Here is a 57671-nt window from a genome sequence, read left to right on the forward strand (position 1 = left end):
ACGCCGGCGCGGGCCGGGATCCGGCTCGGACGCGTCCGTGTGTGCTTCGGTCTCGTCGGCGGTCGCTGCCACAGTTCCTCTGCCCTTACTCGATGAGCCCTACTCGATGAGCGCGTCCGGCTTGCCCTTGCTGCGCGGGCGTTCCTCGACCATCTTGCCCCAGACGATCAGCCGGTACTTGCTGGTGAACTCCGGCGTACAGGTGGTGAGGGTGATGTAGCGGCCGGGCCTGGTGAACCCCGAGCCGGGCGGCACGGGCTTCAGCACGCTCGTGTTGGACGGCGGTGTCACCGGAAGCGTCGAGGTCACCTTGTAGACGAAGTACTCGTCCTGCGTCTCGACCACGACCGCGTCACCGCGCGAGAGCCGGTTGATGTACCGGAACGGTTCGCCGTGCGTGTTGCGGTGTGCCGCGAGACCGAAGTTCCCGGTCCTGTCGCCCGGCATCGCGGTCTTCAGCGCGCCCTCGCCGTAGTGACCGACCATGCCCTTGTCGAGCACCCTCTTGTTGCTGACGCCCTCCGCGATCGGCGCGACCACGTCCAGCCTGGGGATGTGCAGGATGGCGAAGCCCTGCCCCGGCGCGAAGACGCCGGGGTTGCGCTTGCCGCTCGCCCAGTCGTCCTGGAGCTGGTGCGCCTCGTTGCCGGCCTGCGCGTGCGCGCGGACGTTGGTCCACCACAGCTGGTAGGTGACGAACAGCAGCATCAGCACGCCGGTGGTGATGAACACCTCGCCGATCGCCCGGCTGGCGATGACGGCCGGGCCCGGCTTGCGCAGCCGTGCCTGCCGCCTGGCCTCCACCCGGGAGAGCGGCCGGCCGGCCGGCGGGGCCGACGGGGGTGCCGTCTCCCGGCTTCCGCCGTGGCGGCCACCTCGCCGCTTGGCGGCCTTTCTGCGGGCCGCCCGCCCGCCCGGCGTGGTTCCCGTGGCGGAAGGTTCCGAGGAGGCCCCAGCGGCCCGCAGGGGATCGCCGTAGGGGCCGGCAGGCGGCGGCCCGGGGATCCGCAGCGCCATCGTCTCGTCGTCGCCCGCGGGCGAGCGGCCGGCGGGCGGCAAGGGGCCGGCCGCGGGCGGAGGGGTGGCGGTGGGCGGCAGGGGGCCGACCGCGGGCGAGGGGCCGACGACGGGCATCGGTGCCGTCGGCGGATCGTCCCGGCGCCCGGCATGACGGCCCGCACCGCGAGCGGCGTTCGGCGCACCGTGGTAGGACTCGTACGGGCTCTCGCCGTACAAGTCCTCACGCTCGGGGCGCAGCGCGGTCACGCCGTGGCCCTGCCCACCACCGGGGCGAGCCCCGCCGACCTCGCCACGGCACCCTGGTCGCCGCATTCCGCCAGCCAGTTGGCCAGCATCCGGTGCCCGTGCTCGGTCAGCACCGACTCGGGGTGGAACTGCACGCCCTCGACCGGGAGTTCCCGGTGGCGCAGGCCCATGACGATGCCGTCGTGCGTGCGGGCGGTCACCTCCAGGTCGGCCGGGACCGTGGCCGGCTCGGCCGCCAGGGAGTGGTAGCGGGTCGCGGTGAAGGGGGAGGGCAGACCCGCGAAGACGCCCTTGCCCTCGTGCTCGACGAGCGAGGTCTTGCCGTGCAGCAGCTCCGGTGCCCGGTCGACCACTCCGCCGTACGCCACCTGCATCGACTGCATGCCGAGGCACACGCCGAAGACCGGCACCCCGGTCGCGGCGCAGTGGCGGACCATGTCGACGCACACCCCGGCCTGTTCCGGCGTGCCGGGTCCGGGCGAGAGCAGCACCCCGTCGAAGCCGTCCTGGGCGTGCGCGGTCGACACCTCGTCGTTGCGCAGCACCTCGCACTCGGCGCCCAGCTGGTACAGGTACTGGACGAGGTTGAAGACGAAGCTGTCGTAGTTGTCGACGACGAGAATCCGCGCACTCACTGGTTGTCCACCGTCACATCGTTGAAGGGCAGGAGCGGTTCGGCCCACGGGAAGACGTACTGGAAGAGGACGTAGACCACGGCCAGGCCCAGTACGAGTGAGACCAGCGCCTTCACCCACGCGTTCCCCGGCAGATGCCGCCAGATCCAGCCGTACATGCCGTCCCTTTCGTATCTCCACGGCACCAGACTCACGCCGTAACGCCACCAGACTAACGGCGCAGAGCCTTCGGTTCGCCTGCCTCCACAGGCTGTGTGGAGTCCAGGTGCGCCCAGACGATCAGCCGGTGACTGTGTCCCCATTCCGGATCACACGTGGTCAGCGTCAGATACCGGCCCGGACGCGTGTACCCGGATGTACGTGGCACAGGGTCGATCACCTCGACGTCCGTGGGAACGGTTTTGTAGGGCCCTTTGTCGATCCGGTACGTGAACCAGGTCGTACCGTCCGTGAGCACCACCGCGTCGCCCGGGCGCAGCCGCGGGAAGTCCTTGAACGGGTCCCCGTACGTGCGCCGGTGCCCGGCGACCGCGAAGTTCCCCAGCTGGCCGAGCCGGGCCGTCCCGGCGTAGTGGCCCAGGCCCTTCTTCAGCACGTCGGTGCCGGTGCCCTCCAGCACCGGTTTGTTCCACGTGAAACCGAGCCGCGGGACGTACATGATCGCGAAGGCCGCCCCCTGGCGATACGGCGCCGGTTCCGCGGGGTTCTGCGACCGGTCCGGCCGCTGTGGCTGCTGCGACTCCTGCGGCGTCCGCGGTTCCCGTGTGGCCGCCGGCCGCCCGCCCGGGGTGTTCGCCCGCTGCACGTTCCCCGTCGACCACTGCCGGTGCAGCTGCTCGATCTGGTCGCTCATGGCGGTGTCGGCCCGCACACCCGTCCAGAACAGCAGGTAGACCACGAAGAGCACGATCAGGGTGCCGACGGTGACGCACAGTTCGCTGACGGTCCTGACGATCACGCGCACCGGCGGCTCCTGACTGGGACCCGGCTACTCCACGGGCTTCGCGTAGTGCAGATCCACTGTGCCCGAGTAGCCGGGCAGAGTCACCGTCCCGTCCTCGGTGACTTTCCAGCCGAGGCCGTAGACGTTGACGTAGACCATGTAGGTCTGGATCGCCTTGCTCGCCGCGAGCGCCTGCTGCAGCTTCCCCGGGTCCCCGACCGCCGTGATCTTGTACGGCGGGGAGTAGACGCGCCCCTGGAGGATCAGGGTGTTGCCGACGCAGCGCACGGCGCTGGTGGAGATCAGCCGCTGGTCCATGACCTTGATCCCCTTGGCGCCGCCCTGCCACAGGGCGTTCACCACGGCCTGCAGGTCCTGCTGGTGGATGACCAGGTAGTCGGGCTGCGGCGCGGGGTAGCCGGGGAGCTTCGCGGTGGCGTCGGGCGGCGCGTCGTTCAGCGTGACGGAGATCGCCCTGCCGGTCAGCCTGTGCGTGCCCGCGTCCTTCTCCAGGCCGCTGAGCTTCTGGTCCTGGGCCTTGCTGCTGCCGTCGTCGCTCTCGGCGAGCGAGTCCACGTTGCCGCGCAGGGACGCGTTGGTCTCGTCCAGCTCCTTGTTCTTGCGGCTGCGCTCCTGGATCAGGTCGGACAGCTTGAGCAGGGAGGCGTCCTGCCGGATGTCGGTGCCCTTGGCCGTGTCGAAGCTGGTGAAGAAGATGAGTCCAGCCAGCGCGAAGACGGCCGCCGTCAGTATCCGCACCGGCCGGACACGCGGCTTGCGTCCGGGGCCGGAACCCGTTGATCCCGTCCCGGGGGAGTCGGCAGAATTGCTCAACGTACCCTTATCTCCTTCGGCGCCACGGAAGCACTACGCTAACGGACGCCCGGGGGAGCAGACAGAGTCGTCGTGCCGCCCCCTTGTACGCTGCCCCGAGCCCGACCCAGTTACCTGCGCGGCCACGCAGCGCATCGACAGGAGAGACCCTCGTGCCGAAGTCACGTATCCGCAAGAAGGCCGATTACACGCCGCCGGCGGCGAAGCAGGCTCAGGCGATCAAGCTGACCAGCCGTTCCTGGGTCGCGCCCGTCATGCTGGCCATGTTCCTCATCGGCCTGGCCTGGATCGTCGTCTTCTATGTAACCGACGGCTCACTGCCCATCGACGCGCTGGACAACTGGAACATCGTGGTCGGATTCGGCTTCATCGCCGCCGGCTTCGGTGTCTCCACGCAGTGGAAGTAGCCCTCACCAGCACTGCTGCGGTAGCTCTGCCCAGGGCTATCCACTGAGTTATCCACAGGTCGGCAGCTGTATCCACACCTCCCTGGGGAAAAGACTACGATCTGTGGATAACTCATCGAGGGTTGACGCCGGTGTGACTGACCTATCAGTCCCCGCACACGCATTCGCCCCCCGTCCGACCTGCGGAAACACATTCGAGCGACGGGGGGCACACCTGTGCCCGCACCGTATGCACAGGATTCGCCACACGCTGTGGACAACCGGCCGGTCTCAGGTGAGCTGACCGGTCCTGACCAGCACGAGGACCACCGCGACCAGCAGGACGAGCGCACAGGTGCCGTACTGGACCAGCGCCCGTCTCCTGCGCGGGGCGTGCACCATGGCGTACCCCGTCACGACGCCGGCTGCCAGGCCGCCGATGTGGGCTTCCCAGGCGATGCCCATCGCCGGCGTGAAGGTGATCACGAGGTTGATCACCAGCAGGGCGACGAGCGGGCGCAGGTCGTAGTTGAGCCGGCGCATCAGCACGGCCGTGGCGCCGAACAGGCCGAAGATCGCTCCGGAGGCGCCGAGCGAGGGCTGGTTGGGCGCGGCGATCAGATAGCTGAGCGCGCTGCCGGCCAGGCCCGACACGAAGTAGAGGGCGATGTAGCGGGCGCGGCCGAGCGCCGCCTCCAGGGGGCCGCCGATCCACCACAGGCTGAGCATGTTGAACAGGATGTGGGCGATGCCGCCGTGCAGGAACATCGCGGTCAGCAGGCGGTAGTACTGGCCGTCGGCGATGCCCTGGACCTCGTCGAGCCCGGGGACGTACGCCTGGCCGATCAGTTCGAAGCGCTGGGTGAAGTGGTCGCCCAGGGACTGCTGCACCAGGAACATCGCGAGGTTGATCCCGATGAGGATCTTGGTGATCAGCCGGGGGTCGGCCGTGACCGTGCCGCCGGCCATCGTGCGCGGCCGGGACGCGGCCGGCGCATGCCCCGTACCGGAGCCGGCGCGGACGCATTCGGGGCACTGGAAGCCGACCGAGGCGCTGACCATGCACTCCGGGCAGATGGGGCGCTCACAGCGGGTGCAGCGCACGCCCGTCTCGCGGTCCGGGTGCCGGTAGCACACGGGCACGCGCCGGGCGTCCTGGGCGCTGCCTGCGGCCTGGTCCATCAGATCACCTTGCTCGTCGTGGGGCTGCCCGGGGCAAACACCCCGCCCCGCTCATCCTTACGGACGAGCGGGGCGTTTGGTTCCCTGCGGCGGCTGCCGGGAAGCGGTGGGTTCAGCTCTCGCGCCGGTCGACGACGACCGACTCGATGACGACGTCCTGGGCCGGACGGTCGTTGCGCCCGCTGGTGGGCACGCCCGCGATGGCGTCGACGACCTTCTGGCTGGCCGGGTCGGTGACCTCGCCGAAGATGGTGTGCTTGCGGGTCAGCCAGGCCGTCGGGGCGACCGTGATGAAGAACTGCGAGCCGTTGGTGCCGGGGCCGGCGTTGGCCATGGCCAGCAGGTACGGCTTGTTGAAAGACAGGTCGGGGTGGAACTCGTCCTCGAACTTGTAGCCGGGACCGCCGATGCCGGTGCCCAGCGGGTCACCGCCCTGGATCATGAAGCCGCTGATGACACGGTGGAAGATCGTCCCGTCGTAGAGCCGGTCCGTGCTCTTCTTGCCCGTACCCGGGTGCGTCCACTCACGCTCGCCCTGCGCCAGCTCGACGAAGTTCCTGACCGTGACAGGCGCGTGGTTCGGGAACAGCCGGACCTCGATGTCGCCGTGGTTGGTCTTCAAAGTGGCGTAAAGCTGCTCAGCCACGATCTGCCTTCCGTTGTCCTCGTGTGACTCCCCGATCCTCGCACGGCCGGGGCCGTACGTCGCCCGACGGCCTGGAGTTCTGCCGGGAAAGCAGCGCCCGGCCGAGTTTCGTGGCAGGGTCGACGAGAAGCTCCTGTTGCCCGCAATCGAGCCGAACAGAGCGATCAGCACCCATATGCCCGCCCTCGCATGCCGGGCGGACCGTTCACAGGCATGATCCGTAAAAGGGTGGAAAGTCGAATTACCGTACGCCACCGAGGAGGAGGAACCCGTGACCCGCATCGACAGCGTGCGCGCCGCGACCGGCTCGGCGAAGGACAGCGTGCTGCACGCCGCGGAAGTGGTGGCGCCCTACGCCGACACGGCCAAGGAGCGTGCCGCGCATTACGCGCAGGAGGCACGCGTACGGCTGGCGCCCGTGGTGTCGCAGGCCGCCGAACAGGCCCGCGATCAGTACGACGCCCGGCTCGCCCCACGACTGGAGCAAGCCCGTGCCCATGTGCCGCCGAAGGTTGACCTGGCAGCACAGGAAGCCGCCCTTCGTACCCGCAAGGCCGCCCGGCAGGCCGCCGTCTACTCGCGTCCGAAGATCGAGCACGCCGTGGCCGTCGCAGCACCGGTGGCCGACGAGGCCGCCGCGCGCGGCGCCGCCGCTCTGGCCGCCCTGCGCGGTCAGGTCTCGGCGAAGGACATCCACAAGCTGGCCAGAAGGAACGAGCGGCGGTCCAGGGCCGGCCGGGCGGTGAAGGTACTGGCGCTGGCGGGCGTGCTCGTCGGCGGCGCCTTCGCGGCCTGGAAGTGGTGGGACAAGCAGGCCAACCCCGACTGGCTGGTCGAGCCGCCCGCGGCGACGGAGGTGCCCGAGACCGGGCGCATCGGCTCCGTGGACGGCAGTGGCACCTCGGTCCTGGACCCGGAGGTGCAGGCGAAGCAGGCGGAGGACGAGTCCTCGGACCGCGACGACCAGGCCTGAGACGGCGGGGTTCACGCCCCTGGTCGAGACGGTCGGTTTCGCGCCCTGATGGTGACGGTCGGGTTCGTGCCCTGCTTTTGAACGGGCCGTGGGACCGGCGAGTGACAACTCGCCGGTCCCACGGCCCGTTCCACGTGAAACGGGCGCCGCGGCAGCCGACGAGAAATGCCCTCCGAAACCTGCTTTTCGCAGGTCGGAGGGCATTTTCGGGGTGGAGCCTAGGGGAGTCGAACCCCTGACATCCGCCATGCAAAGACGGCGCTCTACCAACTGAGCTAAGGCCCCGGGAAGCAGTGACCGGCCGGAAGCGCGTTCCGGTGGGTGCCGCAGACCAGACTACCGGGTCTCCCCCCGTATCCCGCAAAAAGATTGGGGGTCCCCCCGGATGACCACTCTCCGTAAGATGCTCGGCGGGGTTCGCTACAGCGAACCGCGGTTTTTCAGGGGTAGCGATGGGGAGACGCAATGGACGCCGCACAGCAGGAAGCCACCGCCAGAGCGCGGGAGCTGCAGCGGAACTGGTACGGGGAGCCGTTGGGGGCGCTCTTCCGTAAGCTCATCGACGATCTGGGGCTCAACCAGGCGCGTCTCGCGGGGGTCCTCGGCCTGTCGGCGCCGATGCTCTCGCAGCTGATGAGCGGCCAGCGCGCCAAGATCGGCAATCCCGCGGTGGTCCAGCGGGTACAACTGCTGCAGGAGCTGGCGGCGCAGGTGGCGGACGGCAGCGTCAGCGCCGCCGAGGCGACCGACCGCATGGACGAGATCAAGAAGTCGCAGGGGGGCTCCGTGCTCAACAACACCACCCAGACCACGAGCGGTTCGGGGGCGCCCACGGTCAAGCGGGTGGTCCGCGAGATCCAGTCGTTGCTGCGCTCGGTGGCCGCCGCGGGTGACATCATCGAGGCCGCGGACGCCCTCACCCCGTCCCACCCCGAGCTGGCCGAGTTCCTCCGGGTCTACGGCGCCGGCCGTACGTCCGACGCCGTCGCGCACTACCAGTCCCACCAGAACTGACCGCGGCCCGCCACCCGTGGGCCGGTGGCGGGGAAGCGGTGCCGGAGGGGAACGCGGGGGTAGAGGGGGAGCGAGGGGCCAGGGGGAGGAGCGGGGGACTGCCATGGGTGAGGTCTTCGCCGGCCGGTACGAGCTGGCCGACCCGATCGGACGCGGTGGCGTGGGCGCCGTGTGGCGTGCCTGGGATCACCGCCGACGGCGCTATGTGGCCGCCAAGGTGCTCCAGCAGCGCGACGCCCACTCGCTGCTGCGCTTCGTGCGGGAGCAGGCGCTGCGCATCGACCACCCCCACGTCCTCGCTCCGGCCAGCTGGGCGGCCGACGACGACCAGGTCCTGTTCACCATGGACCTGGTCACCGGCGGCTCCCTCGTCCACCTCGTGGGCGACTACGGCCCCCTCCCCCCGGCCTTCGTGTGCACGCTGCTGGACCAGTTGCTGTCCGGGCTCGCCGCCGTCCACGCGGAAGGCGTCGTCCACCGGGACATCAAACCCGCCAACCTGCTCCTGGAGGCCACCGGTACCAGCCGGCCGCGGCTGCGGCTGTCGGACTTCGGCATCGCCATGCGGCTCGGCGAACCACGGCTGACCGAGACCAACCTCGTGGTGGGAACGCCCGGTTATCTGGCTCCCGAGCAGATGCTCGGCGCCGAACCCGACTTCCCGGCCGACCTGTTCGCCGTCGGACTGGTCGCCCTGTATCTCCTGGAAGGCGCGAAGCCCGACGCGAAGGCGCTGGTGCAGTACTTCGCCGAGCACGGCACCCCGGGGGCGCCCAAGAGCGTTCCCGAACCGCTGTGGCAGGTGGTCGCCGCGCTGCTCCAGCCGGACCCGGCGGCCCGCTTCCGCACCGCCACGGGGGCACGCAAGGCACTGGCCTCCGCCGCGGAACTCCTGCCGGAACCCGGACCCGACGACGAGCTGATCGAGATCTTCGACCAAGTCGGCCCGCTGCCACCGGGGTTCAGCTCCGACGGGCCGCTCAGGAGGGCCTCGGGTGTGCAGACGGACTTCTCCGGTGAGTCCTCCGACCCGAGCACCGGTGCCGTCGGCCACCCGGGGGCCGGCTCCGGCGCGGACAGCGCCTCCCGCCCGGACGTGGGCCTCGACGCGAGCGCCCAGGCCCACCCGCACACCGGCTCCATGTCGGACACCGGAAGCTTTCGACTCCCGCCGCCCCAGGACCACTCGGAGCCTGGTCCGCCCCCCTGGCGGACGCCCCCGCACGCCGGGGAGCAGCGCGAGAACAGCCCGGAGCCCACACCCCGGGCACCGGAGCACGCACCCTGGACAGCGGAGCACGCACCTCGGGCACCGGAGCGGACACCACCGTTCCCGGGGCGGACACCCGTCTTCCCGGAACGCAGCTGCCCGTTCCCGGAGTTGCCCTCGCACGATCCGACGACGCGGGCCCTGGCCGCCGCCCCCTCACAGCCGTACACGCCAGGGACCGCCGTCCCGCCACCCGCGGTGCCGGGGCACCGCGGCGATGCCGCCACCGCCTCGTACACCGCTCAGGACGCGCAGGTATCCCCTGCCGCCCCACCGGTCTCGCCGAGGCCCCCGGTGCGGGGCCGTCGGCGCCGCACGAACCGTCGCCGTCCCGGGCCCCCGGCCCGGGTCGCGATCCCGGTCCTGCTGCTGGCGCTGGTCTGTTACGCGGTGGGTTTCTGGGCGCTGACCCGCGTCTGAGCCCGCCGGGCCGCCAGCGTCCAGCCGCCGAGCACCAGCAGCAGGGCCGTGCCCAGGCCGATGCCGCCGGCGGCGACCAGCCTCATCGGCGTGCGGTCCGCGCCCGCCGTACTCCCGGGCAGCGCCCGCACGCGGTCCTGGGCCGTGACGGTGAAGACGTCCGCGGGCGCGGGCCGCCCGGCGTAGTCGGGCCCGGCGTGCGCCCGTCCGTCCACCCGTATCCGCAGCGTCACGCCGAACGGTCCGCGCCCGAAGGGGCCGGTCAGCTGCTCGCTGAGGTGCAGGACCAGGTAGTAGTCGCCGGCGAACCGGACGGCGGAGACCCCTGCGGGGACGGCATGGCGGTTGGCGTACTCGACCGGCGGGAGCGGGGCGAGGGCCACGGATCTCCGGGCGCCGGTGTAGCCGAGGGTGACGTCGTCGACCAAGCCGCGGACGGGGTTGTGGAGGGCGAGGTTCAGGGCCCCTCCGGCATAGCCGTGACCGTCGGCAGCGTCCAGTTCGGCGGAGGCGTGCAGTTGGCGGCCCCAGTCGAGCGGCACCTTGTAGAACCGGGTCTCGCCGGGCACGAGGGCCGTCCGCCAGACCCCCTGGTCCACCGGTACGGCCGAGACGAAGCCGGCGCCGCCGGACCGGTCGCGGGGCTTGCCGGTGAGCGGTTCGGGAGTGGCGGAGTTCCAGGACTCCGGCGCGGTGCTGGGCCCGGGCCGGACGGGCCCGGGTTCCGTGGCGGGCGCGATCTCCAGGTCCCAGGGCTGCGTCGAGCCCGCCGTACCGGATCCCTCGGCGTCGAGGCGTTCGACCAGCAGGTAGTACGTGCCCGCGCCCCGGCACAGCGCCCTGCCGGCCTCGCGCTGTCCCAGGGCCGTGACCGGGCGCGGGCTGAGCCCGGCGCCGAAGCGGGCGGCGGCGTACTGGCAGGACGAGCCGTCGGCGTCCTCGATGGACACGCGGATGCCGTCGGTGGCGGTCACGGTGGTGTGGGCGGGCGGTACGGCGGTGACGGGGACGTACGCCGTGTCGGCGGCTGCGAGGCGCAGGCGGTAGTAGAGCCTGCCGTTCTTCGGCAGGGAGCTTCGGTAGGTACGGCCGGGGTCCAGCCGCTCGGCGTCGGCCGTGTCCGCCGCGCCCTGGACGGAGCGGGCGCCGGGCGTGAAGTCGTACATCCCCGGACGCGCGCCGTCGTAGGCCCCGGAACGCGCACCGGCGGCGGCCGCGGGGCCGCACAGCAGGGGGACCAGGGCGCACAGCCCCAGCAGCACGACGCCGGCCCGCAGGCCGGGCGGCTTGGTCGTCGCGCGCGAGCGCGCGCACCGGTCGTCCCGCCACCACGCCGTACGCCCTCGCCGCCGCACTGCCACCCCCTGTCGCTCCGCAACCGCGGGCCCCGGCCGCTCCCCGCGGCCTGCCGGACCGTGGCCCATCCTGCCCCGAGCACCCCTGCGCCATCCGGGCAACGTGTACGGCCGTCCGAAACGCCCGGCAACGCCCGGCCCCACCCGGTGGATCGCGGACGGCCTCCCGGAACGCCTATCTCACCCGCGGCCGCCCCGCAACCCGGGGCCGCCGAGCCGGGCCGCACCCGGTGACCCGCGGCCCACCGGGTCCACGACCCACGACCCGCGATACGCAAGCCCACCGCCCCGCAGCTCGGGGAGGCGGAAGACCGCCGCGGCCGCAGGAATGGCGGCCTGGAAACGCGGCCAGGAAACGCAAAACCCCGACCGCGTGGCGGCCGGGGTCTGTTCGGTTCAGGTGTCGGGACTCAGGAACCCGTAGGCACGGAGTCAGTCGCCTCCGTCCACAGATCCTGCTCGGCGCGATCCGCCTGGATCTGGCGGTACACGAGGAGCCCGCCGATGGCGGCCAGTGCGACCAGGAGCAGCTTCTTCACCGCGCGACCTCGTCTTTCCTTGACGTAGGGGACCTCTGGCGCCCGACTATACACACCGACCGATATCGATCGGTGACCTGCGTGGGGGCTCAACTCCCGCCTCCGGCAGCGCACTAGCCGAGTCCGGCGCCGTTCGGATCGGAGGGTGATCACACCTCCACGGAACGTTACATTTGCTCCGTCTTCGTGCCTCTTGGTCGGGTTTTCGGGTCTTTTCCGACCCCTTGGGCCCATTCGGGTGGTGTTCATCAGAACATCGACGCGCCACGGGCGTCGGTCCACCACTTCGCGCCCCGCATACACATGATGAGCAAAGTACGCAAATCGCCCAACCCGAAAGTGAGGGGCCATGACCCAGAACAAGGTCATGAAGCTGTGGACCGCCATCGTCACCGCCTTCCTCGCGCTGTGCACGGCGCTCGGACTCGTCACCGCGGCCACCGCGACGGCCGCCGCCCAGCCCGAGAGCCCCCGCACCGACGCCACGCACCACGCGGCCCCGGCGATCCCGGCGACACCCCGCTGGGTCTGGCCCCATGCCAGGGCCCTGCCCCCCACGATGAAGCAGCGGATCGGGGCCGAGGCCCACGGAAAGTCCCCGAGCTGCCGGCACCGGCCCCTCACCGACCCCCAGACGGAGAACGCGGAGACCGGGACACCCGACCAGGACCCGGCGGCGCTCGACTGCTGAGCCCCCGCTCGATCAGCCGCTCCGCCGGCCACCCGCGGCAGGAACGGCACCCAGCATCGCGGACGTCTCGACACCAGGCGACTTGCGTACGCACCAGTCGACACGGAAAGACCCCCGGCCGGGCTCGGCCGGGGGTCTCGCGCTTTGTGGGGACACGTCCTCCCCGTGCGGCGACGACCTACGAGGTCCGCCCGCGGCAGGAGCGTGACCGCCTATTCCATCAGCCGTATCGCCTGTGAGGGGCACCTTTCCGCCGCCTCCCGGACCTGCGGATCGCCGGCGGACTCCGCACGTCCGGGCCGTACGACGCCGTACCCGTCCTCGAACGCGAACACCTCCGGTGCCCGGTGCGCGCACTCGGCGGAGCCGTAGCACAGGCTGCGGTCGACGGAGACCTTCATGCGTCCTCCAGCCGTCGGTGACCCCGCCGGTGACGTCCGGCCGGGGTCGGTTCGGTGACTTCCAGGACGTCACTGCCCGGCGAGGCACCCGCTGAACCCGCCCGGCACCGCCGACTCCCGGCCCCGCTGAACCCGCCGCCCGACCCGCCGGCCGCACGACCGCCGACCCACCGGCCCCACGACGGCCGCCCCGCCGCGCCCGCGCGGGCACCCCGCCGGCCCGCCACCGGTCACCCCGCCGTCACGTCCGACGCGTTACCGCCGGCCACCCGCGGTCGCCAGCCAGTGGGCCACGCGACGGACCGTGGGCTCGTCGAGGCGGTCGGCCAGCGTCCGGACCGCCTCGCCGTCCTCGGGACCGAGGTCGTACAGGCCCGCCTTGCCCAGACCGGCCATGAGCACCTGGTGCCGCCGCGCCGTCATGCGTTCGGCGAGCTTGGCCGGCTCGCCGGGCCCGTCCGCGCGCCGCCCGACGGGGGGCGCGGGTGCCGGGGTGGGTGTTTTCGGTGCCTTGGCCGCCGGGGAGTCGTAGAGGTGCCAGGCGCCGTCCTTCGGGCCCCACACCGCGACCGTCGCCTCCGCCCCGCGCGCCCGTACGGTCTGGGTCATGTCCCCGACGGCGTACAGCACAGGAGCCCGATACGGCGACTCGGCGGCCACCGTCCAGGACTCCCGGCCGGGCTGGTGGAACATCGCGACCCAGCGTGGAGCACCGGGCGGTCGCGGGCACCGGGGACGCTTCTCCATGGCACTCACCCCTTCGTGGACGACCCTCGAGTGAACGACGCTCGGGGCGACCGTAGCTGACGGACCGTCAGTTATCCAGGCGCATGCCGGCTCACCGGGCGAGGCGAAGTAGGGCAGGACAGGACAGGAAGGAGTAGGGCAGGGCAGGATAGACGAAATAGGACAGGGCGAGACAGGGCGGAGTAGAGCAGGACGGAGTGGGGCGGCGGAGCGTCGGTCCGCCGGATTCCCGAGGAAGCGGGACATCACGTCCCCATGTATGAGCCCCTGCCCGTCCGGCACCGGTCCCTCCCCTCGTGGGGACCGGTACCGAACGGTGCAGGGGGATGTCGGCCCGTGCCATGTCGGCGGTTCGGCACGGGCCGAGGTCGAGAGCCGTCTCCGCGGGTGCTCCGCGGGTCCAGCCGGGGTGTCCTAGCCGCTGCCTGCCTTCGGCGGGACCCGCTCGTCTGTCTGCTGCAGAAGTTGACCGAGAACGTTCGCTGCCATGGGCTGTCTCTCCGAGCACTGAGCCGGTGGCCTGTCCAGACGGTGTGTGATCACTCCGCTACCCGGTTCGGATCCTGCCATCTGTCGCCTCCGCAGAGGAGGTTCCGATCTCCGGCCCATGCCTTATCCGCAGGTCAGCCGTATAGGGTGAGTTTTCCGGTCCGGACGTCCAGATGCGGGGGGAAGTAAGGGGTGGGGCCTTGAGTTCCGACTCAGGGGCACGCACAGCTTTCGCCGAGCGCCTCGCGCTGCTGTACAAGGAGGCCGGCAACCCTCCCCTGAAGAGTGTCGCCGAATCGGTCGTACGGTTGCAGCGGGTCGACGAACGCGGCCGTCCGGTACGGGTCTCCGCGCAGCGGATCAGCGACTGGCGCCGCGCCCGGAACGTGCCGGCCCAGTTCACCGCGCTCGCGGCGGTCCTGCACATCCTGATCCCGGAGGCACGGCGCCTGCGGCCCGCCCCGGTCTCCACCGGCCTGTACGACCTGGCCCACTGGCAGCGTCTGTGGGAGCGCGCGCTGGCCGACCCGGTGGGTGACCGGCCCGCGCCGTCCGCCCAGGAGGACCGGCCCCCCGCGGCCCAGGACGCGTCCGTCTCGGGCGGTGTGTGTCCCTACCGCGGGCTGGCCCCGTACCGGCAGGAGGACGCGCGCTGGTTCTTCGGCCGGGAACGGAGCACGAACGCGCTCGTCGCCCAGCTGCGCGCCGCGGAGCGGACGGGTGGTCTGGTCATGCTGGTGGGTGCCTCGGGGGCGGGAAAGTCGTCCCTGCTCAACGCCGGCCTGGTCCCCGCCCTCCGCGACGGCGTCCTCGCCTCCCCGACGGCCGTCCGGACGGCAGCCACCCGGACCTCCACGACCGACCCGACGCCCACGGCCACCCCGACGGCCACCGCCGCGGACGCGTCCCCGGCGCACGCCTCCCCAGCCCACACCCCCTCCGACCACACCACCCCCGGCCACACCCCCTCCGACCACACCCCCTCCGACCGCTCCTCCCCGACCCCCCGGACCGCCGAGGACGGCGCCGCGCCCCGCGGCCCGGTCCTGCAACTCGTCCCCGGCCCCGATCCCCTGGGCGAACTGATCCGCCGGATCCCGGAGCTCGCGCCCGTCGCGGCCGACGCGCGCAGGGCCGAGCAGGAGGCCACGGAGAATGCCGCGGCGCCCGGCTCCGACGCCCCGCGGCTGGCTCGCGCCGCGCGTGAGGCCGTCTCGGCCTGGGCGCGCCGCGAGATGCCCCCGGGCGCCCGGCCGGTCGTCATCGTGGACCAGTTCGAGGAGGCGTTCACCCTCTGCGCCGACGAGGCGGACCGGCGGACCTTCATACAGCTCCTGGCCGCCGCCTGCACCCCGCCCGTCGGCCCGGGCGGTGCCGGTTCCGGCGCCGTACCGCCGGCTGCCGCCCCCGCGCTGGTCGTCCTCGGCATCCGCGCCGACTTCTACGAGCAGTGCCTCGGCTACCGGGAACTGGCCGACGCGCTGCAGCACCGGCACATGGTGCTCGGCCCGCTGACCAGCGGCGAGCTGCGCGACGCCGTGACCGGTCCGGCCAAGGCGGTGGGTCTCGAGCTGGAGCCGGGCCTCGCCGAGCTGATCGTGCGCGAGGTGAGCGCCGACGGCCCGCGCGGCGCCCACGACGCGGGCGTGCTGCCGCTGCTGTCCCACGCCCTGCTGGCCACCTGGCAGCGCCGGAAGGCCGGGCGGCTGACGCTGGCCGGGTACCGGGCGGCGGGCGGCATCCAGGGAGCGGTGGCGGCGACCGCCGAGCGCGCCTGGTCAGGCCTCGACCCGGCCGCCCGTACCGCCGCCCGGCTGCTCCTGCTGCGGCTGGTCCGGCTGGGCGAGGACACCCAGGCCACCCGGCGCCGCGGCACCCGGCGGCAGCTGGCGGACGAGTCGTCGGACCCCGGCAAGACCGAGGAGTCCCTGGAGGCGCTGGTGCAGGCCCGCCTCGTGACGCTGGACGCGGACACCGTGGAGATCACCCACGAGGCGCTGCTGCACGCCTGGCCGCGCCTGCGGCACTGGATCGACGACAACCGCAACGACCACCTGCTGCGCCAGCGGCTGGAGGAGGACGGCCGGGCCTGGGAGGACTCGGGCCGGGACAGCTCCCTCCTCTACCGCGGTTCCCGGCTGGAGCAGGCCCGCGGCTGGGCGAGGTCGGCCGGTGACACCTACCTGACCCGCAGCGCCGTGGAGTTCCTGGCCGCCGCGGTGCGGCTGCGCAAGCGCACGGTGTGGATCAGCAGGGCGGCGGTGGCGGCCCTGGTGGTGCTGGCCCTGCTCGCCGGCGGTTCCGCGGTGATCGCCTGGCAGCAGCGGGACGACGCCGTGTTCGCGCAGGTCCTCGCCGAGGCGGACCGGGTCCAGCGCACCGACCCGTCCCTGGCCGCGCAGCTCGACCTGGTCGCCCACGACCTGCGCCCGCACGACGAGGGCACGTACAGCCGCCTGATCTCGATCGTGAACGCCCCGCTGGCCACCCCGCTGTCCGGCCACACGGGCGCCGTCTACCTCACCTCCTTCAGCCCCGACGGCAGGACCCTGGCCACGGCCAGCTACGACCGCACGGTCCGGCTGTGGAACGTGGCCGACCCGAGCCGCCCGAAACCCCTGGGCCGACCGCTGACCGGGCACGGCAGCTGGGTGAGCAGCGCGGTGTTCGCTCCGGACGGGCGCACCCTGGCCAGCGCCGGCGACGACGGCACGATCCGCCTGTGGGACGTGGCCGACCCCGCCCACCCGGTCCCGATCGGCCGGCCCCTGACCGGCCACACGGGCACGATCTACCTGGTCGCCTTCAGCCCCGACGGGCGCACCCTGGCCTCGGCCGGCGAGGACCACACCGTGCGCCTGTGGAACGTGGCGGACCCGCACCGGGCGAAGACGCTGGGGGTGTTGCGCGGCCACACCGCCGCGGTGCGCTCGGTGGCGTTCAGCCCGGACGGGCGCACCCTCGCGGCGGGCGGCGACGACGCCAGCGTCCTGCTGTGGCGCACGGCCGACCCGCGCCGGCCCGAGCCGATCCACACGGTGCTCAGGGGCCACACCGACATCGTGCACTCGCTGGCCTTCAGCCCGGACGGCCACACCCTGGCCAGCGGCAGCGCGGACGACACGATCCGGCTGTGGAACGTGACCGACCCCGACCGCCCCGCCGCGCTCGGCTCACCGCTGACCGGCCACACCGGCCCGGTGTGGTCCGTGGCGTTCAGTCCCGACGGCGGCAGGCTGGCCGCCGCGAGCGCGGACAGCACGGCGAGCCTGTGGAACGTGAGCGATCCGGCGTCCCCGTCACAGGTCGGCGAGCCGCTCGCGGGCAGCAGTGGGGAGATGTACGCCCTGGGGTTCAGCCCGGACGGGCGGACCCTGGCCACCGGCAGCGGCGACAGCAAGGTACGCCTGTGGTCGATCCCGGCCTCGGACATGATCGGCCGGAGCGGAGCCTTCCGGCCGGACGGACGGGTGCTGGCCACGGCGGCGCGGGACGGCAGACTGCGGCTGTGGAACGTGGCGCGCCCCGACCGGCCCGTGCCGCTGGGGAAGCCGTTCATGCGCGCGGACGGCGACCAGCGTTCGCTGCTGTTCTCCCCCGACGGCCGCACCCTCGCCGTCCTGACGGGGGCCAAGGCCGTGTACCTGTGGGACGTCTCCGACCCCGCCCGTCCGGTCTCGACCGGACCCCCGCTCCGCCTGCGGACCCGCTTCATGGGCCCGGACGCGCTGGCCTACAGCCCGGACGGCCGCACCCTGGCCACGGCGTACGACGACCGCACCATCCAGCTCTGGAACGTCTCCGCGCCCGCGCACCCCGCACGGCTCGGCAAGCCGCTCACCGGCCACCGGGGCTACGTCAACACCCTCGTCTTCAGCCCGGACGGCCGCACCCTGGCCAGCGGCAGCGCGGACAGCACGATCCGGCTGTGGAACGTGGCCGACCCCGGCCGCCCCGCCGCGCTCGGCACACCGCGGGGCGAGCACTCCGGTCCGGTCAACGCGCTCGCCTACAGCCCGGACGGCCGCACCCTGGCCAGCGGCAGCGACGACGACACGGTGCGCCTGTGGGACGTCTCCGACCCCGCCGGGGCGAGGGCGCTGGGCGCACCGCTCACCGGCCACAGCGAGGCGGTGACGTCGGTGACGTTCAGCGAGGGCGGCCGCACCCTGGCCAGCGGGGGAAACGACAACACGGTGCGCCTGTGGAACGTCGCCGACCCGGCCGGGGCGACCGCGATCGGCCAGTCGATGAGCCCCAACGCCAAGACGGGCAACTTCCTGACGTTCAGCCCCAACAGCCACGTCCTCGGCGTCTCCAGCGGCGCCGACACGGTCCGCCTGTGGCGGCTGGACGCCGACGCGGCGATCCGGCACATCTGCTCGGTCACCCGGGGCGTGCTGACCCCCCAGAGGTGGCACGAATACCTTCCCCGCCTCTCCTACGACCCCCCGTGCGGACGATGATCGGCCAACCTGACTGATTACCCGGTGACTTGGCCCCACGGGCGGCTCAACCTTGTTACCCTTGGCCATAGCCCGATCGCTGGTGCATCCCCCGTCGCCAGCGGTCGGGTCTTTTTTCATGCCCTGAGAGACGTCACCTCGGAGACCTCACCTGCGCGCCCTCCCGAGCGATCTCACCGGAGGGACGGCACCCGAGAGACGGCACCGGAGATACGGCACCCGAGGGCACCCGGCCCACCCGCGCACAGCCAAGGCCCCCCGTCCATCCGGACCTGGGGTCTTCGAATCTGTGGGGTTCACAGGATGCGAACCTGTGGCCTCACCCTTATCAGGTCGACCACCACGGCTCATTGATGCAGGCGCTGCCCGATGGTGAGCGTTTCAGCGACGGTCAGGGTCCGTGGCGATCCGTGATCGTCCGGGCCTGTTGGTGTCGGGCGTCGGTGTCAGACACCAGCGGGGGCTCGACCGCGCCGGGTACCTCGGCACGGACCAGACCGGTGGGGCACCGGAAGGTCCGGACGGCCCTAGACGGTCCACTGGGCGCGGAGCGACGTTGGAGGAAAGAGGCCCGCGTCTGCCGGGTCGCGGACACCGACGGATCAACTCGCAGAGGTGATGACCGTGTCCAGGACAAGCCGACGGACCGTCCGCGTGCTGGTGGCACTAGTGGTGGGCGGCACGGTGGTCGCCGGATGCACGGTAGACAGCACCATGTCCAGCCGTGCCGCGCTTCGCCCGGCCGCCGCGCCAAGCCCGTCCGGCGGCGATTGCTGGAGGTCGGGGACATCGGGCGACGACTGGGACAACTGGGACTCATGGGGGCCCGGCATGGGGCCGGGCATGATGGGCGACAACAACTGCTCGTGGGGCCATGGCATGAGGGGCGGCCACTACTGGCAGCGCGGTGACGGCACCCCGGTCAAGACCCTGGACCAAGCCCGACACCGCGCCGACGCCTTCGCTCACCGGCTCGGCCTACGCGTCGGCGAGGTCATGCAGTTCTCGAAGAACTTCTACGCCGAGCTGAAGACCCCCTCCGGGAAGCTGGCCACTGAGGTCCTGGTCAACCCGGCCGACGGTGACACCGGGATCGAGTACGGCCCGGCCATGATGTGGAACACCGACTACGGCATGCACCCTCGCGGCCGGACACAGACCCGGTTCTCCCCCGACCAGGCCCAGCACCGTGCCCAGCGGTGGCTGCGTGACCGAGGCAGCGACCTGACCGCCGACAAAGCCGAGGCGTTCCCGGGCTACTACACCCTCCACACCATGCGCTCCGGGAAAATCAACGGCATGCTCTCGGTCAACGCCTCCACAGGCGCCGTGTGGTACCACACCTGGCACGGCACCTACGTCGGCACCAGCGAGCACTGATACGGGGCGGAAGCCTCGGCACGTCCAGCCTGGTGGGCGACGGCGCCCCCTCCCTCCCGGTGCCGGCCGGTCCCCGCCGGAGGCACTGTTCCGACTGTGGCCGCGCTAGCCGGTGATCCACTCATGGCCACCGGCCCATCCACACGGTCAGCATGACCATGGGCGCCTCCACGCACATGGTCGGCGTGAGCGGGAAGCGGTCGGCCTGCTCGCTGGGCTTCTGGAAGATCCACGCGTCGGCTGATGTCAGTCGTAGATGTCAAAAACCCCCAGTCGATATCGACTGGGGGTCTTCTCGCTGGTGGGGCTAACAGGATTTGAACCTGTGGCCTCATCCTTATCAGGGATGCGCTCTAACCAACTGAGCTATAGCCCCGCCGCGCTTTGCGGTGTACGTCCCGCGCGCTGACTCCTGAAGATTAGCGCACGACCACGTCAGTCCCAAAATCGGTTGTCGGGGGACCATCAGGTCAGGGGCGCGCGGGCCGTTTCTCGTCCTCCGCTCAAGCCGCGCGGGACGTCACTCGTCCTCCGCCAGCGTCAGCTCGATGCCGCCCACGAAGCCCGCGGAGAGGTTGTAGACGAACGCGCCGAGCGTCGCGAGCGCCGTGGCCAGGACCACGTCGATGACCGCGATGATCGTCGTGAACATCAGGACGTGGGGGAGCGAGAGGAACGCCTGCAGGTCGAAGCCGTTGGCCTCGTTGGAGCCGGTCGCCTCCGAGATCGTGCCGCCCACCGTCGAGAAGACACCCATCGCGTCCATGACCATCCACAGCACCGCCGAGGCGACGATCGTGCAGATGCCGAGCGCGATGGAGAGCAGGAAGCTGACCTTCATCACCGACCACGGGTCGGCCTTGGCCACCCGCAGCCGGGCCTTGCGGGTCCGCGGCGCCGTGCGGGCGCCGGTACGCGGCCGGCGCACCGCACCGGCGGGAGCCTGCGCCGGATAGGCCTGCGGCGGGTGGTACGGCCCGGCGGGCTGCTGCGGGCGCCGCTCCCCGGGGAGCGGTGACGCCGGCTGGGCCTCACCGGCCGCGGCCGTGCCTCGGGTGTCCGTCACAGTTCCCCCCTGGGGTTCCCGGGTGCCGGCGGAGTCCGCCGCGGACGCCTTCACCGGTTTCAGATTGGTCGTGTGCGGGTCGTTCGCACTCTCCGCACGCGCGGCGGAGCCACGGGCGCCGCCGTCCGTCTCCGTACCCGTGGAGGTACCGGCCGATCCGGCGCCCGTGGCTCCGCTCACGATGACTCACTCCTCGTGCCTACTCGGCCGAGGGTGCCTCACCCTCGTCCGTGCCGGTGGTCTCGGCACCCTCGGCGGTCTCGTCCACGGCCACGTCGCCGTCGACTTCCTCCGCCTCGCGCCCGGCCTCGGCGTTACGTGCGATACCGACCACGGCATCGCGCTTGCCCAGGTTGATCAGTTGGACGCCCATGGTGTCACGGCCCGTCTCCCTGATCTCGTTGACTCGCGTACGAATCACACCGCCGGACAGGGTGATGGCGAGGATCTCGTCGTTCTCCTCGACAATCAGCGCGCCGACGAGCGAGCCACGGTCCTCCACGATCTTGGCGGCCTTGATGCCGAGGCCGCCGCGACCCTGGACGCGGTACTCGTCGACGGCGGTGCGCTTCGCGTACCCACCGTCCGTCGCAGTGAACACGAACGTACCGGGTCGGACGACATTCATCGAGAGAAGCTCGTCGCCCTCGCGGAAACTCATCCCCTTGACGCCGGAGGTGGCGCGGCCCATCGGGCGAAGGGTGTCGTCCGATGCGGTGAACCGGATCGACTGCGCCTTCTTGCTGACCAGCAGCAGGTCGTCGTCGGCCGAGACGAGTTCGGCGCCGATCAGCTCGTCGTCGCCGCCGTCCTCCCGCTCGCGCAGATTGATCGCGATGACGCCGCCGGAGCGGGGCGAGTCGTAGTCCTTCAGAGGCGTCTTCTTGACCAGACCCGACTTGGTGGCGAGCACCAGGTACGGCGCCGCCTCGTAGTCGCGGATCGCGAGGATCTCGGCGATCGCCTCGTCCGGCTGGAAGGCCAGCAGGTTCGCCACGTGCTGGCCGCGCGCCTCGCGGCCGGCCTCGGGCAGCTCGTACGCCTTGGCCCGGTACACCCGGCCCTTGTTGGTGAAGAACAGCAGCCAGTGGTGCGTGGTGGAGACGAAGAAGTGGTCGACGATGTCGTCCTCCTTCAGCTTCGTGCCCCGCACCCCCTTGCCGCCGCGCTTCTGCGCCCGGTAGTCGTCCGTCTTCGTCCGCTTGACGTAACCGCCGCGCGAGACGGTGACGACGATGTCCTCCTCGGCGATCAGGTCCTCGATGGACATGTCGCCCTCGTACGGGATCAGCTTGGTCTTGCGGTCGTCGCCGTACTTCTCGACGATCGCGGCCAGTTCCTCGCTGACGATCCCGCGCTGGCGGACCGGGGAGGCCAGGATCTGGTTGTACTCGTTGATCTTCGCCTGCAGCTCGTCGTGCTCCTGGACGATCTTCTGGCGCTCCAGGGCGGCCAGCCGGCGCAGCTGCATCTCGAGGATGGCGTTGGCCTGGATCTCGTCGATCTCCAGCAGGCCCATCAGGCCGCCGCGCGCGATCTCGACGGTGTCGCTGCGCCGGATCAGCGCGATGACCTCGTCGATGGCGTCCAGGGCCTTCAGCAGACCGCGCAGGATGTGGGCGCGCTCCTCGGCCTTGCGCAGCCGGAACTTCGTCCGGCGGACGATGACCTCGATCTGGTGCGTCACCCAGTGGCGGATGAACGCGTCCAGGGAGAGGGTGCGCGGCACGCCGTCGACGAGCGCCAGCATGTTGGCGCCGAAGTTCGTCTGCAGGTCGGTGTGCTTGTACAGGTTGTTCAGGACGACCTTGGCGACCGCGTCCCGCTTGAGGACGATCACCAGGCGCTGACCGGTACGCGAGGACGTCTCGTCGCGGACGTCCGCGATGCCGCCGATCTTGCCGTCCTTCACCAGGTCGGCGATCTTCTGCGCCAGGTTGTCCGGGTTCACCTGGTACGGCAGCTCGGTGACCACCAGGCACTGACGGCCCTGGATCTCCTCGACCTCGACCACCGCGCGCATGGTGATGGAGCCGCGACCGGTGCGGTACGCCTCCTCGATGCCCTTGCGGCCGACGACGAGCGCGCCGGTCGGGAAGTCGGGGCCCTTGATGCGCTCCATGAGCGCGTCCAGGAGCTCCTCGTGGGAGGCCTCGGGGTTCTCCAGGCACCACTGGGCGCCGGCCGCGACCTCGCGCAGGTTGTGCGGCGGGATGTTGGTCGCCATGCCGACCGCGATGCCTGCCGAGCCGTTGATCAGCAGGTTCGGGAAACGGGCCGGCAGGACGGTCGGCTCCTGGGAGCGGCCGTCGTAGTTGTCCGTGAAGTCGACGGTCTCCTCGTCGATGTCGCGGACCATCTCCATCGACAGCGGCGCGAGCTTGCACTCGGTGTACCGCATGGCCGCCGCCGGGTCGTTGCCCGGGGAGCCGAAGTTGCCGTTGGAGTCCACCAGCGGCATGCGCATCGACCACGGCTGGGCGAGGCGCACCAGGGCGTCGTAGATCGAGGAGTCGCCGTGCGGGTGGTAGTTGCCCATGACGTCGCCGACGACGCGGGCGCACTTGTAGAAGCCGCGCTCGGGGCGGTAGCCGCCGTCGTACATGGCGTACAGGACGCGGCGGTGGACGGGCTTGAGGCCGTCACGGACGTCGGGCAGCGCACGGGACACGATGACGGACATCGCGTAGTCCAGGTACGAGCGCTGCATCTCCGTCTCGAGCCCGACGGGCTCGACGCGCATCGTGACTTCGCCGCCCTCTTCCGGGGTGGTGGCGGGAGTGTTCTCGTCGGCCATTGCTGGTGAAGATCCTTCCTGGTGCGGTCAGCTGAGACCGACTCAGATGTCGAGGAAGCGGACGTCCTTGGCGTTGCGCTGGATGAACGCGCGGCGGGCTTCGACGTCCTCGCCCATCAGGACCGAGAACAGGTCGTCGGCCTGGGCGGCGTCGTCGAGGGTGACCTGGCCGAGGACCCGGTGCTCCTGGTCCATGGTGGTCACGCGCAGCTCCTCGGCGTTCATCTCGCCGAGGCCCTTGAAGCGCTGGATCGAGTCCTCGCGGACCCGCTTGCCGCGCTGCCGCCCCAGTTCGATCAGCGCGTCGCGCTCGCGGTCCGAGTACGCGTACTCGCTGTCGTCCCGGCCCCACTTGATCTTGTACAGCGGCGGCCGGGAGAGGTACACGTGCCCGGCCTCGACCAGCGGCCGCATGAAGCGGAACAGGAAGGTCAGCAGCAGGGTGCTGATGTGCTGGCCGTCGACGTCGGCGTCCGCCATCAGGATGATCTTGTGATAGCGGAGCTTCTCGATGTCGAAGTCCTCGTGCACACCCGTGCCGAAGGCGGAGATCAGCGCCTGGATCTCCTGGTTCTGCAGGATCTTGTCGATCCTGGCCTTCTCGACGTTGAGGATCTTGCCGCGGATCGGGAGGATCGCCTGGTACTGCGGGTTACGGCCGGACTTGGCCGAGCCGCCGGCGGAGTCACCCTCGACGATGAAGATCTCGCACTTGGTGGGGTCGTTCGACTGGCAGTCGGACAGCTTGCCCGGCAGCGACGCCGACTCCAGCAGACCCTTGCGGCGGGTCAGGTCGCGGGCCTTGCGGGCCGCCACGCGCGCGGTGGCCGCCTGGATGCCCTTGCGGATGATGTCGGCGGCCTCGACCGGGTTGCGGTCCAGCCAGTCGTTCAGGTGCTCGTAGACCGCGCGCTGCACGAAGGTCTTGGCCTCCGTGTTGCCCAGCTTGGTCTTCGTCTGGCCCTCGAACTGCGGCTCGCTCAGCTTGACCGAGATGATCGCGGTCAGGCCCTCGCGGATGTCGTCGCCGGTGAGGTTGTCGTCCTTCTCGCGCAGCAGCTTCTTGTCGCGCGCGTACTTGTTGATCAGCGACGTCAGCGCGGCGCGGAAGCCCTCTTCGTGGGTACCGCCCTCGTGGGTGTGGATGATGTTCGCGAAGGAGTACACACCCTCGCTGTAGCCGCTGTTCCACTGCATCGCGACCTCGAGGGACAGGCTCTTGTCCCTGTCCTCCGCCTCCAGGTCGATGACGGTGGGGTGAACCGCCTCCCCCTTGCGGGAGTTGAGGTACTTCACGAAGTCGACGATGCCGCCCTCGTAGTGGTACGTGACGGTCTTGACCTCGTCCTTCTCGTCCGCACCCGCCTCGTCCGCCCCGGCGGTGGCCTTCGCCGACTCGCGCTCGTCGGTGAGCCTGATCGTGAGGCCCTTGTTGAGGAACGCCATCTCCTGGAAACGCCGCGAAAGCGTCTCGAAGGAGTACTCGGTGGTCTCGAAGATCTCCGGGTCGGCCCAGAAGGTGACCGACGTGCCGGTCTCGTCCGTGGCCTCGTGCTTGGCGAGCGGGGCCGTCGGGACGCCCATCTTGTATTCCTGCGTCCAGCGGTACCCGTCGGTCTTGACCTCGACGGAGACCTTGGACGACAGGGCGTTCACGACGGAGACGCCGACACCGTGCAGACCGCCGGAGACGGCGTAGCCGCCGCCGCCGAACTTGCCGCCCGCGTGCAGCACGGTGAGCACGACCTCGATGGCCGGCTTGCCCTCGGAGGGCACGATGCCCACCGGGATGCCGCGGCCGTTGTCGACGACGCGCACTCCGCCGTCGGGCAGGATCGTGACGTCGATGGTGTCCGCGTAACCGGCCAGCGCCTCGTCGACCGAGTTGTCGACGACCTCGTACACCAGGTGGTGCAGACCGCGCTCACCGGTGGAGCCGATGTACATGCCGGGCCGCTTGCGGACCGCGTCCAGCCCTTCGAGCACGGTGATGGCGCTGGCGTCGTAGGAGGCGGAGACTGCGACAGGGTCTGCGGCCTGGCCGTTGACGCCGGCGTCGGTGGACGGGATGTTCTCGTTGGGGTTGCCGGAATCGGCCACGAAGCGCCCTTTCTGGCACAGCACGAGCCGGGCTCGTCGGCAGGTTGCCGGAGCGGCTGCGGCATGTTGCGTTGGTAAGCCTTGATCAGCGTTGCTCAGCTTTTCCCGGGCGGTCCCCACGTTGGGGCGGGATTGTCTTCCAGTCTACCGGTAGCGCTGACATCGATGGGGGTTTGCGGGCACCTGAGTCCCCATGTGCCGCCCTCAACCGGTCTCGGCCGGGTCCCGATATACGGATGGGGGCTTCAAGGGGCTCACGGCGGCACTCAGCCCTTCGAGCCGTCAACCCTTGGCTACCGGGGGGTCAGATGGCGGTCCCATGGCGATCCGGTGGACGTGCGCCCCCATGTGTGCGGGTACGACGAGGCCCCGGAGGACCCTCACGACGTGAGGTACATCACCCGTACGTATCGCCCGGTCCGGTGCTCCCGGGGGCCCGCAGAGGGCCGTAGCGGCGGGCCGGGCCGCCCGGGTTGAGCACCTTGATCATCCGTACGCTGCCGTGGCCGAGGTCCTCGTTCAGCCGGGCCACCAGCGTCGGCGCGAGCACGCGCAGCTGGGTCGCCCAGGCGGTGGAGTCGCACTGCACCGTCAGCACGCGCTCGTCCTCGTCGTACCGCTGCGGCACGCAGTGCTTGGCCAGGTCCTCGCCGACGATCTCCGGCCAGCGGCCCATCACCCCGCCCACCGCCGCGGGGGTCTCCCAGCCGCGCTCGTTGATCAGCCGGTTGATCGCCGAGCCCAGTGCCATGGGGTCGCGGCCGTCGGCGCGCGCGCCGGAGCGCAGACCGCCGCCGCGCCGTGCCTGCTTCTTCTGCCGGGCCGCGTCCCCCCGCGCGCGTGCCTGTTCCTTCGCGGCGCGCAGTGCCACACGCGCGAGGTCGACACCGGAGGGTTCCGGGCCGGCGGGCCGCTTCCCGCCGGAGCGTTCCTTGTCGTCCCCTGCGGGTTGCCCGGTGCTCATACCCGCTCCACCGTCCCGCCGGCCACGGCGTACCGGGCCCCGGCCAGCACCTGCGGGACGTCGTCCTCCACGGCGGCGGTCACCAGCACCTGCTCACCGGGTACGACCAGCTCGGCCAGCCGCTCGCGGCGGCGGGCGTCCAGCTCGGCGAAGACGTCGTCGAGGATCAGCACCGGCTCGTTCCCCTCGGCGCGCAGCAGGTCGTACGAGGCCAGGCGCAGCGCGAGGGCGTAGGACCAGGACTCGCCGTGCGAGGCGTATCCCTTGGCGGGCAGCTGGCCGAGTTTGAGCAGCACGTCGTCCCGGTGCGGCCCCACGAGGGTGACGCCCCGCTCGATCTCCTGCTTGCGCGCCTCCGCCAGCGCCGCCGTCAGCTGCGCGTAGAGGTCCTCTCGCGTGTGGGCCTCGCCCGGCGCCGACGGCCTGTACTCCAGCGCGACGGGCCCGCCGCCGGGGGCGAGCTGCTCGTACGCCTTGTCGGCCAGCGGCTGCAGCGCGGCGATCAGGTCCAGACGCTGGGCGAGCAGCTCGGCAGCCGTCCGCGCGAGGTGCTGGTCCCACACGTCGAGGGTGGACAGGTCCATGGACCGGCCGCCGTGCCGGCGCGCGAGGGCCGCGGTCTTCAGGAGGGTGTTGCGCTGTTTGAGCACCCGCTCGTAGTCCGACCGCACACCCGCCATCCGCGGCGAACGCGCGGTGACCAGCTCGTCCAGGAACCGCCGCCGCTCCCCGGGATCGCCCTTGACCAGCGCGAGGTCCTCGGGGGCGAACAGCACGGTCCGTACGATGCCCAGCACGTCCCTCGGCCTGACCTGCGAGGACCGGTTGATGCGGGCGCGGTTGGCGCGGCCCGGGTTCAGCTCCAGCTCGATCAGCTGCTGCCGCTCGCCCTGGCGGACCTGCGCCCGCACCACCGCCCGCTCGGCGCCCATGCGGACCAGCGGGGCGTCGGAGGCGACGCGGTGGCTGCCGAGCGTCGCCAGGTAGCCCACAGCCTCGACCAGGTTGGTCTTGCCCTGGCCGTTGGGGCCGACGAAGGCGGTGACGCCCGGGTCGAGCGGGACCTCGGCCCGGGCGTACGAGCGGAAGTCGGCCAGCGAAAGATGCGTGACGTGCATGGTCGTTTCGCCGACCTCCCCCAGAGTGGTGACGGGCTGTGGATCGCGGGGGCGACCCTGTGGACTACTTCTTCTCTACGGCGTGGCCGCCGAACTGGTTGCGCAGCGCGGCGATCATCTTCATCTGCGGCGAGTCCTCCTGACGGGAGGCGAACCGCGCGAACAGCGACGCGGTGATCGCCGGCAGCGGCACCGCGTTGTCGATCGCGGCTTCCACAGTCCAGCGTCCCTCACCGGAGTCCTGTGCATAACCGCGCAGGCCGTCCAGGTGCTGGTCCTCGTCGAGGGCGTTCACCGCGAGGTCCAGCAGCCAGGAGCGGATGACGGTGCCCTCCTGCCAGGAGCGGAAGACCTCGCGGACGTTCTCCACGGAGTCGACCTTCTCCAGCAGCTCCCAGCCCTCGGCGTAGGCCTGCATCATCGCGTACTCGATGCCGTTGTGGACCATCTTCGCGAAGTGGCCCGCGCCGACCTTGCCGGCGTGCACCGCGCCGAAGTCGCCCTCGGGCTTGAGCGCGTCGAAGACCGGCTGCACCTTGGCGACGTCCTCGGCGGCCCCGCCGTACATCAGCGCGTACCCGTTCTCCAGGCCCCAGACGCCGCCGGAGACGCCGCAGTCGACGAAGCCTATGCCCTTGGCGGCCAGCTCCCCGGCGTGCCTCTCGTCGTCGGTCCAGCGGGAGTTGCCGCCGTCCACGACCACGTCACCGGGCTCCAGCAGCTCACCGAGCGCGTCGACGGTCGCCTGGGTGGGCTCGCCGGCCGGGACCATCACCCAGACCACGCGCGGGGCGCTGAGCTTGCTCACAAGCTCTTCCAGGCTGTGGACATCGGCGAGGTCCGCGTTGCGGTCGTATCCGATGACGGTGTGGCCCGCGCGGCGGATCCGCTCGCGCATGTTGCCGCCCATCTTGCCGAGGCCGACGAGACCGAGCTCCATCAGTTGTGTCCTTAGGTCGCTGTGTGGCGTGGAAGGCACCTTCGTGCCGAACCGAGCCTAGACCCGGACGCTCATGCACAGCTGTGGGCATACGCGCTCAAACGAACCCACCTGACCTGGGGAGTTCCGGTCCGCGCCGGCCGGCGGCACGGCCTTGGCACCTCCACAGCGCCGGGCACCCACAGGGGACCTCCGGCGCTGTGGACAACGCTCAGCCGCTGAGGCGCACCGGCATGATCAGGTACTTGTACGCGTCGTCGGCCTCCGCGTCGAGCGCGGGCTTCCCGCTGAGCAGCGCGGGCTTGGTGGACGTCGTGAACGACAGCTGGGCCACCGGGGAGTCGATCGCGCTCAGGCCGTCGAGCAGGAAGGTCGGGTTGAAGGCGATCGAGATGTCGTCGCCCTCCAGCTGGGCGTCGACCCTTTCCACAGCCTGTGCGTCGTCGCTGGAGCCGGCCTCCAGGATCAGCACGCCCTGCTCGAAGCTGAGCCGCACCGGGGTGTTCCGCTCGGCGACCAGGGCCACACGCTTGACGGCCTCCACGAAGGGGGCGGTCTCGATCACGGCGACGGAGTTGAACTCGGTCGGGAACAGCGTGCGGTACTTCGGCAGGTCGCCCTCGAGGAGCCGCGTCGTGGTGCGCCGGCCCGCTCCCTCGAAACCGATCAGGCCCTCGCCGGCGCCGGAGCCCGACAGCGCCAGCGTGACGCTGTCGCCCGCGCCGAGCGACTTGGCGGTGTCCAGCAGCGTCTTCGCCGGGACCAGGGCGACCGCGGAGGCGTCCGGGTTCTCCGGCTTCCACAGGAACTCGCGGACCGCGAAGCGGTAGCGGTCGGTGGAGGCCAGGGTGACCGTGTCGCCCTCGATCTCGATGCGCACACCGGTGAGGACGGGGAGCGTGTCGTCACGCCCGGCGGCGATGGCCACCTGGGACGCGGCGGCCGCGAAGACCTCACCCGGCACAGTGCCGGTCGCGCTCGGCATCTGCGGCAGTGCCGGGTACTCCTCCACAGGCAGCGTGTGGAGGGTGAACCGCGAGGAGCCGCAGACCACCGTCGCCCGTACACCGTCTGTGGAAATCTCCACCGGCCGGTTGGGCAGGGCACGGCAGATGTCGGCGAGCAGGCGGCCGGAGACGAGGACCGTGCCCTCCTCCTCGACCTCCGTCTCGACGCTCACCCGGGCCGAGACCTCGTAGTCGAAGCTCGAAAGGCTCAGCTGGCCTTCCTCAGCCTTCAGCAGCAGGCCGGCGAGGACAGGCGCCGGCGGACGGGCCGGGAGGCTGCGTGCTGCCCACGCCACTGCCTCCGCGAGTACGTCGCGTTCCACCCGGATCTTCACCGTAAGCCGCCTCCTGCTGTTGCTACTGAGTCCTCCGACTCGGTGTCACCGCCCACTGCGAAGGGCAGGACACCGGGGACCAGTCTGACGCACCGCACTGACAGTAGGTGCCGGTCGGGGTCAAGTCGCTCGGAGGGGCAGCCGGGGTCGAGACGGCGAGTTGTGCACAGGCCCCGCTTCGAAGCTATTCCCGCTCTCTCTCTAGTCGGGAGTAGTAGTAGGGCCTGTGGATACCGTGGATAACCACGTTTTCCCAGCTCAGGGCCGAAATTTTGTCCACCGGGCCTGTGGGTGGAGGCGGTGGACAACCGGGGGTCTCTGTGGAGAAGGAAAAGTTCTGCACACTCCGCCCACAGCCCGAAGGCAGTTCTCCCCAGCTGTGTCCCCAGGTTTACCCACGTTTCCCACACCCCAACCCGGCACCTTCGTGTGACGGCTTTCACTCGACACGGTGACGGGGGGCGTCGGGTTGCCGAACAGTGGACAGCCATGTGGAGAAGCAGGTGATCGCTGGGGACAACCGGCCCCAGCCTGTGGGCCGACGGTGGACAACTTCGTGCACAGCCTGTGGATCTTCGCTTCGTCCACAGTCTGTGGAGATCGTTCGTCCACGATTCCACAGGCAGCTGAGCTGGGCGGACGTCGTACGAACAGGCTGCCTGTGGACGTGGTTCGGGACAACTTCGCGGTCCCCAGGATGTGGACGGCAGAAAGTCACCGAATCTGTGGAGGGTGGCCGTGACCAGACGCGTAATCGAACACCCGATGGCGAACGGGAGACGGCCGACAGCCCGCGAGGGCCCCTCCACAGACCTGTGGACCCGTCCCGGGAGCCGTTCGCGGCACCCCCGAACCCGTTCCGCACGACAGCGGGATCGCTACCGGTCTCTCAGCCGGCAGTGGGCCCCACCGCCCGTCTCCCAGCCGGGTGCGTGGCACCGCCGAGAGCGTCAGCCGGGTGTGTGGCACCGCCGAGAGCGGCTCGGGGCGTCCCGGAACGCCGGAGGGCGCCCCCGGGGTGACTCCCGGGGGCGCCCTCCGGCGCGGTCGTACGGCCGGCGTCAGCCGTTCTTGATGCGGTTCGTCAGCTCGGTCACCTGGTTGTAGATCGAGCGGCGCTCCGCCATGAGCGCGCGGATCTTGCGGTCGGCGTGCATGACGGTCGTGTGGTCGCGGCCGCCGAACTGCGCGCCGATCTTCGGCAGGGACAGGTCGGTCAGCTCACGGCACAGGTACATGGCGATCTGCCGGGCGGTCACCAGCGCGCGTCCGCGCGAGGTGCCGCACAGGTCCTCCACCGTCAGCCCGAAGTAGTCCGCGGTGGCCGCCATGATCGCCGGTGCGGTGATCTCGGGTGCGCTGTCCTCCCCGCCCGGGATGAGGTCCTTCAGGACGATCTCGGTCAGGCCCAGGTCCACCGGCTGCCGGTTGAGCGAGGCGAACGCCGTCACCCGGATCAGCGCGCCCTCCAGCTCACGGATGTTCCGCGAGATCCGGGACGCGATGAACTCCAGCACCTCCGGCGGCGCGTTCAGCTGCTCCTGCACCGCCTTCTTGCGCAGGATCGCGATGCGCGTCTCCAGCTCGGGCGGCTGGACGTCGGTGATCAGGCCCCACTCGAAGCGGTTGCGCAGCCGGTCCTCCAGCGTCACCAGCTGCTTGGGCGGCCGGTCGCTGGAGAGCACGATCTGCTTGTTGGCGTTGTGCAGGGTGTTGAAGGTGTGGAAGAACTCCTCCTGCGTCGACTCCTTGTCCGCCAGGAACTGGATGTCGTCGACGAGCAGGATGTCCATCTCGCGGTAGCGCTTGCGGAAGCTGTCGCCCTTGCCGTCGCGGATGGAGTTGATGAACTCGTTGGTGAACTCCTCCGAGCTGACGTAGCGCACCCGTGTACCCGGGTAGAGGCTGCGCGCGTAGTGCCCGATGGCGTGCAGGAGATGGGTCTTGCCGAGCCCCGACTCCCCATAGATGAACAGGGGGTTGTACGCCTTCGCGGGCGCCTCGGCGACGGCCACCGCGGCCGCGTGCGCGAACCGGTTGGAGGCGCCGATGACGAACGTGTCGAAGAGGTATTTCGGGTTCAGGCGCGCCGTCGGCTCGCCGGGACCGCTCGCCGGCGCGGGCTGCGCCGCCAGCGGACCGGGGGCACCGGCCGGGGATCCGTCGGGGCGGCCCGGTGCGCCACGGTGCCCGTGGCCGCCGCCCGCCGGCTGCTCGGGCAGCTCCCGGCGGACGCTGTCGCGCTGGTCGTACTCGGTCCGGGACTGCTCGTAGTCGGAGCGCCCCGGGTCGTAGTCGGGGCGGGAGGACTCGTAGTCCCCGCGCGGGCCGTCGTACTCGCCCCGCTGCTGCTCGTAGGACGGGCGGTCCATCCCCTGGCGGTCCCTGCCCTGGTGGCGCTCCCTGCCGTGCGCGCGGTCCCTGCCCTGGGAGCGGTAGTCCTGGGACGGCGAGCCGTAGGGGTCGGTGCCGGAGCCGTAGGAGTCCTGGGACGACGGCGAGGCGTACGGGTCGCGCTCCGGGAAGCCGAGCCGCGGCTGCTGCCAGCCGTAGTCGTCCTGGTTGGCGCGCGGCCAGGCGCCGGGCTCGGGCCGCTGGTACTCGGACGGGTAGGCGGGGCGCGCGGTGGGGAGCTGGTCGGCGCGCGGCTGCGGCTCGGTGCCCGGCAGCTGGTCGGCGCGGTGCCGGCCGTAGCCCTCGTACGGGCCGGACGGCAGCTCCGGCTCCTCGTAGCGCGACTGGGACGCCTGGTGCGCGGAGGGTGCCGCGGGGGGCGGCGGTTCGCCCGCGGAGTCGTCGACGGTGATCGCGATGCGGATCGGCCGGCCGCACTCCCGGCTGAGCGTCTCGCTGACGATCGGGGCGAGGCGGCCCTCCAGCACGTTCTTCGCGAATTCGTTCGGCACGGCGAGCAGCGCGGTGTCCGCGACCAGCGCCAGCGGCTGGCAGCGGCGGATCCAGTGCTCGTCCTTCACCTCGACGCCCTGTCCGCGGCCCTCCCCGAGGAGCTGCTCGAGTACTCGTGGCCACACTGCGGCAAGATCGGCAGGTACGTCAGCCACAGGGCACGCTCTCTCGCAGGTCCCACGATCGTGTGGTTGTGGGACGGATGGGGATGGAATCCGGATGCCGGGCGGGGCGAACCCGCTCGGCCGGGGATAAAGGAACGAATCGGAGTTCAGCCACGGTAGTCAGCGCGACGGGTACGGTTCAAGTTGTTGTCCCCAGCCTGTGGATAGTGTCTCTCCACGACCCGCGGTTTGACCGAATGGCGCAGCCCCGCGTACCGTAACCAGGTCGAGTTGTCGATGGCTGCTGCCGCCTGCCTCCGATGGGCACAGATCACGTCAGGTGATCGGGAAGCGGTGCACTCGGGCGTGAAGCGAGCTACTCGTGGGCGCACGGTGACAGCCAGGACGGCACCCCGCCACTACCGAATCTTTCTGGAGCCCCCGAGTGAGCAAGCGCACCTTCCAGCCGAACAACCGTCGTCGCGCCAAGACCCACGGCTTCCGGCTGCGTATGCGTACCCGTGCCGGCCGCGCGATTCTCGCGACCCGCCGTAGCAAGGGTCGCGCCCGTCTGTCCGCCTGATTCCGATCAGGTCATGACGTCGTGCTGCCCACCGAGAACCGGCTGAGGCGGCGCGAGGACTTCGCGACCGCGGTGCGACGAGGTCGTCGGGCAGGCCGTCCGACCCTCGTCGTCCACCTTCGTAGCGGTGCCACGGACCCGCACGCGCCTGGGGAGAGCGCTCCCCCGACGCGTGCGGGTTTCGTCGTGAGCAAGGCTGTGGGTGGAGCGGTCGTGCGCAACAAAGTCAAGCGCAGACTGCGTCATCTGATGCGGGACCGGGTCACCCTCTTTACCCCCGGTAGCCTGGTAGTCGTACGAGCGCTGCCCGGAGCGGGTGACGCAGACCAGGCACAGCTGGCCCGAGACCTGGACGCCGCTGTTCAGCGGCTGCTGGGAGGGGGCGCACGATGAAGTACCCACTACTGGCCCTGATCAAGCTGTACCAGTGGACGATCAGTCCACTGCTGGGGCCGGTGTGCAAGTACTACCCGTCGTGCTCCCACTACGGCTACACGGCCATCGACCGGCACGGTGCGGTCAAGGGAACGGCACTCACCGCCTGGCGCATCCTCCGGTGCAATCCGTGGTCGCTCGGCGGTGTGGACCATGTTCCGCCGCGCAAGCGCCCGCGGTGGCACGAAATGCTGCGCAACGCTTGGCGCGCACGCACGGGCGGGTCCTCCGCCGCCGAACCGGCCACCGAAGAGAAGCTCTCTTCCGAGCTTCCTCCGAGCCCGGCCGCAGAGACTTCGTCCCATGCCCAAGGAGCATGATTAGTGGACACGATTGCCAGCTTCTTCAGCTTCATCACGACACCCGTTTCATGGGTCATCGTCCAGTTCCACTCGGTGTACGGCGCCATCTTCGGCCCCAACTCCGGGTGGGCCTGGGGCCTGGCCATCGTGTCCCTGGTGATCCTGATCCGCATCTGCCTGATCCCGCTCTTCGTGAAGCAGATCAAGGCGACCCGGGCCATGCAGACGCTCCAGCCCGAGATGAAGAAGATCCAGGAGCGCTACAAGAACGACAAGCAGCGTCAGTCCGAAGAGATGATGAAGCTGTACAAGGAGTCGGGTACCAACCCGCTCTCCTCGTGCCTTCCCATCCTGGCGCAGTCGCCGTTCTTCTTCGCCCTGTATCACGTGCTCAACGGCATCGCCTCGGGCAAGAAGATCGGCGTCATCAACGACTCGCTGCTGGCGAGTGCCCGTCAGGCGCACATCTTCGGGGCCCCGCTCGCCGCGAAGTTCCGGGACGGCAGCAGCACGATCCAGGCGCTGGGCGCCTCGGTCACCGACGTCCGCGTCGTGACCGTGATCATGATCGTCCTGATGTCGGCCTCGCAGTTCTACACGCAGCGCCAGCTGATGACGAAGAACGTCGACACCACGGTGAAGACGCCGTTCATGCAGCAGCAGAAGATGCTGATGTACGTCTTCCCTCTGATGTTCGCCTTCTTCGGCATCAACTTCCCGGTCGGTGTCCTCGTCTACTGGCTGACCACCAACGTGTGGACCATGGGCCAGCAGATGTACGTCATCCGCAACAACCCGACCCCCGGTTCCAAGGCCCAGGCCGCCTACCTGGAGCGCCTGGCCAAGCACGTCACGCAGCACGGCAAGGTCCGTCGCCGGAGCGAGAAGACGATCATCAAGGCGATCGTCGCCAAGGGCCGCGACCGCAACGAGTTCGAGCGCAAGTTCATCAACGCCCTGAACAAGGCCGGCCTCGCCGCCCAGACCGACGGCAGCGTGCTGAAGAGCACGTCCCAGGCCGCGGTGCAGGGCGAGGACGGCACGACGACCGGCACGACGGCCACCGCGACCGCCACCGCCCGGCGCCAGCAGCCCAAGCGTCAGTCCAAGTCCCAGCGTCAGTCCGGCACGGTCAAGCAGGCCGACGAGGCGCTGTCGCTGGAGAAGTCCGACGAGCCGCAGGACGCCAAGCCCGCCGCTGCCAAGCAGCCCCAGAAGCCCGGCTCCGCCGCCCGCAGCAAGGCCCAGTCCGGCCAGCGCAAGGGCGGCCCGCAGCGGCCCAAGTCCCCGTCCAAGAAGTAAGAAGGAGTCCATCCCGTGACGGAAGGCACCACCTCCGCCGCTGCCGAGGGTGCAGACACCCTCACTCGCCTGGAGCAGGAAGGTGAGATCGCGGCGGACTATCTGGAGGGTCTGCTGGACATCGCCGACCTCGACGGCGACATCGACATGGACGTCGAGGCCGACCGCGCGTCCGTGTCGATCATCAGCGACACCGGCGGCCGCGACCTGCAGAAGCTGGTCGGCCGGGACGGCGAGGTGCTCGAGGCACTGCAGGAACTGACGCGCCTGGCCGTGCACCGGGAGACCGGTGACCGCAGCCGGCTCATGCTGGACATCTCGGGTTTCCGGGCCAAGAAGCGGGGCGAGCTGACCGAGCTGGGCGCCGAGGCCGCCGCCGAGGTGAAGAGCTCCGGCGAACCGGTGAAGCTCAAGCCGATGACCCCGTTCGAGCGCAAGGTCGTGCACGACGCGGTCAAGGCCGCGGGACTGCGCAGCGAGTCCGAGGGCGAGGAGCCGCAGCGCTTCGTCGTCGTGCTTCCCGCCTGATCGGCACTCCACGTTCCACCGGCCCCGTCTGTTGAGCAGACGGGGCCGTACTTTGTCAGCCTGGTAGTTCTGGTGGCCGGCGCGCGAAGCGCCGGCGCTGTACGGAAGGACGGTCCCCGTGACGGAGTCAGCGGAGCTTCCCCCCGCGCCCGAACAGGCGCGGGAAGTGTTTGGTGAGCGCTTCGCCGATGCGGTCCGCTACGCGGAGCTGCTCGCCGAGGCGGGCGTGCAGCGTGGCCTGATCGGCCCACGGGAGGTGCCCCGCCTGTGGGAGCGGCACCTGCTCAACTGCGCGGTGCTCTCCGAGGCGGTTCCCGAGGGCGTGACGGTCTGTGACGTGGGCTCCGGTGCGGGTCTGCCGGGTATTCCGCTGGCCCTGGTCCGCGAGGATCTGAACATCACCCTGCTGGAGCCCCTGCTGCGGCGCACCAACTTCCTCACCGAGGTCGTCGAGCTTCTGGGCCTGGACCATGTCACCGTGGTGCGGGGGCGGGCCGAGGAGGTCCTGGGCACCCTGCAGCCCGTCCACGTGGTGACCGCACGGGCCGTGGCCCCGCTGGACCGGCTGGCCGCCTGGGGCATCCCGCTGCTGCGTCCGTACGGCGAAATGCTCGCGCTCAAGGGCGACACCGCCGAGGAGGAGCTGAAGGCCTCGGCCGCCGCGCTCAGCAAGCTCGGTGCGGTGGAGACGTCCATCCTGCATGTGGGCGAGGGCATCGTGGACCCGCTGTCCACCGTCGTCCGGGTCGAGGTCGGGGAGAGCCCGGGCGGCGTGCGTTTCGCGGCCAAGAGGGCGAAGGCGGCCCGGACGGGCCGTACACGCAGGCGCCGCTGAACACGTCGGAGTCGGTACGGTGTGGCGTGCGGATGACGGCGTCGCAGTGGTACGGCGGCGTGTGGATGACGCATGCGGAGCGGTACGACGGCCTGCGGATGACGTCGGCGGAGCGGTACGGCGGCCTGCGGATGACGCTGGGCCGGTCCGGTGACGGGCCGGTCGTACTGATCATCCGTACGGATCCGTCCTGACGACGAGACGTACTCCACACAAGCTGCCAAACCTACGCAGGACGGAGTGTCGCCAGGTTTCGGCCCCGGCCGCTGTGCATCGTGTTTCACGTGAAACGTCGCTCACTGCTGCACGGCATCATCAGTCGTGGCCGCGCTGCGGCCGAACCTCGCGACCGGAAACCTCTCGGATCACTCGGAGAGGACGCCGCTTCCCGGGGCACTCCGCCACCTTCTCAGGGCACGGAGTTGTCCACAGAGGTGGATTTCTCCACAGAAGACCAGGCCTCACTGGTTCACGACCCCGAAGGCATGGGAGGCTCTGTTCATTGCGAGCCTGAAGTCGAGGAGAGTGAATCCGTGCGGTCCGACGCCAACATCGCGGGACCGATGACCGATCCGGTCCCCGGTCCCCGTACCGAGTCGATGGGGGTGGATGTTTCACGTGAAACACCGCCTCCGATGGACGACACTCCCATCGGTCGTGCGGCCCAACTGGCGGTGGAGGCTCTTGGCCGCGCCGGCGAAGGCCTGCCGCGACCGGAACAGACCCGAGTGATCGTGGTCGCCAACCAGAAGGGCGGAGTCGGCAAGACGACGACGACCGTCAACCTTGCCGCTTCGCTGGCTCTGCATGGTGGCCGCGTCCTGGTGATCGACCTCGACCCGCAGGGCAACGCATCCACGGCCCTGGGTATCGACCATCACGCCGAAGTTCCGTCCATCTATGACGTGTTGGTGGAGAGTAGACCTCTCGCCGAAGTCGTCCAGCCCGTCCCTGACGTCGAGGGCCTCTTCTGTGCCCCCGCCACCATCGATCTCGCCGGTGCGGAGATCGAGTTGGTGTCGCTCGTGGCCCGGGAGAGCCGGCTGGAGCGTGCGATCCAGGCATACGAGCAGCCGTTGGACTACATCCTCATCGACTGCCCGCCCTCGCTGGGCCTGTTGACGGTCAACGCCCTCGTCGCGGGTCAGGAGGTCCTCATCCCGATCCAGTGCGAGTACTACGCGCTGGAGGGCCTGGGCCAGCTGCTGCGCAACGTCGACCTGGTGCGCGGGCACCTCAACCCCACGCTGCATGTGTCGACGATCCTGCTCACCATGTACGACGGCCGGACGCGTCTGGCGTCGCAGGTCGCGGAAGAGGTGCGCACCCATTTCGGTGACGAGGTGCTGCGGACGAGCATCCCCCGCTCCGTGCGCATTTCCGAGGCACCGAGCTACGGGCAGACGGTGTTGACCTACGATCCTGGATCGAGTGGTGCCCTCTCCTATCTTGAGGCTGCCCGAGAAATCGCGCTGAGGGGCACTGGCGTCAGTTATGACGCGAGCCAGGCCCACATCGGCGCCCAGAACGACCCGAGCATGGTGGAGGGGATCCAATGAGTGACCGACGGAGGGGGCTGGGCCGCGGACTCGGCGCCCTGATCCCCGCTGCTCCGACCGAGAAAACACCCGCCTCGGCCGCTATGGGAGGCGGAGCCTCCGCCTCCCCGACGGCCGTTCCGGTGCTGACGACCGACCGTGGTGTGGCCGCGGCGAAGGTGACCACCCTGCCCCCTGTTTCACATGAAACAGAGGAACCGTCGGCGAGCCCGGTACCGGAGACGTCCGTGTCTCCGGTGGGTGCCCACTTCGCGGAGATCCCTCTCGACGCCATCACGCCGAACCCGCGTCAGCCCCGCGAAGTCTTCGACGAGGATGCCCTCAGCGAGCTCGTGACCTCCATCCAGGAGGTCGGCCTTCTGCAGCCTGTCGTCGTACGGCAGCTGGGGCCGGACCGCTACGAGCTGATCATGGGCGAGCGGCGCTGGAGGGCGTGCCGCAAGGCCGGCCTGGAGGCCATCCCTGCCATCGTCCGGGCCACGGACGACGAGAAGCTCCTCCTGGACGCGCTGCTGGAGAACCTGCACCGCGCGCAGCTGAACCCGATCGAAGAGGCCGCCGCCTACGATCAGCTGCTGAAGGACTTCAACTGCACCCATGACCAGTTGGCCGACCGGATCGGGCGTTCGCGCCCGCAGGTGTCCAACACCCTGCGTCTGCTGAAGCTCTCGCCGACGGTTCAGAAGCGTGTGGCCGCCGGAGTGCTCTCGGCCGGCCACGCCCGGGCCCTGCTGTCCGTCGAGGACTCGGAGGAGCAGGACCGGCTGGCTCACCGCATCGTGGCCGAGGGACTGTCGGTCCGATCCGTGGAAGAGATCGTGACGCTGATGGGCTCCCGGCCTCAGAAGGCCTCGCGCTCGAGGGGGCCGCGGGCCGGTTCGGTGCCCTCCCCGGCGTTGAGCGAGCTTGCCACCCGGCTCTCGGACCGCTTCGAGACACGGGTGAAGGTCGAGCTGGGCCAGAAGAAGGGCAAGATCACCGTCGAGTTCGCCTCCCCGGACGACCTTGAGCGGATCCTCAGCACTTTCGCACCCGGTGAGAAGCTGGCCCTCCAGAAGGCGCGGGAGGACGAGTCCGAGGAGATGGACGACTGATCCTCGGGTGAATGCCGCCCCGGCTGGGCAGGGAGCGGGTCGTGTCCGGTGTGCACCGGAACACGGCCCGCTCTTTGCTTTGAGGCGGTATCGAGTGAATCGCATCGTGGATACGATGCGGGCAGGTATGGCGCGTCCACCGGGCAGCATCTGCATCTCTGAGTGGGGAGACGGAGACCATGCGATCGATGAGCCGCACCGGACTGGTGAGCGCGGGTCTGAGCCTGGGAGTGGTCGGCGGATTCGTCGGCAGCTTGTTTCGGGAACGGAGCGCTCTGACAGCCGCTCGCGATGCGGCGGCGAAGGAAGTGAGGATCAGCCTTCATGGGGCGTCGGCTCGTGCCGCTCACGCTGGACAACCTTCAGGATCTTCCCAATCGATGCCGCTCGTGCGTCTTCTGGGAGCTGGACCCCGTCAGCGGCGAAGCGGCGGTGAAAGCAGACAGGTCAGCGCAGGAGAAGGAAGCCTGGATCTCCGCCGTCCTGCTGGACTGGGGGTCCTGCGGCCGCGTGGCGTACGTGGATGACGTGCCGGTGGGTTTCGTGCTGTACGCCCCGCCCGCCTATGTTCCGCGCTCGACGGCCTTTCCCACGAGTCCCATCTCGCCTGACGCCGTACAGCTGATGACGGCCTTCGTCATGCCCGGCTATCAGCGGCAGGGACTGGGCCGCGTGCTCGTACAGACGGTGGCCAAGGATCTGCTGCGCCGGGGCTTCAAGGCGATCGAGGCGTTCGGAGACGCCCGCTGGACGGAGCCCGCCTGTCTGCTGCCCGCCGACCATCTGCTGGCCGTGGGATTCAAGACCGTCCGGCAGCATCCGGCGCATCCCCGGCTGCGGCTGGAGTTGCGGTCGACGCTCTCCTGGAAGGAAGACGTGGAGATGGCGCTCGACCGGCTGCTCGGAGCGGTTCAGAAGGAGCCGGCGCTGAGACCGCTGTAGGAGCGACGGCGGCCAAGAGCCCAAGCGAATGGGCCAACCCCGAGGGGTTGGCCCATTCGTGTTTCACGTGAAACATGTACCGCCGACTGCCGGCGGCACCGGCGTTCGCCTTACTTGGTGATGAACTCGTCCAGGTCGCGAAGGATCGCGGCCTTGGGCTTGGCGCCAACGATGGTCTTGGCGACTTCACCACCCTGGTAGACGTTCAGCGTGGGGATGGACATCACGCCGTACTTGGCGGCCGTGCCGGGGTTCTCGTCGATGTTGAGCTTGACGATCTCGATCTGGTCGCCGTGCTCGGCCGCGATCGCCTCCAGCGAGGGGGCGATCTGGCGGCACGGACCGCACCAGGCGGCCCAGAAGTCCACCAGAACGGGCTTGTCGCTCTTGAGGACTTCCTGTTCGAAGGAGTCGTCAGTCACATTCTTCAGGGTGCCGGCCACGGCGGGCTCCTTGTCCTAGTCGTGCGATGGGGCGGGGGAGGGGAAGGGGAAAGCTCAGACGGCGGCGGTCTTCTCGGGCTCCGCCTTGTCCTCGTCGGCGAGCGCGGCGAGGAACCGCTCGGCGTCCAGTGCCGCGGAACAGCCGGTGCCGGCCGCGGTGATCGCCTGGCGGTAGGTGTGGTCGACCACGTCACCGGCGCCGAAGACGCCTGTGACGTTGGTGCGAGTGGACGGGGAGGCGACCTTCAGGTAGCCCTCCTCGTCCAGATCCAGCTGACCCTTGAACAGCTCGGTGCGCGGGTCATGTCCGATCGCGATGAACAGGCCGGTCACGGGAAGCTCGGACAGCTCACCGGTCTTGACGTTGCGCAGCTTCAGACCCGAGAGCTTCTGATCGCCCTGGACCTCGGCGATCTCGCTGTCCCACACGAACCTGATCTTCGGGTCGCCGAAGGCGCGCTCCTGCATCGCCTTGGAGGCCCGCAGCGTGTCCCGGCGGTGGACGACGGTCACGGACTTCGCGAAGCGCGAGAGGAAGGTGGCCTCCTCCATCGCGGTGTCACCGCCGCCGATCACGGCGATGTCCTGGTCCTTGAAGAAGAAGCCGTCACAGGTGGCACACCAGGAGACACCGCGTCCGGAGAGCGTGTCCTCGTTCGGCAGGCCCAGCTTGCGGTGCTGGGAGCCGGTGGCGACGATGACGGCCTTCGCCTGGTGGACCGTTCCCGCGGTGTCGGTGACGGTCTTGATCTCTCCGGTCAGGTCGACCGAGACGACGTCGTCCGGAATCAGCTCCGCGCCGAAGCGCTCGGCCTGTGCACGCATGTTGTCCATGAGCTCGGGACCCATGATGCCGTCGCTGAAGCCCGGGTAGTTCTCCACCTCGGTGGTGTTCATCAGCGCGCCACCAGCGGTGACGGCGCCCTCGAAGACCAGCGGCTTCAGCGACGCGCGCGCGGTGTACAGCGCGGCCGTGTAGCCTGCCGGCCCGGAGCCGATGATGATCACGTTACGGACGTCGCTCACGGCTTGGTTCCTCGTCTCTGGTCTGCGTCGGTCCACCTGTGGGAGCGCCTTTCAGAGCTCTCACCCCACCCAACGGATCCTACGGGGCCCGCATTCCCGCGGTGTCCGGGCACACGCAGGTGCGTATCCGAGTGACGAAGCGCTCCGGCCTCAGGCGCGGGTGAAGGACTGCTTCAGCAGCACCTTCCCGGCGGAGACGGGCTGCCGGCCGACGCACGCCGCGTCCACCACATAGGCGGTGACACGCGCGCCGTCCTCGGCGTCGGGCACCACGACCAGATAGGCGGCCTTCCCGTCGTACGTGCCCGTCTTGGCGCCCAGGACGACGTCGCTTCGGTGCAGCGCTTGCCGGACGCAGTCCGGAACCGGGGCGTTGGTCTGCAGCAGCGTGTTGGCACTCTCGGTCGTGCCCGGGGTGCTCTGCCCGCTCCCGGCATCCGTTCCGGGCTCCCGCCCCGTGATCTCCCGCCGATCCTCCTTCTTGCTGCTGAGGAGGCCCTTCACCTGGCTCTGGACGCTGTCGCCGGAGAAGGGAGCGACGGACGGGGTCGGCTGCCCATGAGCGGTGGTGTCGGAGGAGTGGTCGCCGAGCGACTGCAGGAGCAGGGATCCGGTACCCAGGAAGGCCGCGGTGAGCACTGCCCCCAGGACCACCTGCTTCCGGCGCCGGCCGCGCTTGCCCCCCTTGCGTCCTGGGCCGGACGCTGCCTGAGGACGCCCGGCCGGCCGCATGGACGGGGTCGATGTTTCACGTGAAACACGACTGTCGTCGTCGGTCGGCTCCGGCGAACCCGGGATCTGGGCGTCCGAGAGGTCCGGTGCGGAGGCGCTGAGCAGCGCTTCGGCAGCGAGGGCGGCATCGATACGCCCGGCCACGTCAGCCGGCATGCGCTCCGCCCCCGGCACGGATCCCAGAAGTCCGCGGATCTCCTCCAGCGAGGCATGGACGTCCGTACACAGTTCGCAGGCGTCCAGATGGCGCCGGACATCAGCGCTGCGGCCCGGTGGCAGCAGGCCTTCGGTGAGGTCGGAGATCTCCGCGACGTCCGGGTGCCCGGCCGTGTCTGTCGTGGAAGTCACGCTCGCCCACCTCCGCCCTTCACTGCGGTTGAATCACTTGGTCCCGTGCCTTCGGGGCTGTCACCCGGAGACTCCGTTGCCGGTGGGACGGATGTCCCCGACGCCCGGTTCCGTCCGGGGCCGGGTTCTTCCCCGCTTCGGGCGCCCTCGGGCCGGAGGTGGGTCAGCAGGGGCAGCAGCCTGGCTCTGCCCCGGGCACAGCGGCTCTTCACCGTCCCGGTCGGCACGTCGAGGATCCGAGCGGCCTCGGCCACGGGGTAGCCCTGCATGTCCACGAGCACCAGAGCGGCCCGCTGGTCGGGCGGAAGGGTGCCCAGCGCTTCCAGGAGCTGACGGTGGAGGTCGTTTCGCTCGGCCGGCGCCTCGGCCGACTCGTGCGGCTCCAGAAGCTGCTCCAGCCGGTCCGTGTCGTCGACCGGAGAGGTCTTCCGGGAGGCCGCCTTACGGACCCGGTCCAGACAGGCATTGACTGTGATGCGGTGCAGCCAGGTGGTGACGGCCGACTGCCCCCGAAAGGTGTGTGCGGCTCGGAAGGCGGAGACCAGGGCGTCCTGGACCGCGTCAGCGGCCTCCTCGCGGTCCCCCAGCGTCCGCAGTGCGACCGCCCAGAGCCGATCCCGATGCCTCCGCACGATCTCGCCGAAGGCGTCCGGGTCGCCCTCCACATGGAGGGCGAGCAGTTCCCGGTCGCTCACACCGTCGTATCCGGCGCCGTCCGCCATCTGCCCCCTCCGGTCCGGTGAGACGTCAGCCCGCGAACTTCACTTCGCTGATCGCCTGCTTGTAGCCGGCGCCGGAGTACAGGGTGGAGTCGTACCCCGACTGCGGCACGGCCGTGAGCCAGACGAGGACGTACTGCGTCTTGACCGACTTGCCGGGCTTCACCGTAGCGGTGGTGCCCGTCGTCGTGACGCTGCCGATGCGAGTCATCGAGTCCAGCGAAGCGGGTGACAGCGAGTCGGCGGCGTACAGCTCGACCGTCGTGTGGTCGCCGGCGTAGCGGAGCCCGATGTCGGCCGTACTGATGTGCTTCGCCGAGCCCAGGTCGTAGACGATGCCGACCCCCGGCTTGAGGGGCGCGATCGTGGGGCCTTCGTTGAAGCTCTTGGTCCGCCAGTAGGTGGTCGCGTCCCCGTCGTACGTCTTGGCCACGTCGCCGGGGTGCTGAGCGTCTCCCTGGGCGACGAACTCCTGGCTGTTCCGGATCTTTATCTGCGCCGGGTTCGGCTTTGCGACGTTCTTGTCGCCGTCGTCCGTCGGCTGGGTCTTGTGGGTGTCGTCGGACGCGCCGCCCCGGTCCATCAGCGCGTCGGCCAACTGCCAGCTGCCGAGGCCCAGGGCGGCGATGAGAAGCGCCGACACCGCCCACTTCAAGGCCTTGCCGGTACGGCTCTGCAGCGGGGGCGGCGGAGGCGCGATCGGCTGGCCGGCACCGGGGTGCGGCGCCGGACGGCCGTACGTGCCCTGCTGGTAGGTCGTGCGCTGGTACTCGGGCGGAGCCGTGAACGACGGCTCCGGCGGGCGGATGCGCGGCATCTCGCCGATCGCCTTCACCAGCTCCTCGGGCGTGGTGCACGCGGCCTCATGGCGGGACGCGGTGGCCCCGTCGTTGACCAGGGCGCGCATGGCCAGTTCCGAGAGCCCGCGGTGGACGCCCGCCCGCACCTGGTCGGGTGCGATGAGCCCGATGTCCTTGGGAAGGCCCGACAGACCGTAGGCGTCGTCCTCGTACGGCCAGCGCTGGGTCAGCACCGCGTAGAGCAAGGCGCCGATCGCCTCGGTGTCGGCGCGCTGGGGGGTGTCGGAGGTGATGCCCCGAAGGGCGGCGTTCACGGCGAGCCCGCGGATGCGCCACTGGCCCGAGGACGTGCGCAGGACGGCGTTCGGGTTCAGCCGCAGATGGGCGAGGCCTTCGCGATGCGCGGCGGCCATGGCGGACGCGATCTGAGTGGTCATCTGGTAGGCGTCGTGCGGCTCCATCGGGCCGGCCGCGAGCAGCGCGGTCAGCTCGGTGGCGTCGGGCAGCCACTCGTGGACGACGTAGACGAGGTCGTTCTCCTCGACGGCATCGAGGACCTGGACGAAGCGCGGATCACCCAGCAGCGCGGAGGACCGGGCGGCGGCGAGGACGGAACGGGCCCGGGTGTGGTCCGCGGACAGGATGTGGACGCCGACGGCACGACGGAGTTTCTCGTCGACAGCACGCCAACTGCTGAATCCGTCCAGACGGGTGACGCACTCCTCCAGTCGGTAGCGTCTGGCGAGCTTGTGACCGCTGTGCAGTTCGGGCGAGGTCGCCTTCTGTCCGGGACTTTCGACTCCGCCGCTCCCCTGCGCCTCTTCGATGTCCGTGCCCCGCTCCGGGTTGTTGGCCACCCCGTCGGCCGTGGACTGGTCCGCCTTCGCGGTCAGCGGCTGCTCACCGCTGTTGTCTGCCACGTCGACGGCAGCCGTGCTCCGTTCCGCCACCGTCGTCCCTGCCTCCCCATCCGTTGCACGCTGTCCGACGCCGAAACCAATTGTGCCCACAGTCTGCCGCTATGCACGACACGCAGCGGCGAGCGATGGTTGTGCGCCTACCCCCGCCTCAGCGCCCCAGACGCCCGCGGACCATGCCCACGAGCGAGTTGAGTTCGTCGATGCGCATACGGCGGGCGGCCACGAAGAAGACGCCGAACAACACCGCGCCGCCCACGAACAGTGCGGCGAAGGAGCCGACCACGCCCTGGCCGACGGTGTGCCCGATGCCGTAGCAGGCCGCGCCGCTGAGCAGGGCCGCCGGAACCGAGGCGATGCCGAGCCGCGCATAGGTCCGCAGCACCCGTGCGCCGTCCAGGTCGCCCCCGAGCCGCTTGCGCAGCCGCCGCCAGGCGACGCCCACACCGATCGCGTAGGCCAGGCCGTACGAGGCGGCCATACCGGCGACCGCCCAGCGGGCCGGCAGCAGGAAGTAGCAGAGCCCGGCCGCGCCCGCGTTGAACGCCGCCACGATCACGGTGTTGTAGAAGGGGGTGCGGGTGTCCTCGTACGCATAGAAGGCGCGCAGGACGACGTACTGCACGGAGTACGGGATCAGGCCGAGGCCGAAGGCCATCAGCATGTAGCCCATGTTGACGGCATCGCTGATCCTCGCGGAACCGAAGATCAGCGTGCACATCGGGATGCCGAGCGCGAGGAAGCCGAAGGCGATGGGCACGATGGCGACCGCGGTGGTGCGCAGCCCCTGGGAGATGTCGTCCCGGACGGCTCCGCTGTCGTTCTCGGCGGCCGAGCGCGAGAGCCGGGGCAGCAGGGCGGCCATGAGGGAGACCGTGATGATCGCCTGGGGCAGACCCCAGATCAGCTGGGCGTTGGCATAGGCGGCGAAGCCGGTGCCCCCGACGCCGGAGTCCTTTCCGGCGGAGGTGGACAGCTGGGTGACCACCATGGCGCCCGCCTGGTTGGCGAGGACGAACAGGACCGTCCACTTGGCGAGCATCGCGGCCTTGCCCAGGCCGTGGCCCTTCCAGTCGAACCGCAGGCGGATCCGGAAGCCGGTCTCGCGCAGGTAGGGGATCATCGCCAGCGCCTGGACGACCAGACCGAGCAGCACACCGGCACCGAGCAGCCGCTGCCCCTCCGGCGGGATGCTGGTGACGCCCATGTGCGAGTTGGCGGCGGTGCCGTAGACCCAGATGAACAGGCCGAGCGAGATGATGATGACGATGTTGTTCAGGACCGGGGTCCACATCATCGCGCCGAACTTCCCCCGGGCGTTGAGGATCTGACCCATCACCACGTGGATGCCCATGAAGAAGATCGAGGGCAGGAAGTAACGGGTGAAGGTGACCGCGACGTCGTTGGCCGCCGGGTTGTCGGCGATGGTCGGGGAGAGCAGCCGCACCAGCAGCGGCGCGGCGAACATGGCGAGGCCGGTGAGCGCGGCCAGTGCCACCATGACCAGGGTCAGCAGGCGGTTGGCGAAGGCCTCGCCGCCGTCCTCGTCCTCCTTCATGGAGCGCACGAGCTGCGGTACGAAGACGGAGTTGAGGCCGCCGCCGACGGTGAGGATGTAGATCATCGTCGGCAGCTGGTAGGCCACCTGGAAGGAGTCGGCGAGGAAGCCGAGGCCCAGGGCGGCGGCGATCAGCGCGGAGCGGATGAAGCCGGTGAGGCGGGAGACCATCGTCCCCGCCGCCATCACGGCACTGGACTTGAGCAGTCCGCCGGCCTTGCCGCCCTTCTTCGCCGGGGCAGCGGGCGCCTCGGGTCCGGTGAAGCCGGCCGGACCGGAGGGGTCCGGAGCCGCTGCCGGAGCGGGTACCGGGGATTGCGGCGAGCCCGTGGAGGGAGCGGCCGCGTAGGCCGCCCCGGCGTACGGGTGCCCCTGCTGGGGACCCTGGCCGTACTGCGGCGGGTACTGCCCCGCGCCCGGCTGCCCGTAGCCGGGCGCCGTGGCGGGCCCGGGGACGCCCGTGGGCTCCATGGGCCCGCGGCCGCCGCCCTGCTGCTGGTCCTTGAAGAGGTGCGCGAAGGCGTCCGGCTCGTGGTACTCCTCGCCGGAGTGCGTCACGAGGTCGTCCACGCCCACGTACTGGGTCGTGCGCGGGTCGTCACCGTGGGGCAGGTACGGAGTCGTGGCGTCCGGCTCCGGGGCGGGGGTCTGGGCCCACACCCGTGGATCCGGGGCGTACGGCGACTGTGCGGGCGGGGCGTACAGCGGCTGCTGCTGGTCGTAGGTGCCCGGCGGCGGTGGCGGGTGCGCGGCGCGGTCGTAGAGCGCCTCGGCGACCGGATCCTGGGCGGTCAGGTCGTGCGCCCGGTAGGGGTCCTGCTCGTAGGCGTCCTGGAGATACATGTCCGCAGCGGGCTGCGGCGGTACCTGGCCGGGCTCCGGCGGCGTCTCGGGGTAGCCCGAGCCGGCCGCGCCCTGGCCGCGTTCACCGTCGTACGGCGCGTTCATGCTTACCCCACCTCATCGTCCCGGGCCCACCGGCCACGACATCGCTCAACGGTCCACTCTCTCACCCGTGCCGGACGGGTCGGCGCTTTCCGGTGCGGTGTCCGGTGCAGGGTCACTCGCCTGCTCCGGGTCGGCTGTCCCCGGGGCCGGGTCGGACTCCTCCGGGAGACGGTCTCCGGGTGCCTCGGGGTTCCCGGGCTCGTCGATGTCCTCCCCCGGCGTGCCGGGGCCGTCCTCGTCGGCCCTGCGGGCGGCCGCGCGCTTGCGGTGGGTGTACATCCGGAAGCCGGCCAGCACGAGGAGGAGGACGCCGCCGCCGATGACCAGCATCACCGTGGGCGTGACCTCGGTGACCTTCACGTCGAAGCTGACGGGCGCGCCGTACTCCTGGCCGTCCTCGGTGTACAGCTGGGCGATCACCGTGACCCGGCCGTTGGCGTTGGCCGAGGTGGCGAACTTCACGGACTGGCTGTGCCCGCCGGAGACCTCCACGGGCTGCTCGTCGTAGGCGTTGCCACCGATCTTCAGCCGGGTCGGCATGGTGGAGGTGAGCCGCAGCACCAGATGGCCGACGGGCTGGACCAGGTTGTTCTGGACGGTCACCGGGATGGTGGCGCTGCGGCCGGAGAGCTTGGTCTCCGACTTCTCGATCAGCTTCACCTGCCGGGCCAGTTCGTCGAGCCATGCCTCCACGCCGCCCCGGAAGCTGTCCGCCTCCGAGTTCCGGCCGCGCCAGGACGTGGACATCTCACGGTTTATGGCCCGCCCGAACGGGGTCACCACGCGGGACTGCCGGGAGAGGATCACCTGGAAGTTGTCGAGCTTGTCCCGGGTGCGTGCGATCTGCTCGAAGGCCGACCTCGGCAGTTCCTGCCGGCGCAGCGAGGAGGGGTAGGCGGACGTCGACGGGACGCGCCTGGTGGCGTTCGGGTCGGGCTTGGCCTTGGCCGCCGCCGTGAGGTCCTGGGGCTGGCTCCAGGTGCCCGTCTGCAGCGTCTTCAGGGCCGTCGCCATCGCCTGTGCCTGGCTCCCCGTGGGCATGCGCTGGGGGGCGACGACGATGCTGCGCTGCTCGTCGGTCTGGGCGTTCACCTCGAGGCTCTGTGCCAGGAACTGCTGCACGGCGAGCGTCGTCGAGCCCGCCTTGGTCAGATCGCCCTCGAAGGCGGTGGACAGCCGGGCGTCGGCGACCACCGCGGTGGTGCCGCCGCCGATGGGGCGGGCGGCGGAGGGCGTGTACGACAGCCCGGCGGTCTCCTGCAGGCTGTCGCTGCGGGCGATCACCTGGTCGGCTCCGGCGGACGTCGCGACCTTCATGATCGACGGGTCCACCGCGCCGTTCACGGGCCAGGCGAAGTCGGTGTTGGGCGTGACATGCAGCACAGTCTTGACGGTGGTGGCCGCGACGTCGGTGGCGTCCTTGAGATGGCTGAGCGACCCGGTGACGCTGGTGCCGTGGTGCGCCAGGGAGGCCAGGTCCGGGTCGGCGAAGGGCAGGGCGACGACCTCCTTGCCCGTCACCGCCTTCTGCAGGTTCGCCAGCCACTGCTTGGCGATCACCTGGTTGTCCCGGGACCCTGGCGTGGTGGTGCCCCCCGCGCCGGGGAGCCGGTAGTTGCCCGTCGCCATCGCATCCACCGAGGCCAGCAGGTCCGGATCGATCACCCACGTGATGTCCAGCTGGCTGCCCAGGTCCACCATCCGCGCCAGCCGGCCGCCAGGCGCGAGTTCCTTGGCCAGGTCGTCGTTGAGGAACACCGGCGTCTGAAGGTCGCCCGCGCCCGTCTTGGCCGTCATACGGACCGTGGAGAGCAGGGGCCACAGGAACGTCGTGCGGGTCTTGGTGTCGGCGTCGGAGGACTGCCACGGCAGGAACGTCCGCTGAACGCCGAGCACCTGGTCCCAGGGCTGGGCGGAGGTCTGGCCGGACAGGGAGACGCCGAACTCGTAGACGCCGTCCGTGCCGAGATCGAGCTTGTCCACCGGGACCGAGATGTCGAAGTGCTGGGCGACGCCCGGGGAGAGCTTGGCGAACTTCTCCACGTACTTGTCGCCGACCTCGGAGCCGATGCCGCCGTGCAGGTCGTCGGCGTGCCTGGCGACGGCGTCGATGGCCGAGCGGGTGTTCAGCTGAGGGCCCACCCGGAGGTCCACGTGGGCGCCGGTGACGGTCTGCTTGCCGTTGTTGGTCACCGTGCCGGAGACGGTCAGGGTGTCTCCGTCGCTCGGGGCGTTGGGGGTGAGCGAGTCCAGGGAGACGGACACCGTGTCCGAGGACGCTGCCTGGGCGGGGCCTGCGGCGGGCAGCTGGAGCAGTCCGGCCAGCAGGGGCGCACCCGCGAGCAGTGTGCCGGTGCGCCGCAGCCACCGGCGGGCAGGTGAGGCACTGGTCCCCTGGAAGTCAGCCGCCTCGGCCACGCGCTCGCCCGTCCCTCGTCGTCGTCAGTGGTCGTCGGAATGTGCGTCCACGCATGGTAACGATGCGCGTCGAGGGGAAGTGCCGCGGTCTCCTCCACAAGATCGAGAGACAACGGTGACCCGTCCTCTATATGCAGTATCGGGGGAAGAGCGTCCTTACGGCGTAAGCACAGGGCTTGTGCTGGTATGCCCGGTACGTGTGGGCGGCCTTAATCGGGGCGCCCGCCGGCGCGCGGGGCACGTACCCTTTTCTGTTGTGCCGAACCCCAACGAAGACACTCCCTCTGCCCTGAGTCAGGCGCAGCAGCGCGCGGTCGCCGAACTGCTGCGGGTGGCCCCGGTTGCCGACGATCTCGCCCTCCGATTCCAGGAGGCCGGGTTCTCTCTCGCCCTGGTCGGCGGATCGGTCCGTGACGCGTTGCTCGGCCGGCTCGGCAACGACCTGGACTTCACCACGGACGCCCGCCCCGAGGACGTACTGAAGATCATCCGGCCGTGGGCGGACTCGGTCTGGGAGGTGGGGATCGCCTTCGGCACCGTGGGCGCGCACAAGGGCGGCTACCAGATCGAGATCACCACCTACCGGTCGGAGGCCTACGACCGCACCTCCCGCAAGCCCGAGGTGGCGTACGGAAACTCCATCGAGGAGGACCTGGTCCGGCGTGACTTCACCGTCAACGCGATGGCCGTGGCGCTGCCGGAGAAGGAGTTCATCGACCCCCACGGGGGCCTGGAGGACCTCGCGGCCCGTGTGCTGCGTACGCCGGGCACACCCGAGGAGTCCTTCTCGGACGACCCTCTGCGGATGATGCGGGCTGCCCGGTTCGCCGGCCAGCTGGACTTCGAGGTCGCTTCCGAGGTCGTCACGGCCATGACGGATATGGCCGGCCGCATCGAGATCGTCTCCGCCGAGCGGGTCCGGGACGAGCTGAACAAGCTGATTCTCTCCGCGCACCCGCGGAAGGGGCTGATGCTGCTCGTCGGCACCGGGCTCGCTGATCATGTGCTGCCCGAGCTGCCGGCGCTGCGGCTGGAGAGTGACGAACACCACCGGCACAAGGACGTCTACGAGCACTCGCTGATCGTCCTGGAGCAGGCCATCGCCCTGGAGGAGGAGGGGCCGGACCTCGTGCTCCGGCTCGCCGCCCTGCTGCACGACATCGGCAAACCGCGCACACGCCGTTTCGAGAGCGACGGCCGGGTCTCGTTCCACCACCACGAGGTGGTCGGCGCCAAGATGACCAAGAAGCGCATGACCGCGTTGAAGTACTCCAACGAGCTGGTGAAGGACGTCGCACGGCTCGTCGAACTTCACCTGCGCTTCCACGGCTACGGCACCGGGGAATGGACCGACTCCGCGGTCCGGCGCTATGTCCGTGATGCCGGTCCGCTGCTGGTGCGCCTGCACAAGCTGACCCGCTCCGACTGCACCACGCGCAACAAGCGGAAGGCGGCCGCGCTGTCCCGGGCCTACGACGGCCTGGAAGAGCGCATCGCCGAGCTCCAGGAGAAAGAGGAGCTGGACGCGATCCGCCCGGATCTCGACGGTAACGAGATCATGCAGATCCTCGACGTCGGACCGGGTCCGGTCGTCGGCCAGGCGTACAAGCACATGCTGGAGCTGCGTCTGGAGAACGGGCCCATGGAGCATGACGCTGCGGTAGCCGCCCTCAAGGAATGGTGGGCCGAGCAGAACTGAGCCGGTCTGGACGCGGGCGATGTTTCACGTGAAACACGCGCCCGGACCGGACAGCAGGGGCGATGTTTCACGTGAAACATCGCCCCTGCTGTCTTCGTCAGTCTCTTCTTTCTCGGTCCGCCTCTGCTCCTGCGCCCGTCACGTCGTCGCTTGCCTCACCCGTCGCTCGACGCGGGCCAGGGTTGTGGCGACCCCGCCGTAGATCACGGCGACGAGAACCACCAGAACGACCGAGCGGCCGTCCGGCGGGAGGATCAGGGCCGCCACTCCCGCCGCGGCGACGAATGACACGTTGAAGAGGACGTCGTACACGGAGAAGATCCGGCCGCGGAAGCCGTCATCGACACAGGACTGCACGAGCGTGTCGGTGGCGATCTTGGCCCCCTGGGTGATCAGGCCCAGAAAGAAGGCGGCGGCGAAAAGAGGCCCGGCGGCGAATGGAAGACCCAGGGCGGGTTCCAGCACCGCGGCCGCACCGGAGCACACCACGATCCAGCGGCCGGGGCCCAGACGGCCCGCAGCCCAGGGCGTCACCACGGCCGCGGCGAAGAATCCGGCACCGGACAGTGCGAGCGCCGGGCCCAGCAACCGCAGTCCCTCCTCGGCGCCGTCCGCCAGGGCGTAGCGGCACAGCATGAGCAGGAGGACGAGGAGCGCGCCGTAGCAGAAGCGCATCGCCGTCATGGCGGCCAGCGCCCAGGCCGCTTCTCCACGCTCGGGTGCGGCCAGGTGCCGGACGGCCGCGACCAGATCACGGGTGGTGTCGGCGAGCGCGGTCCCCAGGCGCGGCCGTGTCGGCTGCCGGTCGGGGCCGAGGAGTGTGGGAGCCAGACTCAGGGAGGCGAGGCCCGCACACAGATAGAAGAACGCCCCCAGCAACACCACCGTGGTATCGGATTCCGACCCCATCATGCGTACGAGGAAGGCAAGACCGCCGCCGACGGTCGCGGCGAGGGTGCCGGCCGTCGGTGACAGGGAGTTGGCCAGCACCAGGCGTTCGTCGTCGACCACGCGGGGCAGGGCGGCGGACAGACCGGCGAGGACGAAGCGGTTGACGGCCGTGACGCACAGTGCGGAGACGTAGAAGAGCCAGTCCGGGACGGGGGCGGCCATCAGGGCGGCGGTGGCCACGGCCAGCAGGGCACGCAGCAGATTGCCGTGGACGAAGACCTGCCGGCGGCTCCAGCGGTCCAGCAGGACACCCGCGAACGGTCCGACCACGGAGTAGGGGAGCAGCAGGACCGCCATCGCCGAGGCGATCGCGGTGGGCGAGGTCTGCTTCTCCGGGGAGAAGACGACGTAGGCGGCGAGAGCGACCTGGTAGACGCCGTCGGCACCCTGGGACAGCAGGCGGACGTGGAGCAGGCGTCGGAAGTTCCGTATGCGCAGCAGGACGCGCAGGTCACCGACGATGGGCATGGATCACACCCTCACTCATGCGGAGGGTCCCCGGGTCGGGAGACCCGGGGACCCTCACAGCCCTGGCAGGAGCGCTCTCGTGCGAGCGGCGGAGGTCCGCGCTTTAGCGCTCGACCTCACCGCGGATGAACTTCTCGACGTTCTCGCGGGCCACGTCGTCGAAGTACTGGACCGGCGGGGACTTCATGAAGTACGACGACGCCGACAGGATCGGGCCACCGATGCCGCGGTCCTTGGCGATCTTCGCCGCGCGCAGGGCGTCGATGATGACACCCGCGGAGTTCGGGGAGTCCCAGACCTCGAGCTTGTACTCCAGGTTCAGCGGAACGTCACCGAAGGCGCGGCCCTCGAGGCGGACGTAGGCCCACTTGCGGTCGTCCAGCCAGGCCACGTAGTCGGACGGGCCGATGTGGACGTTCTTCTCGCCGAGGTCCCGGTCGGGAATCTGGGAGGTGACGGCCTGCGTCTTGGAGATCTTCTTGGACTCCAGGCGCTCGCGCTCGAGCATGTTCTTGAAGTCCATGTTGCCGCCGACGTTCAGCTGCATCGTGCGGTCGAGGATGACACCCCGGTCCTCGAAGAGCTTCGCCATGACGCGGTGCGTGATGGTGGCACCGACCTGGGACTTGATGTCGTCACCGACGATCGGCACACCGGCCTCGGTGAACTTGTCCGCCCACTCCTTGGTACCGGCGATGAAGACCGGGAGGGCGTTGACGAAGGCGACCTTGGCGTCGATGGCGCACTGGGCGTAGTACTTCGCCGCGTCCTCGGAGCCCACCGGGAGGTAGCAGACCAGGACGTCGACCTGCTTGTCCTTCAGGATCTGGACGATGTCGACCGGCTCGGCGTCGGACTCCTCGATGGTCTGGCGGTAGTACTTGCCGAGGCCGTCGAGGGTGTGGCCGCGCTGCACGGTGACACCGGTGCTGGGCACGTCGCAGATCTTGATGGTGTTGTTCTCGGAGGCGCCGATGGCGTCCGCGAGGTCGAGGCCGACCTTCTTGGCGTCGACGTCGAACGCGGCGACGAACTCGACGTCACGCACGTGGTAGTCACCGAACTGCACGTGCATCAGGCCGGGGACCTTGGCCGCCGGGTCGGCGTCCTTGTAGTACTCGACTCCCTGCACCAGCGACGCCGCGCAGTTGCCCACGCCGACGATGGCTACGCGAACCGAACCCATTCCGGTTGCTCCCTGTGTGTACGAGTGAGGCCCTGACTGGGCCTCACGTGGCGGTGTCGTCGGGCGTATCCGCCCGGGGGGTGTCCCCGGGACGGGGCAGGCCGCCCGTCGATCCAGTGGTCGTGTCCTGCTGAGCGGACTCCCCGGACGCCGAACCTCTCAGGTCCCGCCCGGCCCGCTCGCTCTCGATGAGCTCGTTCAGCCAGCGCACTTCGCGCTCCACGGACTCCATACCGTGGCGCTGAAGCTCGAGGGTGTAGTCGTCGAGGCGCTCACGCGTGCGTGCCAGAGAGGCGCGCATCTTCTCCAGGCGCTCCTCCAGGCGGCTGCGCCGGCCCTCCAGGACGCGCATGCGTACATCGCGCGACGTCTGCCCGAAGAAGGCGAAGCGTGCGGCGAAGTGCTCGTCCTCGTAGGCGTCGGGGCCGGTCTGCGAGAGCAGTTCCTCGAAGTGCTCCTTGCCCTCCGCCGTCAACCGGTAGACGATCTTGGCGCGGCGGCCGGCGAGTGGCGCGGCGAGGGCGTCCTCGTGGGTGTTTCCGGGTTCCTCGATCAACCAGCCGTTGGTGACCAGCGTCTTGAGGCAGGGGTACAGCGTCCCGTAGCTGAACGCACGGAACACACCCAGTGAAGTGTTGAGTCGTTTGCGCAGCTCGTAGCCGTGCATCGGGGACTCGCGGAGCAGGCCGAGCACGGCGAACTCGAGGATGCCGGAGCGCCGGCTCATCATCGCCTCCCCTCGTCCCGCAGGCGAACCCCGCAGGTCTCGCAGTTCGCTCAGCGTCTTTATCTCGCGCTGATGTATCGACTCGATACATCAAGACGATAGAACGGCCCTCCGCGTGCGACAAGAGGGGAGGCGGTGAACGGAATCACATCACCGATTCATACGAGGCAAGTTGCCTGTTTTGGGGTGAACTTCAAGGATCGGGGGGTTTTGGCGGTGCGTAGTCTGTGCGGCATGCACACCACCGGGAACCAAGTGGCGCCCGGAGAGCGTCATCGTCCCCGGTGCAGTACGGGTGAATGCAGGACCGACCACATCCGTACTTCGGGGGGACCGGAAACCAGCCGCCGTTCCAGGCGCGCACGGGTGCGCCTGCCCGAGGAGTAATCGTTCGATGAGCGAGCACCGTCGCAAACCGCAGCAGCCGCAGGGAGGCGGACGTGCCGCGGCCCGACGCGGTCAGTCCGGCTCGTCCTCCGGTCGCCGTGCGGCACCGCGAGGCGCCACCGGATCCTTTGCCGAACCCACTGGGCCGGGCTCCGGGCCGAGCGCTCAGGGGTCGGCACCCGGCGGCCGTGCCGAGGCCCGGCGAGCCGCGCAGAGAAGCGGCGGCGGCCGCCGCAGAGGGCCTGGGGGGCCGACCGGCCCCGGTCGGGGAGGGAGTCGCACGGCCGCACCGGCCAAGAAGCGCTTCATCGACTACCCCCGCAGCGGCAAGTACGGATGGCGCCGCTGGATGCCGTCGTGGAAGCTCGTCACCGGCACGTTCATCGCCTTCCTCGGCAGCCTGGTGGCCGTGGCGGGCATCGGGTACGCGATGGTGAGCGTGCCGGTCGTCGCCAAGACCGCCACAGCGCAGAACAACGTCTTCGAGTGGTCCGACGGATCGGTGATGGTCGCCACGGGCGGTGAGGTCAACCGCCAGATCATCAACTACTCGGAGATCCCCAGGGCGATGCGGTACGCCGTGATCTCCCAGGAGAACAAGACCTTCGAGACCGACAGCGGTATCGACCCGAAGGGCATCGCCCGCGCCGTCTTCAACATGGCCCGGGGCGGACAGACGCAGGGTGGCTCCACCATCACCCAGCAGTACGTCAAGAACGCGATGCTGGACGACCAGTCGCAGACCCTCTCCCGGAAGTTCCAGGAGATCTTCGTCTCCATCAAGGTCGGTGCCACGGTCCACAAGGACGAGATCATGGCCGGCTACCTGAACTCGGCGTACTTCGGCCGAGGTGCCTACGGCATCCAGGCGGCCGCGCGGGCGTACTTCAACGAGGAGGCCAAGGACCTGAACCCGGGTCAGTGCGCCTTCCTCGCGGCGATGGTCAAGGGCGCCACGTACTACGACCCCGCGGGCGCCACGTCGCTCGACCCCGCCGCCACCGCGGAGGCGAACACCCGGCGGGCGACGAGGCAGATGCAGGACACGCTGGACAAGATGGTCCGGTACGGCCACCTGAGTGCCCAGGAGCGGGCCAAGTACACGACGCTCCCCAAGGTCCAGAGCCCGCGTTCGAACAGCCGGCTGAGCGGTCAGGTCGGCTATCTGGTCGACCTCGCCAAGGCCTACCTGGTCAACAACAGCGACAAGACCCACGTCACCGCGGAGAAGCTGCAGCTTGGCGGCTACACGATCAGGACGACCTTCGACAAGAAGAAGGTCAGCCAGCTGGAGAAGGCCGTCCAGAAGGTCCGGAAGGCGAACATCAAGCCCGGCCAGCGTCCGGAGACCGACAAGTACGTCCAGTTCGGCGGCGCGTCCGTGGATCCCAAGACGGGCGCCATCCGGGCCATCTACGGCGGTGAGGACGCGACCAAGCACTTCACCGACAACGCCGACGCGACGGGCGCCCAGGTGGGCTCGACCTTCAAGCCGTTCGTGCTGGCTGCGGCGATGAAGTGGGGCGTGCGCAATCCCGCGCTCGGCCCCTCGCAGGCGCAGGACGAGCGCACCGTCGCCTCGCCCCGGAGCCTCTATTCCGGCAAGAACAAGCTCCGGATCAAGCTGTACGACGGGTCGGTCTGGACCGACAAGGAGGGCAAGGAGTGGCTGCAGACCAACGACGGCAACGAGTCCGTCGGCAGCCCGCCCGGCTACAAGATCGACCTGCGTGAGGCGATGCGGCTCTCGGTCAACACCGCCTACGTCCAGCTGGGCATGGACGTCGGT

At 70.1% G+C, this 57671-nt stretch carries 49 protein-coding genes and 2 tRNA genes (2 of these 51 running past the window's edge); 19 read left to right on the forward strand and 32 right to left on the reverse strand.

The genetic code is table 11. The features are described from left to right. The 6 genes in view from ABVB68_RS02880 to ABVB68_RS02905 are tightly spaced (at most 27 nt apart) and all read right to left on the reverse strand, a layout consistent with a single transcriptional unit that may run on beyond the window. Positions 1-72: the beginning of a class E sortase gene (locus ABVB68_RS02880; RefSeq protein ID WP_353599243.1), read on the reverse strand. It extends 678 nt beyond the left edge of the window; the window shows 72 of its 750 coding nt (coding positions 1-72); its start codon is at positions 70-72; its stop codon lies off the left edge, out of view. Between the two features lie 27 nt (positions 73-99). Beyond that, positions 100-1266, reverse strand: a complete 1167-nt coding sequence (locus tag ABVB68_RS02885; protein WP_353599244.1) for a class E sortase — start codon at positions 1264-1266, stop codon at positions 100-102. After that, positions 1263-1901 (reverse strand): aminodeoxychorismate/anthranilate synthase component II, encoded by a 639-nt coding sequence (locus ABVB68_RS02890; RefSeq protein WP_353599245.1) that lies wholly within the window; start codon positions 1899-1901, stop codon positions 1263-1265. The genes ABVB68_RS02885 and ABVB68_RS02890 overlap by 4 nt, the downstream gene beginning before the upstream one ends. After that, on the reverse strand, positions 1898-2095 hold the full coding sequence (locus ABVB68_RS02895) for a hypothetical protein (RefSeq protein ID WP_353599479.1): 198 nt from the start codon (positions 2093-2095) through the stop codon (positions 1898-1900). The genes ABVB68_RS02890 and ABVB68_RS02895 overlap by 4 nt, the downstream gene beginning before the upstream one ends. A gap of 17 nt (positions 2096-2112) precedes the next feature. Beyond that, on the reverse strand, positions 2113-2865 hold the full coding sequence (locus ABVB68_RS02900; RefSeq protein WP_353599246.1) for a class E sortase: 753 nt from the start codon (positions 2863-2865) through the stop codon (positions 2113-2115). A 24-nt stretch (positions 2866-2889) separates the two neighbouring features. Then, positions 2890-3678 (reverse strand): DUF881 domain-containing protein, encoded by a 789-nt coding sequence (locus tag ABVB68_RS02905; protein ID WP_353599247.1) that lies wholly within the window; start codon positions 3676-3678, stop codon positions 2890-2892. Positions 3679-3830: 152 nt separating this feature from the next. Here ABVB68_RS02905 and crgA point away from each other — a divergent pair, with 152 nt between their 5' ends. Continuing rightward, positions 3831-4085, forward strand: coding sequence for a cell division protein CrgA (gene crgA, locus ABVB68_RS02910; protein ID WP_353599248.1), 255 nt, complete (start codon positions 3831-3833; stop codon positions 4083-4085). Between the two features lie 270 nt (positions 4086-4355). On the opposite strand, the gene ABVB68_RS02915 is transcribed toward crgA, so the two are convergent. Beyond that, a complete protein-coding gene (locus tag ABVB68_RS02915) occupies positions 4356-5246 on the reverse strand; it encodes a rhomboid family intramembrane serine protease (RefSeq protein ID WP_353599249.1) in 891 nt (296 codons plus the stop codon). Between the two features lie 112 nt (positions 5247-5358). Then, positions 5359-5892 carry a peptidylprolyl isomerase gene (locus ABVB68_RS02920; RefSeq protein WP_353599250.1) on the reverse strand — a complete coding sequence of 178 codons (534 nt, stop codon included), beginning with the start codon at positions 5890-5892 and terminating at the stop codon, positions 5359-5361. A 271-nt stretch (positions 5893-6163) separates the two neighbouring features. On the opposite strand from ABVB68_RS02920, the gene ABVB68_RS02925 reads away from it, so the two are divergent. After that, positions 6164-6865 (forward strand): DUF5324 family protein, encoded by a 702-nt coding sequence (locus tag ABVB68_RS02925; protein ID WP_353599251.1) that lies wholly within the window; start codon positions 6164-6166, stop codon positions 6863-6865. Between the two features lie 212 nt (positions 6866-7077). Here the strand turns inward: ABVB68_RS02925 and ABVB68_RS02930 are convergent. Next, positions 7078-7150, reverse strand: a tRNA-Ala gene (locus ABVB68_RS02930). A gap of 180 nt (positions 7151-7330) precedes the next feature. Here ABVB68_RS02930 and ABVB68_RS02935 point away from each other — a divergent pair. Next, positions 7331-7879 carry a helix-turn-helix domain-containing protein gene (locus tag ABVB68_RS02935; RefSeq protein ID WP_353599252.1) on the forward strand — a complete coding sequence of 183 codons (549 nt, stop codon included), beginning with the start codon at positions 7331-7333 and terminating at the stop codon, positions 7877-7879. Between the two features lie 103 nt (positions 7880-7982). Next, positions 7983-9569, forward strand: coding sequence for a serine/threonine-protein kinase (locus ABVB68_RS02940; RefSeq protein WP_353599253.1), 1587 nt, complete (start codon positions 7983-7985; stop codon positions 9567-9569). On the opposite strand, the gene ABVB68_RS02945 is transcribed toward ABVB68_RS02940, so the two are convergent. Both ABVB68_RS02945 and ABVB68_RS02950 read right to left on the reverse strand, forming a co-directional pair. Next, positions 9533-10924: a hypothetical protein gene (locus ABVB68_RS02945; RefSeq protein ID WP_353599254.1), complete on the reverse strand. Its 1392-nt coding sequence runs from the start codon at positions 10922-10924 to the stop codon at positions 9533-9535. The genes ABVB68_RS02940 and ABVB68_RS02945 overlap by 37 nt on opposite strands. Before the next feature lie 410 nt (positions 10925-11334). Next, positions 11335-11463, reverse strand: coding sequence for a DLW-39 family protein (locus ABVB68_RS02950; protein WP_003999697.1), 129 nt, complete (start codon positions 11461-11463; stop codon positions 11335-11337). 349 nt (positions 11464-11812) lie between these two features. Here ABVB68_RS02950 and ABVB68_RS02955 point away from each other — a divergent pair, with 349 nt between their 5' ends. After that, complete coding sequence (locus tag ABVB68_RS02955) at positions 11813-12154, forward strand: DUF6344 domain-containing protein (RefSeq protein ID WP_353599255.1); 342 nt, start codon at positions 11813-11815, stop codon at positions 12152-12154. Between the two features lie 212 nt (positions 12155-12366). Here ABVB68_RS02955 and ABVB68_RS02960 read toward each other — a convergent pair whose 3' ends face one another. Continuing rightward, the gene (locus tag ABVB68_RS02960; RefSeq protein ID WP_353599256.1) at positions 12367-12555 is read right to left on the reverse strand and encodes a ferredoxin; all 189 of its coding nucleotides are present in this window, start codon (positions 12553-12555) and stop codon (positions 12367-12369) included. Between the two features lie 255 nt (positions 12556-12810). Then, the gene (locus tag ABVB68_RS02965; protein ID WP_353599257.1) at positions 12811-13248 is read right to left on the reverse strand and encodes a hypothetical protein; all 438 of its coding nucleotides are present in this window, start codon (positions 13246-13248) and stop codon (positions 12811-12813) included. A gap of 716 nt (positions 13249-13964) precedes the next feature. Here ABVB68_RS02965 and ABVB68_RS02970 point away from each other — a divergent pair. Both ABVB68_RS02970 and ABVB68_RS02975 read left to right on the forward strand, forming a co-directional pair. After that, entirely contained in the window at positions 13965-18257 is a 4293-nt protein-coding gene (locus tag ABVB68_RS02970) for an nSTAND1 domain-containing NTPase (RefSeq protein ID WP_353599258.1), read from the forward strand. Positions 18258-19088: 831 nt separating this feature from the next. After that, the gene (locus ABVB68_RS02975; protein ID WP_353599259.1) at positions 19089-19637 is read left to right on the forward strand and encodes a hypothetical protein; all 549 of its coding nucleotides are present in this window, start codon (positions 19089-19091) and stop codon (positions 19635-19637) included. A gap of 299 nt (positions 19638-19936) precedes the next feature. Here ABVB68_RS02975 and ABVB68_RS02980 read toward each other — a convergent pair. The 9 genes from ABVB68_RS02980 to dnaA form a co-directional block, all read right to left on the reverse strand. Continuing rightward, positions 19937-20013: transfer RNA gene (locus ABVB68_RS02980), tRNA-Ile, on the reverse strand. A gap of 144 nt (positions 20014-20157) precedes the next feature. Continuing rightward, complete coding sequence (locus ABVB68_RS02985; RefSeq protein WP_353599260.1) at positions 20158-20883, reverse strand: DUF3566 domain-containing protein; 726 nt, start codon at positions 20881-20883, stop codon at positions 20158-20160. Between the two features lie 19 nt (positions 20884-20902). Then, entirely contained in the window at positions 20903-23500 is a 2598-nt protein-coding gene (gyrA, locus tag ABVB68_RS02990) for a DNA gyrase subunit A (protein ID WP_353599261.1), read from the reverse strand. A gap of 42 nt (positions 23501-23542) precedes the next feature. Next, positions 23543-25600 (reverse strand): DNA topoisomerase (ATP-hydrolyzing) subunit B, encoded by a 2058-nt coding sequence (gyrB, locus tag ABVB68_RS02995; protein WP_353599262.1) that lies wholly within the window; start codon positions 25598-25600, stop codon positions 23543-23545. Between the two features lie 397 nt (positions 25601-25997). Further along, positions 25998-26564: a DciA family protein gene (locus tag ABVB68_RS03000; protein ID WP_353599263.1), complete on the reverse strand. Its 567-nt coding sequence runs from the start codon at positions 26562-26564 to the stop codon at positions 25998-26000. Beyond that, positions 26561-27682: a DNA replication/repair protein RecF gene (recF, locus tag ABVB68_RS03005; RefSeq protein WP_353599264.1), complete on the reverse strand. Its 1122-nt coding sequence runs from the start codon at positions 27680-27682 to the stop codon at positions 26561-26563. The genes ABVB68_RS03000 and recF overlap by 4 nt, the downstream gene beginning before the upstream one ends. Before the next feature lie 64 nt (positions 27683-27746). Next, complete coding sequence (gene gnd / locus ABVB68_RS03010) at positions 27747-28622, reverse strand: phosphogluconate dehydrogenase (NAD(+)-dependent, decarboxylating) (RefSeq protein WP_353599265.1); 876 nt, start codon at positions 28620-28622, stop codon at positions 27747-27749. A gap of 211 nt (positions 28623-28833) precedes the next feature. After that, the gene (gene dnaN / locus ABVB68_RS03015; RefSeq protein WP_353599266.1) at positions 28834-29964 is read right to left on the reverse strand and encodes a DNA polymerase III subunit beta; all 1131 of its coding nucleotides are present in this window, start codon (positions 29962-29964) and stop codon (positions 28834-28836) included. Between the two features lie 1061 nt (positions 29965-31025). Next, positions 31026-33026, reverse strand: coding sequence for a chromosomal replication initiator protein DnaA (gene dnaA, locus ABVB68_RS03020; RefSeq protein ID WP_353599267.1), 2001 nt, complete (start codon positions 33024-33026; stop codon positions 31026-31028). A gap of 394 nt (positions 33027-33420) precedes the next feature. Between dnaA and rpmH the strand changes: the two genes are divergently transcribed. The 10 genes from rpmH (at position 33421) to ABVB68_RS03070 (ending at position 40555) form a co-directional block, all read left to right on the forward strand. Beyond that, the gene (gene rpmH, locus ABVB68_RS03025) at positions 33421-33558 is read left to right on the forward strand and encodes a 50S ribosomal protein L34 (RefSeq protein WP_003975051.1); all 138 of its coding nucleotides are present in this window, start codon (positions 33421-33423) and stop codon (positions 33556-33558) included. Positions 33559-33579: 21 nt separating this feature from the next. Next, the gene (gene rnpA, locus ABVB68_RS03030; protein ID WP_353599268.1) at positions 33580-33951 is read left to right on the forward strand and encodes a ribonuclease P protein component; all 372 of its coding nucleotides are present in this window, start codon (positions 33580-33582) and stop codon (positions 33949-33951) included. Next, complete coding sequence (yidD, locus tag ABVB68_RS03035) at positions 33948-34313, forward strand: membrane protein insertion efficiency factor YidD (protein ID WP_353599269.1); 366 nt, start codon at positions 33948-33950, stop codon at positions 34311-34313. Before rnpA ends, yidD begins: the two co-directional genes overlap by 4 nt. A 3-nt stretch (positions 34314-34316) precedes the next feature. Further along, complete coding sequence (gene yidC, locus ABVB68_RS03040) at positions 34317-35597, forward strand: membrane protein insertase YidC (RefSeq protein WP_353599270.1); 1281 nt, start codon at positions 34317-34319, stop codon at positions 35595-35597. Between the two features lie 15 nt (positions 35598-35612). Continuing rightward, positions 35613-36125, forward strand: coding sequence for a Jag family protein (locus ABVB68_RS03045; protein WP_353599271.1), 513 nt, complete (start codon positions 35613-35615; stop codon positions 36123-36125). A 118-nt stretch (positions 36126-36243) separates the two neighbouring features. Beyond that, positions 36244-36960 carry a 16S rRNA (guanine(527)-N(7))-methyltransferase RsmG gene (gene rsmG / locus ABVB68_RS03050; RefSeq protein ID WP_353599272.1) on the forward strand — a complete coding sequence of 239 codons (717 nt, stop codon included), beginning with the start codon at positions 36244-36246 and terminating at the stop codon, positions 36958-36960. Positions 36961-36992: 32 nt separating this feature from the next. Continuing rightward, complete coding sequence (locus ABVB68_RS03055) at positions 36993-37154, forward strand: hypothetical protein (RefSeq protein WP_353599273.1); 162 nt, start codon at positions 36993-36995, stop codon at positions 37152-37154. Between the two features lie 291 nt (positions 37155-37445). Further along, positions 37446-38519: a ParA family protein gene (locus ABVB68_RS03060; RefSeq protein ID WP_353599462.1), complete on the forward strand. Its 1074-nt coding sequence runs from the start codon at positions 37446-37448 to the stop codon at positions 38517-38519. After that, positions 38516-39613: a ParB/RepB/Spo0J family partition protein gene (locus ABVB68_RS03065; RefSeq protein ID WP_353599274.1), complete on the forward strand. Its 1098-nt coding sequence runs from the start codon at positions 38516-38518 to the stop codon at positions 39611-39613. The genes ABVB68_RS03060 and ABVB68_RS03065 overlap by 4 nt, the downstream gene beginning before the upstream one ends. A 324-nt stretch (positions 39614-39937) precedes the next feature. Beyond that, positions 39938-40555 carry a GNAT family N-acetyltransferase gene (locus tag ABVB68_RS03070; RefSeq protein WP_353599275.1) on the forward strand — a complete coding sequence of 206 codons (618 nt, stop codon included), beginning with the start codon at positions 39938-39940 and terminating at the stop codon, positions 40553-40555. Between the two features lie 110 nt (positions 40556-40665). Here ABVB68_RS03070 and trxA read toward each other — a convergent pair whose 3' ends face one another. From trxA to ABVB68_RS03105, 7 genes are all read right to left on the reverse strand, one after another. Then, a complete protein-coding gene (trxA, locus tag ABVB68_RS03075; RefSeq protein ID WP_353599276.1) occupies positions 40666-40998 on the reverse strand; it encodes a thioredoxin in 333 nt (110 codons plus the stop codon). Between the two features lie 54 nt (positions 40999-41052). Beyond that, complete coding sequence (trxB, locus tag ABVB68_RS03080) at positions 41053-42024, reverse strand: thioredoxin-disulfide reductase (RefSeq protein WP_353599277.1); 972 nt, start codon at positions 42022-42024, stop codon at positions 41053-41055. A gap of 150 nt (positions 42025-42174) precedes the next feature. Beyond that, complete coding sequence (locus tag ABVB68_RS03085) at positions 42175-43104, reverse strand: RsmA family anti-sigma factor (protein WP_353599278.1); 930 nt, start codon at positions 43102-43104, stop codon at positions 42175-42177. Then, positions 43101-43826 carry an RNA polymerase sigma factor SigM gene (gene sigM / locus ABVB68_RS03090; RefSeq protein WP_353599279.1) on the reverse strand — a complete coding sequence of 242 codons (726 nt, stop codon included), beginning with the start codon at positions 43824-43826 and terminating at the stop codon, positions 43101-43103. The genes ABVB68_RS03085 and sigM overlap by 4 nt, the downstream gene beginning before the upstream one ends. 25 nt (positions 43827-43851) lie before the next feature. Beyond that, on the reverse strand, positions 43852-45573 hold the full coding sequence (locus tag ABVB68_RS03095) for a protein kinase family protein (protein WP_353599280.1): 1722 nt from the start codon (positions 45571-45573) through the stop codon (positions 43852-43854). Positions 45574-45691: 118 nt separating this feature from the next. Further along, the gene (murJ, locus tag ABVB68_RS03100) at positions 45692-48046 is read right to left on the reverse strand and encodes a murein biosynthesis integral membrane protein MurJ (protein ID WP_353599281.1); all 2355 of its coding nucleotides are present in this window, start codon (positions 48044-48046) and stop codon (positions 45692-45694) included. Between the two features lie 45 nt (positions 48047-48091). Beyond that, complete coding sequence (locus ABVB68_RS03105; RefSeq protein ID WP_353599282.1) at positions 48092-50464, reverse strand: DUF6049 family protein; 2373 nt, start codon at positions 50462-50464, stop codon at positions 48092-48094. 256 nt (positions 50465-50720) lie between these two features. Between ABVB68_RS03105 and ABVB68_RS03110 the strand changes: the two genes are divergently transcribed. Next, the gene (locus ABVB68_RS03110; protein WP_353599283.1) at positions 50721-52163 is read left to right on the forward strand and encodes a CCA tRNA nucleotidyltransferase; all 1443 of its coding nucleotides are present in this window, start codon (positions 50721-50723) and stop codon (positions 52161-52163) included. 138 nt (positions 52164-52301) lie between these two features. Here ABVB68_RS03110 and ABVB68_RS03115 read toward each other — a convergent pair whose 3' ends face one another. The 3 genes from ABVB68_RS03115 to ABVB68_RS03125 all read right to left on the reverse strand — a co-directional run bounded on the left by ABVB68_RS03115 (position 52302) and on the right by ABVB68_RS03125 (position 55495). Continuing rightward, a complete protein-coding gene (locus tag ABVB68_RS03115; protein WP_353599284.1) occupies positions 52302-53582 on the reverse strand; it encodes an MFS transporter in 1281 nt (426 codons plus the stop codon). A gap of 103 nt (positions 53583-53685) precedes the next feature. Beyond that, positions 53686-54768 (reverse strand): inositol-3-phosphate synthase, encoded by a 1083-nt coding sequence (locus tag ABVB68_RS03120; RefSeq protein WP_353599286.1) that lies wholly within the window; start codon positions 54766-54768, stop codon positions 53686-53688. Between the two features lie 43 nt (positions 54769-54811). Then, positions 54812-55495, reverse strand: a complete 684-nt coding sequence (locus ABVB68_RS03125) for a PadR family transcriptional regulator (RefSeq protein ID WP_353599463.1) — start codon at positions 55493-55495, stop codon at positions 54812-54814. A 394-nt stretch (positions 55496-55889) separates the two neighbouring features. On the opposite strand from ABVB68_RS03125, the gene ABVB68_RS03130 reads away from it, so the two are divergent. Beyond that, positions 55890-57671 carry the 5' portion of a transglycosylase domain-containing protein gene (locus ABVB68_RS03130; protein ID WP_353599287.1) on the forward strand. It continues 915 nt past the right edge of the window, so 1782 of the gene's 2697 nt are visible here — the first part of the coding sequence; the start codon lies at positions 55890-55892; its stop codon lies off the right edge, out of view.

It is taken from the genome of Streptomyces sp. NPDC096012, assembly GCF_040426375.1.
Taxonomy (GTDB): Bacteria; Actinomycetota; Actinomycetes; order Streptomycetales; family Streptomycetaceae; genus Streptomyces.

Excerpts from the sequence above, each read along its gene's own strand:
- ABVB68_RS02915 (WP_353599249.1), bottom strand. The coding sequence starts at position 5,246 with ATGGACCAGGCCGCAGGCAGCGCCCAGGACGCCCGGCGCGTGCCCGTG.
- ABVB68_RS02935 (WP_353599252.1), top strand. The coding sequence starts at position 7,331 with ATGGACGCCGCACAGCAGGAAGCCACCGCCAGAGCGCGGGAGCTGCAG.
- ABVB68_RS02940 (WP_353599253.1), top strand. The coding sequence starts at position 7,983 with ATGGGTGAGGTCTTCGCCGGCCGGTACGAGCTGGCCGACCCGATCGGA.
- ABVB68_RS02955 (WP_353599255.1), top strand. The coding sequence starts at position 11,813 with ATGACCCAGAACAAGGTCATGAAGCTGTGGACCGCCATCGTCACCGCC.
- ABVB68_RS02960 (WP_353599256.1), bottom strand. The coding sequence starts at position 12,555 with ATGAAGGTCTCCGTCGACCGCAGCCTGTGCTACGGCTCCGCCGAGTGC.
- ABVB68_RS02965 (WP_353599257.1), bottom strand. The coding sequence starts at position 13,248 with ATGTTCCACCAGCCCGGCCGGGAGTCCTGGACGGTGGCCGCCGAGTCG.
- ABVB68_RS02970 (WP_353599258.1), top strand. The coding sequence starts at position 13,965 with ATGCGGGGGGAAGTAAGGGGTGGGGCCTTGAGTTCCGACTCAGGGGCA.
- ABVB68_RS02975 (WP_353599259.1), top strand. The coding sequence starts at position 19,089 with ATGGGGCCGGGCATGATGGGCGACAACAACTGCTCGTGGGGCCATGGC.
- gyrA (WP_353599261.1), bottom strand. The coding sequence starts at position 23,500 with ATGGCCGACGAGAACACTCCCGCCACCACCCCGGAAGAGGGCGGCGAA.
- ABVB68_RS03000 (WP_353599263.1), bottom strand. The coding sequence starts at position 26,564 with ATGAGCACCGGGCAACCCGCAGGGGACGACAAGGAACGCTCCGGCGGG.
- recF (WP_353599264.1), bottom strand. The coding sequence starts at position 27,682 with ATGCACGTCACGCATCTTTCGCTGGCCGACTTCCGCTCGTACGCCCGG.
- gnd (WP_353599265.1), bottom strand. The coding sequence starts at position 28,622 with ATGGAGCTCGGTCTCGTCGGCCTCGGCAAGATGGGCGGCAACATGCGC.
- yidD (WP_353599269.1), top strand. The coding sequence starts at position 33,948 with ATGAAGTACCCACTACTGGCCCTGATCAAGCTGTACCAGTGGACGATC.
- ABVB68_RS03055 (WP_353599273.1), top strand. The coding sequence starts at position 36,993 with ATGACGGCGTCGCAGTGGTACGGCGGCGTGTGGATGACGCATGCGGAG.
- ABVB68_RS03060 (WP_353599462.1), top strand. The coding sequence starts at position 37,446 with ATGGGAGGCTCTGTTCATTGCGAGCCTGAAGTCGAGGAGAGTGAATCC.
- ABVB68_RS03065 (WP_353599274.1), top strand. The coding sequence starts at position 38,516 with ATGAGTGACCGACGGAGGGGGCTGGGCCGCGGACTCGGCGCCCTGATC.
- ABVB68_RS03070 (WP_353599275.1), top strand. The coding sequence starts at position 39,938 with ATGGGGCGTCGGCTCGTGCCGCTCACGCTGGACAACCTTCAGGATCTT.
- sigM (WP_353599279.1), bottom strand. The coding sequence starts at position 43,826 with ATGGCGGACGGCGCCGGATACGACGGTGTGAGCGACCGGGAACTGCTC.
- murJ (WP_353599281.1), bottom strand. The coding sequence starts at position 48,046 with ATGAACGCGCCGTACGACGGTGAACGCGGCCAGGGCGCGGCCGGCTCG.
- ABVB68_RS03115 (WP_353599284.1), bottom strand. The coding sequence starts at position 53,582 with ATGCCCATCGTCGGTGACCTGCGCGTCCTGCTGCGCATACGGAACTTC.
- ABVB68_RS03120 (WP_353599286.1), bottom strand. The coding sequence starts at position 54,768 with ATGGGTTCGGTTCGCGTAGCCATCGTCGGCGTGGGCAACTGCGCGGCG.
- ABVB68_RS03125 (WP_353599463.1), bottom strand. The coding sequence starts at position 55,495 with ATGAGCCGGCGCTCCGGCATCCTCGAGTTCGCCGTGCTCGGCCTGCTC.